The sequence below is a fragment of the Rhodococcus sp. IEGM 1408 genome, assembly GCF_033142235.1.
In the GTDB taxonomy this organism is placed as follows: Bacteria; Actinomycetota; Actinomycetes; order Mycobacteriales; family Mycobacteriaceae; genus Dietzia.
In genome coordinates this window covers 1-57328 of record NZ_JAWLRW010000002.1, presented here as the reverse complement: position 1 = coordinate 57328, position 57328 = coordinate 1, and the positions used below count along the sequence as shown (strand labels likewise).

General features: G+C 71.0%; 54 protein-coding genes and 1 tRNA gene (1 of these 55 cut by a window edge). 35 read left to right on the top strand and 20 right to left on the bottom strand.

The genetic code is table 11. The features are described 5' to 3' along the window. Positions 1–159: the 3' portion of an IS3 family transposase gene (locus R4P08_RS03105; protein WP_317812308.1), read on the top strand. 843 nt of this gene lie to the left of the window's left edge; the window shows 159 of its 1002 coding nt (coding positions 844–1002); its start codon lies off the left edge, out of view; it ends in the stop codon at positions 157–159. A gap of 199 nt (positions 160–358) precedes the next feature. Here R4P08_RS03105 and R4P08_RS03100 read toward each other — a convergent pair whose 3' ends face one another. The 8 genes from R4P08_RS03100 to R4P08_RS03065 all read right to left on the bottom strand — a co-directional run bounded on the left by R4P08_RS03100 (position 359) and on the right by R4P08_RS03065 (position 7272). Next, complete coding sequence (locus R4P08_RS03100; RefSeq protein WP_317812307.1) at positions 359–1483, bottom strand: nucleoside hydrolase; 1125 nt, start codon at positions 1481–1483, stop codon at positions 359–361. After that, a complete protein-coding gene (locus R4P08_RS03095; RefSeq protein ID WP_317812306.1) occupies positions 1480–1989 on the bottom strand; it encodes a DUF664 domain-containing protein in 510 nt (169 codons plus the stop codon). Before R4P08_RS03095 ends, R4P08_RS03100 begins: the two co-directional genes overlap by 4 nt. Next, positions 1983–3431 (bottom strand): SDR family NAD(P)-dependent oxidoreductase, encoded by a 1449-nt coding sequence (locus R4P08_RS03090; protein ID WP_317812305.1) that lies wholly within the window; start codon positions 3429–3431, stop codon positions 1983–1985. Before R4P08_RS03090 ends, R4P08_RS03095 begins: the two co-directional genes overlap by 7 nt. A 33-nt stretch (positions 3432–3464) precedes the next feature. Further along, positions 3465–4181, bottom strand: coding sequence for a hypothetical protein (locus R4P08_RS03085; RefSeq protein WP_317812304.1), 717 nt, complete (start codon positions 4179–4181; stop codon positions 3465–3467). Between the two features lie 16 nt (positions 4182–4197). Beyond that, positions 4198–5793: an ABC transporter permease gene (locus R4P08_RS03080; protein WP_317812303.1), complete on the bottom strand. Its 1596-nt coding sequence runs from the start codon at positions 5791–5793 to the stop codon at positions 4198–4200. Then, the gene (locus R4P08_RS03075) at positions 5790–6731 is read right to left on the bottom strand and encodes an ABC transporter ATP-binding protein (RefSeq protein WP_317812302.1); all 942 of its coding nucleotides are present in this window, start codon (positions 6729–6731) and stop codon (positions 5790–5792) included. The genes R4P08_RS03080 and R4P08_RS03075 overlap by 4 nt, the downstream gene beginning before the upstream one ends. A gap of 5 nt (positions 6732–6736) precedes the next feature. Then, the gene (locus tag R4P08_RS03070) at positions 6737–7108 is read right to left on the bottom strand and encodes a TfoX/Sxy family protein (protein ID WP_317812301.1); all 372 of its coding nucleotides are present in this window, start codon (positions 7106–7108) and stop codon (positions 6737–6739) included. A gap of 78 nt (positions 7109–7186) precedes the next feature. Beyond that, positions 7187–7272, bottom strand: a tRNA-Leu gene (locus tag R4P08_RS03065). A 191-nt stretch (positions 7273–7463) separates the two neighbouring features. On the opposite strand from R4P08_RS03065, the gene R4P08_RS03060 reads away from it, so the two are divergent. After that, entirely contained in the window at positions 7464–8006 is a 543-nt protein-coding gene (locus tag R4P08_RS03060; protein WP_317812300.1) for a YbhB/YbcL family Raf kinase inhibitor-like protein, read from the top strand. 309 nt (positions 8007–8315) lie between these two features. Here R4P08_RS03060 and R4P08_RS03055 read toward each other — a convergent pair whose 3' ends face one another. Both R4P08_RS03055 and R4P08_RS03050 read right to left on the bottom strand, forming a co-directional pair. Beyond that, positions 8316–9383, bottom strand: coding sequence for a quinone-dependent dihydroorotate dehydrogenase (locus R4P08_RS03055; protein WP_317812299.1), 1068 nt, complete (start codon positions 9381–9383; stop codon positions 8316–8318). A 34-nt stretch (positions 9384–9417) separates the two neighbouring features. Next, positions 9418–10449, bottom strand: a complete 1032-nt coding sequence (locus R4P08_RS03050; RefSeq protein WP_317812298.1) for a hypothetical protein — start codon at positions 10447–10449, stop codon at positions 9418–9420. Positions 10450–10620: 171 nt separating this feature from the next. Here R4P08_RS03050 and R4P08_RS03045 point away from each other — a divergent pair, with 171 nt between their 5' ends. The 5 genes from R4P08_RS03045 (at position 10621) to mshC (ending at position 14942) form a co-directional block, all read left to right on the top strand. Beyond that, positions 10621–11466 (top strand): undecaprenyl-diphosphate phosphatase, encoded by an 846-nt coding sequence (locus R4P08_RS03045; RefSeq protein ID WP_317812697.1) that lies wholly within the window; start codon positions 10621–10623, stop codon positions 11464–11466. Positions 11467–11504: 38 nt separating this feature from the next. Then, on the top strand, positions 11505–12209 hold the full coding sequence (locus R4P08_RS03040; RefSeq protein ID WP_317812297.1) for a histidine phosphatase family protein: 705 nt from the start codon (positions 11505–11507) through the stop codon (positions 12207–12209). An 85-nt stretch (positions 12210–12294) separates the two neighbouring features. Further along, the gene (locus R4P08_RS03035) at positions 12295–12882 is read left to right on the top strand and encodes a DUF3090 domain-containing protein (protein ID WP_317812296.1); all 588 of its coding nucleotides are present in this window, start codon (positions 12295–12297) and stop codon (positions 12880–12882) included. Then, positions 12879–13661 (top strand): SCO1664 family protein, encoded by a 783-nt coding sequence (locus R4P08_RS03030; protein ID WP_317812295.1) that lies wholly within the window; start codon positions 12879–12881, stop codon positions 13659–13661. Before R4P08_RS03035 ends, R4P08_RS03030 begins: the two co-directional genes overlap by 4 nt. 27 nt (positions 13662–13688) lie before the next feature. Beyond that, a complete protein-coding gene (gene mshC, locus R4P08_RS03025; RefSeq protein WP_317812294.1) occupies positions 13689–14942 on the top strand; it encodes a cysteine--1-D-myo-inosityl 2-amino-2-deoxy-alpha-D-glucopyranoside ligase in 1254 nt (417 codons plus the stop codon). 57 nt (positions 14943–14999) lie between these two features. Here the strand turns inward: mshC and R4P08_RS03020 are convergent, their stop codons facing one another. Continuing rightward, positions 15000–15926, bottom strand: a complete 927-nt coding sequence (locus tag R4P08_RS03020) for a PAC2 family protein (RefSeq protein ID WP_317812293.1) — start codon at positions 15924–15926, stop codon at positions 15000–15002. 50 nt (positions 15927–15976) lie between these two features. Between R4P08_RS03020 and metH the strand changes: the two genes are divergently transcribed. The 6 genes from metH (at position 15977) to hisG (ending at position 24150) form a co-directional block, all read left to right on the top strand. Beyond that, positions 15977–19537 (top strand): methionine synthase, encoded by a 3561-nt coding sequence (gene metH, locus R4P08_RS03015; protein ID WP_317812292.1) that lies wholly within the window; start codon positions 15977–15979, stop codon positions 19535–19537. A gap of 23 nt (positions 19538–19560) precedes the next feature. Continuing rightward, positions 19561–21576, top strand: a complete 2016-nt coding sequence (locus R4P08_RS03010; protein ID WP_411741145.1) for a heavy metal translocating P-type ATPase — start codon at positions 19561–19563, stop codon at positions 21574–21576. A 128-nt stretch (positions 21577–21704) separates the two neighbouring features. Further along, positions 21705–22229, top strand: coding sequence for a hypothetical protein (locus tag R4P08_RS03005; RefSeq protein ID WP_317812290.1), 525 nt, complete (start codon positions 21705–21707; stop codon positions 22227–22229). Positions 22230–22273: 44 nt separating this feature from the next. Next, positions 22274–22990 carry an HAD family hydrolase gene (locus R4P08_RS03000; protein WP_317812289.1) on the top strand — a complete coding sequence of 239 codons (717 nt, stop codon included), beginning with the start codon at positions 22274–22276 and terminating at the stop codon, positions 22988–22990. After that, positions 22987–23250, top strand: coding sequence for a phosphoribosyl-ATP diphosphatase (locus tag R4P08_RS02995; RefSeq protein ID WP_317812288.1), 264 nt, complete (start codon positions 22987–22989; stop codon positions 23248–23250). Before R4P08_RS03000 ends, R4P08_RS02995 begins: the two co-directional genes overlap by 4 nt. 48 nt (positions 23251–23298) lie before the next feature. Continuing rightward, positions 23299–24150 (top strand): ATP phosphoribosyltransferase, encoded by an 852-nt coding sequence (gene hisG / locus R4P08_RS02990; RefSeq protein ID WP_317812287.1) that lies wholly within the window; start codon positions 23299–23301, stop codon positions 24148–24150. A 65-nt stretch (positions 24151–24215) separates the two neighbouring features. Here the strand turns inward: hisG and R4P08_RS02985 are convergent, their stop codons facing one another. Further along, positions 24216–24983: a thioesterase family protein gene (locus R4P08_RS02985; RefSeq protein ID WP_317812286.1), complete on the bottom strand. Its 768-nt coding sequence runs from the start codon at positions 24981–24983 to the stop codon at positions 24216–24218. Next, the gene (locus R4P08_RS02980) at positions 24980–25834 is read right to left on the bottom strand and encodes a RecB family exonuclease (RefSeq protein ID WP_411741161.1); all 855 of its coding nucleotides are present in this window, start codon (positions 25832–25834) and stop codon (positions 24980–24982) included. The genes R4P08_RS02985 and R4P08_RS02980 overlap by 4 nt, the downstream gene beginning before the upstream one ends. 193 nt (positions 25835–26027) lie before the next feature. On the opposite strand from R4P08_RS02980, the gene R4P08_RS02975 reads away from it, so the two are divergent. The 11 genes from R4P08_RS02975 to R4P08_RS18530 all read left to right on the top strand — a co-directional run bounded on the left by R4P08_RS02975 (position 26028) and on the right by R4P08_RS18530 (position 38803). Then, on the top strand, positions 26028–26867 hold the full coding sequence (locus R4P08_RS02975; RefSeq protein WP_317812284.1) for a tRNA (adenine-N1)-methyltransferase: 840 nt from the start codon (positions 26028–26030) through the stop codon (positions 26865–26867). A gap of 189 nt (positions 26868–27056) precedes the next feature. After that, entirely contained in the window at positions 27057–28757 is a 1701-nt protein-coding gene (gene arc / locus R4P08_RS02970; RefSeq protein ID WP_317812283.1) for a proteasome ATPase, read from the top strand. After that, the gene (dop, locus tag R4P08_RS02965) at positions 28754–30286 is read left to right on the top strand and encodes a depupylase/deamidase Dop (protein ID WP_317812282.1); all 1533 of its coding nucleotides are present in this window, start codon (positions 28754–28756) and stop codon (positions 30284–30286) included. Before arc ends, dop begins: the two co-directional genes overlap by 4 nt. 81 nt (positions 30287–30367) lie before the next feature. Next, on the top strand, positions 30368–30544 hold the full coding sequence (locus R4P08_RS02960) for a ubiquitin-like protein Pup (protein WP_317812281.1): 177 nt from the start codon (positions 30368–30370) through the stop codon (positions 30542–30544). A 6-nt stretch (positions 30545–30550) separates the two neighbouring features. Then, entirely contained in the window at positions 30551–31990 is a 1440-nt protein-coding gene (gene pafA / locus R4P08_RS02955; RefSeq protein WP_317812280.1) for a Pup--protein ligase, read from the top strand. A gap of 11 nt (positions 31991–32001) precedes the next feature. Continuing rightward, positions 32002–32970 (top strand): helix-turn-helix transcriptional regulator, encoded by a 969-nt coding sequence (locus R4P08_RS02950; protein ID WP_317812279.1) that lies wholly within the window; start codon positions 32002–32004, stop codon positions 32968–32970. After that, complete coding sequence (locus R4P08_RS02945; protein ID WP_317812278.1) at positions 32967–33926, top strand: WYL domain-containing protein; 960 nt, start codon at positions 32967–32969, stop codon at positions 33924–33926. The genes R4P08_RS02950 and R4P08_RS02945 overlap by 4 nt, the downstream gene beginning before the upstream one ends. Before the next feature lie 108 nt (positions 33927–34034). Beyond that, the gene (gene tatA, locus R4P08_RS02940) at positions 34035–34493 is read left to right on the top strand and encodes a Sec-independent protein translocase subunit TatA (RefSeq protein ID WP_317812277.1); all 459 of its coding nucleotides are present in this window, start codon (positions 34035–34037) and stop codon (positions 34491–34493) included. Between the two features lie 12 nt (positions 34494–34505). Beyond that, complete coding sequence (tatC, locus tag R4P08_RS02935) at positions 34506–35564, top strand: twin-arginine translocase subunit TatC (protein WP_411741144.1); 1059 nt, start codon at positions 34506–34508, stop codon at positions 35562–35564. Between the two features lie 2 nt (positions 35565–35566). Beyond that, complete coding sequence (locus R4P08_RS02930) at positions 35567–38227, top strand: DEAD/DEAH box helicase (RefSeq protein WP_317812276.1); 2661 nt, start codon at positions 35567–35569, stop codon at positions 38225–38227. Between the two features lie 291 nt (positions 38228–38518). Continuing rightward, positions 38519–38803, top strand: a complete 285-nt coding sequence (locus R4P08_RS18530; protein ID WP_411741143.1) for a ribbon-helix-helix protein, CopG family — start codon at positions 38519–38521, stop codon at positions 38801–38803. 21 nt (positions 38804–38824) lie between these two features. Here R4P08_RS18530 and R4P08_RS02925 read toward each other — a convergent pair whose 3' ends face one another. Continuing rightward, the gene (locus R4P08_RS02925) at positions 38825–39754 is read right to left on the bottom strand and encodes a 5'-3' exonuclease H3TH domain-containing protein (RefSeq protein ID WP_317812275.1); all 930 of its coding nucleotides are present in this window, start codon (positions 39752–39754) and stop codon (positions 38825–38827) included. Positions 39755–39850: 96 nt separating this feature from the next. On the opposite strand from R4P08_RS02925, the gene R4P08_RS02920 reads away from it, so the two are divergent. After that, on the top strand, positions 39851–40957 hold the full coding sequence (locus tag R4P08_RS02920) for a Xaa-Pro peptidase family protein (protein WP_317812274.1): 1107 nt from the start codon (positions 39851–39853) through the stop codon (positions 40955–40957). Between the two features lie 16 nt (positions 40958–40973). Here R4P08_RS02920 and R4P08_RS02915 read toward each other — a convergent pair whose 3' ends face one another. Continuing rightward, entirely contained in the window at positions 40974–41399 is a 426-nt protein-coding gene (locus R4P08_RS02915) for a PPOX class F420-dependent oxidoreductase (protein ID WP_317812273.1), read from the bottom strand. A 63-nt stretch (positions 41400–41462) separates the two neighbouring features. Between R4P08_RS02915 and R4P08_RS02910 the strand changes: the two genes are divergently transcribed. Beyond that, complete coding sequence (locus R4P08_RS02910) at positions 41463–42242, top strand: SDR family NAD(P)-dependent oxidoreductase (RefSeq protein WP_317812272.1); 780 nt, start codon at positions 41463–41465, stop codon at positions 42240–42242. Further along, positions 42239–43582: a cobalt-precorrin-6A reductase gene (locus R4P08_RS02905; protein WP_317812271.1), complete on the top strand. Its 1344-nt coding sequence runs from the start codon at positions 42239–42241 to the stop codon at positions 43580–43582. Before R4P08_RS02910 ends, R4P08_RS02905 begins: the two co-directional genes overlap by 4 nt. On the opposite strand, the gene R4P08_RS02900 is transcribed toward R4P08_RS02905, so the two are convergent. Next, positions 43574–44581: a hypothetical protein gene (locus R4P08_RS02900; RefSeq protein WP_317812270.1), complete on the bottom strand. Its 1008-nt coding sequence runs from the start codon at positions 44579–44581 to the stop codon at positions 43574–43576. The two genes, R4P08_RS02905 and R4P08_RS02900, sit on opposite strands and share 9 nt — an antisense overlap. 73 nt (positions 44582–44654) lie before the next feature. On the opposite strand from R4P08_RS02900, the gene R4P08_RS02895 reads away from it, so the two are divergent. From R4P08_RS02895 to R4P08_RS02885, 3 genes are read left to right on the top strand one after another with little or no spacing between them, the layout of a single operon-like run. Beyond that, complete coding sequence (locus R4P08_RS02895) at positions 44655–45581, top strand: amidohydrolase (protein ID WP_317812269.1); 927 nt, start codon at positions 44655–44657, stop codon at positions 45579–45581. Then, positions 45578–47176 (top strand): apolipoprotein N-acyltransferase, encoded by a 1599-nt coding sequence (gene lnt, locus R4P08_RS02890; protein ID WP_317812268.1) that lies wholly within the window; start codon positions 45578–45580, stop codon positions 47174–47176. The genes R4P08_RS02895 and lnt overlap by 4 nt, the downstream gene beginning before the upstream one ends. Next, complete coding sequence (locus R4P08_RS02885) at positions 47177–47956, top strand: polyprenol monophosphomannose synthase (protein WP_317812267.1); 780 nt, start codon at positions 47177–47179, stop codon at positions 47954–47956. Positions 47957–48074: 118 nt separating this feature from the next. On the opposite strand, the gene R4P08_RS02880 is transcribed toward R4P08_RS02885, so the two are convergent. Beyond that, positions 48075–48419, bottom strand: a complete 345-nt coding sequence (locus tag R4P08_RS02880; RefSeq protein ID WP_317812266.1) for an RNA polymerase-binding protein RbpA — start codon at positions 48417–48419, stop codon at positions 48075–48077. A gap of 138 nt (positions 48420–48557) precedes the next feature. On the opposite strand from R4P08_RS02880, the gene R4P08_RS02875 reads away from it, so the two are divergent. Together R4P08_RS02875 and R4P08_RS02870 are read left to right on the top strand one after the other, a co-directional pair. Next, the gene (locus R4P08_RS02875; RefSeq protein ID WP_411741160.1) at positions 48558–48923 is read left to right on the top strand and encodes a hypothetical protein; all 366 of its coding nucleotides are present in this window, start codon (positions 48558–48560) and stop codon (positions 48921–48923) included. A gap of 201 nt (positions 48924–49124) precedes the next feature. Continuing rightward, positions 49125–51485: an excinuclease ABC subunit UvrA gene (locus R4P08_RS02870; RefSeq protein ID WP_317812264.1), complete on the top strand. Its 2361-nt coding sequence runs from the start codon at positions 49125–49127 to the stop codon at positions 51483–51485. A gap of 39 nt (positions 51486–51524) precedes the next feature. Here R4P08_RS02870 and R4P08_RS02865 read toward each other — a convergent pair whose 3' ends face one another. Then, on the bottom strand, positions 51525–53300 hold the full coding sequence (locus R4P08_RS02865) for an FUSC family protein (protein WP_317812263.1): 1776 nt from the start codon (positions 53298–53300) through the stop codon (positions 51525–51527). 6 nt (positions 53301–53306) lie between these two features. Then, the gene (locus R4P08_RS02860; protein WP_317812262.1) at positions 53307–53516 is read right to left on the bottom strand and encodes a sigma factor-like helix-turn-helix DNA-binding protein; all 210 of its coding nucleotides are present in this window, start codon (positions 53514–53516) and stop codon (positions 53307–53309) included. A 115-nt stretch (positions 53517–53631) separates the two neighbouring features. On the opposite strand from R4P08_RS02860, the gene R4P08_RS02855 reads away from it, so the two are divergent. After that, positions 53632–54258, top strand: coding sequence for a GyrI-like domain-containing protein (locus R4P08_RS02855; RefSeq protein WP_317812261.1), 627 nt, complete (start codon positions 53632–53634; stop codon positions 54256–54258). A 3-nt stretch (positions 54259–54261) separates the two neighbouring features. On the opposite strand, the gene R4P08_RS02850 is transcribed toward R4P08_RS02855, so the two are convergent. Then, on the bottom strand, positions 54262–54726 hold the full coding sequence (locus R4P08_RS02850) for a MarR family transcriptional regulator (RefSeq protein WP_317812260.1): 465 nt from the start codon (positions 54724–54726) through the stop codon (positions 54262–54264). A 60-nt stretch (positions 54727–54786) separates the two neighbouring features. Between R4P08_RS02850 and R4P08_RS02845 the strand changes: the two genes are divergently transcribed. After that, positions 54787–55296 carry a hypothetical protein gene (locus tag R4P08_RS02845; RefSeq protein WP_317812259.1) on the top strand — a complete coding sequence of 170 codons (510 nt, stop codon included), beginning with the start codon at positions 54787–54789 and terminating at the stop codon, positions 55294–55296. A 24-nt stretch (positions 55297–55320) separates the two neighbouring features. After that, entirely contained in the window at positions 55321–56862 is a 1542-nt protein-coding gene (locus R4P08_RS02840) for an amidase (protein WP_317812258.1), read from the top strand. The last annotated feature ends 466 nt before the right edge of the window (positions 56863–57328 follow it).

Genomic DNA, 57328 nt, shown 5'->3' with positions numbered 1-57328 from the left:
TACTACACCCCCGAGCAGGCCTTCACCGGCACCGCCGACCAGGTCAGAACCGCCCGCCAGCAGACCCTGGACCGAGCAGCAGCACTGCACCCCATCAGATACTCGAGACCGCCGAAAGCACCACCACTACCCACCACAACTGGCATCAACCTGTCTTAAACCAGGTTGACAACTTCCGCGAAGCGCACGCCAGACGCCAAGTTCAGGAGCGGCGGCGGTCTGGGCGGTCAGCCGCACGAGCGAGACGCCAAGCGCAGGAGCGGACGTCCGTTAATCGGGCGGCCAAGGGCTGGTGACCGATTCGACGGGCCCTGACGCGGGACCCACCGCGCGCCGCAGCCCCGTCAGGTCAAGCAGATCAGCGGGACGGACCGGCGAGCGAGACGATCGACGCGCAGATCTCGTCGAGCACGGCATCCGCCCCGCCCGGCACCCGCAGGTCGGTCGCGATCCGGGCGTTGTCCGGCCGACCGCGGTGGCCCCGCGTGTCCGCGACCGTCATCCCGCGGGTGTGCACGCCCGCGCACTCGACCCGCAGGTGCGCCGGGGCCGCGATCACCTCGTGCGGGCGCAGGGCGAGCCACGCCACCAGCGGGTCGTGCACCTGCGCCAGGTAGCCCTCGCCCACCGACTCGTGGAACTCGAAGTAGAAGCGCAGCGCGTCCACCAGGCTGCGGGTCAGCGAGGTGTCGGACTGCGCGAGGAGGCGCTCGGAGCGCTCGGGGGTCCACACCGCGCGCTCGGTCAGATTCAGCCCACACCACAGCAAGGGCGCGACCGCGGGGTCGGCGGCCCGGGCCGCCTCCCACGCCAGGCAGACGCCGTCCGCCGCCTCGGGGTCCACGTCGACGTTCCACTCGCTGACCGGCGTGGTGTTGCCGGGGTGCCCACGGAACGTCCCACCCATCACCACCAGCCTGCGCAGCAGCGAGGGGAGCGCGGGGTCGAGGGCCAGGGCATGAGCCAGCGTGGACGAGGGACCGGTCACGATCCCCACCAGCTCACCGGGATGGGCTCGGGCGGTGTCCACCCAGAGCCGGGCTCCGTCGCGGGGGTCGACTGACCTCGTCGTCGTCCCGGTGGTCGTCTCGGTCGTCGTCTCGGTCGTCGTCCCGGTGATCGCCCCGGTGATCGCCCCGGCGGTCGTACCGGTCGTCGTCTGATTCGTCGCCGTCGATGACGTCCACGCCGTCGCCAGGTCCGCGTAGCCCGCGCCCCGGGGGCCGTGGGTCTCGGGCGTGTACACGTGCGGCACCGCGATCGCGCCGCCCGCCCCGGCGGACACCGGGAACTCCGGGGCGCCCGACAGGTCCAGCCACGCCAGCGCGTTGCGGACCGTGTCGTCGAGGCCCACGTTCCCGGCCGTGCACACCAGGCCCGCCAGGTCGATCGACCCGGCCAGGTGCTCGGCCACCAGGTAGGCGATCGCCAGGGCGTCGTCGATCCCCGGGTCGCAGTCGAGCAGCACCGGGGTCGGGGTCACCGCGACCGGCCCCGGGCGAGCAGGACGTCGCGGGTCAGCTCGAGGTGCCCGAGGTGGGTGGCGAACTCGTGCAGGATGTGCGCGAGAACCCAGTCCGCCGTGAAGGTCCCGGCCCGGCGCGCGCTGTCCACGTCGAACGCGGTGCCGGCGGGGTGCGCGAGGTCCCCGCGAGCGGCCGCGGTCTCCGCCCACGCGGGCAGCCGGGCGATCAGGGACTCGAGGCGGTCGACCTCGGGCTCCACCGGTCCGGAGTACGCGAACTCCGCGCCCCGGTCCCGCTCCACGGGCTCCCCGCCCAGGCAGGCCGCGCCCCACGAGCTCAGCACCCCGCACAGGTGGTGCACCAACGCGGCGGCGGTGTTGGTGGGCCACGCCGAATCGTGGGCCGTGGGGTGGGTGTGCACGAGGGAGTCCGGACCGTCGCCGCCGAGGTCGGCCACGGCTGCCCTGATCGCGGGCAGCACCTGGGACGTGAGGATCAGCTGGACGGCGTGCACGGTCACCACGGACTCGGCTGGAAGTCCTTGAGGAAGCACCCGTAGAGGTCGTCCCCGGCCTCGCCGCGGACGATCGGGTCCACCACCCGGGCGGCGCCGTCGACCAGATCCAGGGGCGCGTGGAAACCCTCCTCGTGCAGCCGGACCTTGGTGGTGTGCGGGCGCTCGTCGGTGATCCAGCCGGTGTCGACGGCGGTCATGAGGATCCCGTGCTCGGTGAACATCTCCTCGGCGGAGGTGCGGGTGAGCATGTTGAGGCCCGCCTTGGCCATGTTGGTGTGCGGGTGCCCGGCGCCCTTGTAGCGGCGCGAGAACTGCCCCTCCATGGCGGAGACGTTGACGATGTACTTGCGCCGCGCCTGGGATGCCGCGAGCGCGGGCCGCAGGCGGGAGACCAGGATGAACGGCGCGACCGAGTTGGCGAGCTGCACCTCGAGCATCTCCATGGGCTCCACCTGCTCGACCGTGGCCACCCAGCTGTTGTGGTCGACCACGTCCGGGAGCAGTCCGCCCGCGTCGACCGCGGTGCCGGCGGCCATCCGCTCCAGCGACGACGAGCCGGCCACGAGCGCCTGCTGGGCGATGTGCCCGGCCTCGCGCTCGGCCTCGTCCGCGCCGATCAGGGCCGACTCGCCGCCCATGAGCGCGGCCGGGTGCAGCTCGGAGGTGCGGCCCATGGTGATCATGGGGATGTCCGCGGCGCGGCCGGTGATCGGCGCCGACTCGCCCTCGACGAGCCCGGAGTACGAGCCGGGGGAGCGGCGCACGGTCTGGGCCGCGTTGTTGATGAGGATGTCCAGCGGCCCGCCGGCGGCGACCTCGTCGGCCAGCGCCACCACCTGGGCGGGGTCGCGCAGGTCCACACCGATCACGTGGATGCGGTCGGCCCAGTCGGAATGGTCTGGCATCGAGGCGAAGCGGCGCACGGCGTCCCGGGGGAAGCGGGTCGTGATGGTGACGTCGGCGCCGGCGCGCAGCAGCATCAGGGCGATGTACATGCCGATCTTCGCGCGGCCGCCGGTGAGCAGGGCACGCCGGCCGGTCAGGTCCATGTCCGGATCACGCCTGGCCCGGTTGAGCGCCGCGCAACTCGGACACAACTGGTGGTAGAAGGCGTCGACCTGGGTGAAGCGCTGCTTGCAGACATAACACGCCATCGCGCGCTGGAGGTGGCCCGCCACGGCGCCGGGGGTGTTGGACACCAACCGGACGCCGGCGGTCTCGTCGTCGATCCGCGTCGGCGAGCCGGTCGCGGTGGCCTCGATGACGGCCTTGTCCGCGTCCTGACGGGCGCGGCGGACGTCGTTCCGGCGAGTCTTCTTGAGGAGCTTGAACATGTGGCCCACGGACCGCTGGACCCGGATCGAGTCGGGATGGTCCTCGCCGAGCGCCGCCGCCTGGTCGAGGATGCGCTGGAGGGTCTCGAGGTCGTCCGGACTGATGCCTGTCACCAGGACACGGTACGACGACGAGGTGGTCGGGAGCTAAACCGCTCGCCCCCGCTGGGTGGGAGCGCGACCGGCCCTGAGCCCGGTGAGCGCCTCCGTCATGGCCTGCAGGTCCCGGCGGGACCGCGCGGGGGCCGGGGCGGGGGAGAACCCGTACCTCCGGGCATAGGCCTCGGACACCAGCTGGGCGTGGGCCTCCACCGGGAAGGCCTGCGGGCCGCGGTCGGGGGAGGCGCGGTCGGAGCAAGCGGGGTCAGGGCCTGCCGGGTCAGGCGAGACCCGGTCGAGCACCGCGCGCCAGTCGTAGGCGCGGCGCCCGTACCTCACCTGCTCGACCAGCGCGGTCACCACGTAGCGCGGACCGAGGAACCGGCCCTGCCAGACGTGGACCAGTTCATGCACCAGGGTCGGGGTGGCCCGGGGCCGATCGGTGCCCGCTGCCGCCGGGTTCATTGACGTAGTGCCCACCACGCCGGGGTCGGCGCCCAGGTAGATCAGACCGGGCAGCGCGAACGCCCGCCGATGCGGCACACCCGGGACATGGCCGCGGCGGATCATCACCGAGGTGGGGTCGATCGTGTGACCGAAGACGTCGCGGAGGTCGTCGCGGACTTCTGGAGGCAGATCCAGAGGTGGGGGAGCCAGGCCCAGGGCGTCCAGGCGCCGGTCGGCGGCGCGGGCGAACGCGGCGAGCGACCGTCCCAGGCCGTCGGCGACCAGGGTCATCCGCACGGCGAGCTCCGTGTTCTCCACCGCGGGCGGTCGGTGTTCACGGGACCGCCAGGTCACGTCGCCGGAAACCCACGAACCCCACCACCAGGAACAGAGCCGTGACCGAGGAGATCCACAGCAGTCCACCCCAGCCGGCTCCGCTCGCGGTGACGCTCGGCACGTGCCAGAACGGGCTGATCGCGAGGTACGGGTCGGGGAGCCTGAAGGTCGGCCCGAGCACGGTCAGGGCGAAGGACGCGAACACCCCGGCCCACGCGGCGAGGCTCACCTGAGGTCGCGCGCCCACCACGGCGACGGCGAGCGCGACGACCGTCCACACGGCGGGGATCGTGGCCGCGGCCTGGAGCACGGTGGGACCGAACGACACACCGATCCCGGCCCCGGCGGCGAGCGCGGCGATCAGCAGGCCGGCGAGGAGCACGAAGGCGGCCGGAGCGGCGAAGGCCAGCATCGCGTTCCCCGCGAGGTACCGGGCCCGATGGAGCGCGCCGGCCAGGACGGGGTCGAGGTGGCCGTCCATCTCCTCGGAGCGGAGCTTGAGCATGATCTGGACCCCGGAGACCGCGGCGATGATCCCGACGAGGCGCAGGATCGTCACGATGAACGCGGAGGTCAGGTCGTCCGGGGTGGCGGCCCCCGCGGCGAGGATGGCCCTGACCGCGGTGTCCTGGCGCAGGATGTCCTGGATCGAGGTCGCGAGATACCCGTACACCAGCCCGAGCGCGACGAACGCGCCGCTCCAGGTCAGGACGGCTCCTCGGTTGATCCGCAGGGCGAGCCCCCACGACGACCGGATCCGCCCGCGGTCCGGCCCGGTGCCCGGCGCGAGGGCGGCCTGCCCGAAGTCGCGACGGGACTGGAGGAGGAGAGCGGCGGCCAGGCACAGGGTCGTGAACGCCACCGCCCCCAGCAGCGGCCACCAGAGGTCGGCGGTCGCGGGTCGGGTCTCGGTCATCCATCCCAGCGGGTTGACCCAGACGGTCCACGCGGGGGCGTCCACCGTGTAGGCGACACCCCGGAGGAGGAAGAGGACGCCGAGCGTCCCGATCGCCAGGGAGGAGGCGGTGCGGGCATCCGAACCCAGTTGCGCCGTGATCGCGGCGACCCCGGCGAACATCCAGCCCGACGCGGTGAAGGTCGCGCCCAGGAGCAGCGAGGACTGCCAGTCCCCACCGCACAGGCCGGTGACGACGCCGGCGATGACGCCGGTGGCGAGCGAACCGATCACGGCCAGCCCGACCCCGGTGAGCAGTCGGCTCGCGCGACCGAGCACACCGGAGGCGAGGAGCTCGGCCTGCCCGGAGTCCTCCTGCCCGCGGGTGGCGCGGATCACGGTGAGGATCGCCCCGAGCGCGGTGAAGAACCCGGCGAGCGCGAGTGCGCGCCAGGCGTTGAAGCCGTCGACCGTGCTCAGGTCGAACGCGGGTCCGAAGATCACGCCGAGCGCCGGGTTGGCCCCCACCGCCACGGCGAGCGCGGTCCGCTCCAGCGGGTCGGGGAAGATCCACGGATAGACCAGTACCGACGAGGACGACAGTGCCGTGGCGATGACGATCCAGGGTACGAAGCGGATGCCGTCGTACCGCAGCGAGGCCCGCAAGAGCGGCCGGGTCCCCGTGAGCACCGCGGTCACGGGGACACCGCCGCGTCGTCCGGGCCGGACGCGGCGTCGCCGTCATAGAACTCCAGGAAGAGCGACTCGAGCGACGGGGGTTCAACGGTCAGCGCGGACAGGCCGTAGGGGGCCAGCGACGTCATCGCCTCGCCGATCCTGGCGGCCTCGGCGGTGGCCGAGAGCCGGTCGCCGTCCACCCGGACGCCGTGCAGGGTGTCGAGGGCGTGCAGCGTGTCGAGTTCGCGCGGTTCCGGGATCCGGCCGAGCGTGGCGCGGATCGACGAGCGCGCGTGGCCACGCAGCTCGGTCAGCGTGCCGGTCCGGACGATCCGCCCGCCACGGATGATCGAGATCCGGTCCGCCAGGGACTCTGCCTCGGCCAGGATGTGGCTCGAGAGCAGCACCGACGTGTCGCGGGCCTTGGCCTCGCCGATCACGTCCCGGAAGACCTTCGCCATGAGCGGGTCGAGCCCGCTCGTGGGCTCGTCGAGGATCAACAGCTCCACATCCGACGCCAGGGCCGCGACGAGGGCGACCTTCTGCCGGTTGCCCTTGGAGTACTGGCGACCCCGCTTGGTCGGATCCAGTTCGAAACGCTCGACCAGCTCCGCGCGCCGCCGCTCGTCGAGCCCGCCCCGTAGCGAACCGAGGAGGTCGATCGCCTCACCTCCGCTCATGCCCGGCCACAGGCTGACGTCGCCGGGGACATAGGCCAGCCGGCGATGCAGGTCCACGACGTCTCGCCAGGGGTCGCCACCGAGGACCGTCGTGGTGCCGCCGTCGGCTCGCAACAGCCCGAGCAGGACCCGGATGGTGGTGGACTTGCCCGCGCCGTTCGGTCCCAGGAACCCGTGCACGTGGCCTTTCTCGACCTGCAGGTCGACTCCGTTCAGTGCGGGGAACCTCCCGAAGGATTTTGTCAGTCCCCGCACGTCGATCACGTGGTCCGAGCTCATGGCCGCTACCCCTGTCGCCGGTCCGCGCGGCCGGTGACTGCCCGGTTGTACGCCAGCGCCGGCTCGAGCCAGGAGGCCAAGCCCTCGTCCGTCTGGACGGCGGAGGCGGCCACCGTGATCCAGCCCCGCCCCATGTCGCGCCCCGGGCCCATCTCGGCCCGGGCGGCGCCGGGGCGGCGGAGGAGCTCGTCGTCGTCGTCGGCCACCCGGAGCAGCATCCCGCCGTCCTTGTCCGCGCTCACGAGGATCTTCCCGGCGACCATGAAGCACCGGCCGCCGAACATCGAGAGCTCGCGGGTGACCGGCTCGTCGGCGAGGTGCTCGCGGAGACGGTCGATGAACTGCTGTTGGGCGGGGGGTGGGGGCGTGCGGGCCATCAGCAGACCTCCCCAGAAAAACAAGTGGGCCCCGGATCCAAACGGATCCGGGGCCACTTCTACTGTCTCGACACAGTGTGCGCGAGGGGGGACTTGAACCCCCACGTCCGTTAATAGGACACTAGCACCTCAAGCTAGCGCGTCTGCCATTCCGCCACTCGCGCGTGCACACTTTGCTGACCTGCACCGGCTCGTAAGAACCGGCTTGGTCGTGCGAGGAATGACACTAGCCGATGTCCGAACCGTGGGCCAAATCGGCCCCCTCCCGTGGCCCACCCAACCCGGTCATCGCTGGTAAACAGGGAAGGGACCGGCTGGGGGAGGCCCTCCAGACCGTCCGAACCAGGAGGACCAGATGACCGACTTCCGTGTGCCCAACCCTTACGCCGCTCTTCCGGAGCTGCCGGCGCTCGAGGTGACGAGCGAATCGTTCACCGAGGGAGCCATGCTCGGAGCCCCACAGCTCGGCGGGAAGATGGGTGTCGAGGGAGGGCTGGACAAGTCCCCTCAGGTGAGCTGGCCCGCCGGCCCGGAGGGCACGCAGTCCTATGTCGTGACCGTGTTCGATCCGGATGCACCGACGGCATCGGGATTCTGGCACTGGTCGGTCGCCAACATCCCCGCCCACGTCACCTCGCTACCCGAGGGCGCGTGCACCGGGGAGGACACATCGGGACTTCCCGAGGGCGCCGTGGTGGTGCGCAACGACGCCGGCTTCAAGGGCTTCGTGGGCGCGGCTCCGCCGCAGGGCCACGGGCCGCACCGCTACATCCTCGCCGTCCATGCGGTCGGCGGCCAGATCGACCTCCACGACGACGCCTCGTGCGCGTACGTCGGCTTCAACCTCTTCGAGAAGGGGCTGGCCCGCGGAACCACCACCGCGATCTACGAGCAGTGAACACAAAACCCTGAGCCCTGCGCACTGCGCGCGGAGCTCGGGTAGCGATCGTCCAGCAGCCAGCTTGCAACTGGCGGACTTTCTGGGTGCTCGCGGCCCGCGGGCAGAGGGACAGCGCGACCGCCCGCGGATGCGCTGCCTCTATGGCCTTCGCTGCCCGAATGCACAAAGAAACCATGCTTACGCTGGCGGTATGGACCATTCCGGACGCGCAGGCCTAAGAGGCAGCGCATCCAGCGGGACCCGCGCTGCGGGAATGCCCTCCGGCCGTCGCTGAGCTGCCCGCCGGACTATCCAGGGAGGCGGGGATCACCGCACCGCTGAACCGACCGCCTCCGCCAGGGAACTGAACCCGCCCTGGCGGAGGCGCCGCGCCACGAGCCGGTTGGATCCACGGAGGAGACCGGGGCCGGCGAAGATGAACCCGGTGTAGGTCTGGACCAGATGCGCGCCATGGGTGATGCGGTCCCACACGTCCTCGGGGGTCTCGATCCCGCCGACCGAGATGACGACGATCCGGCCGCCGGCGCGCTCGTGGATCCGGGCGAGCACCTCGCGGGAACGCACGGCCACGGGGGAGCCGGAGATGCCGCCCGCACCCAGCGACTCCACGACGGCTGACGGGGTCTGAAGCCCCTCCCTCGAGATCGTCGTATTGGTGGCGACGATGCCGGCCAGCCCCAGCTCCAGCACCAGGTCGGTGACCGCGTCGACATCCGCGTCATCCAGGTCGGGGGCGATCTTGACGAGCACCGGGATCGTGGCCACATCGCGGACCGCGCCGAGGATCGGGCGCAGCGACTCGACCGCCTGGAGGTCCCGGAGTCCGGGGGTGTTGGGAGAGCTCACGTTGACGACCATGTAATCGGCGAGGCCCGTCAGCATGGTCGCGGAGGCCACGTAGTCCCGCACCGCGTCCTCGGCGGGGACCATTCTGGTCTTGCCGATGTTGATCCCCACCGGGTCGCTGCTCCGCCGACGCCGGAGGTTGTTGGCGGCATTGCCCGCGCCGTGGTTGTTGAATCCCATCCGGTTGAGGATCGCCCGGTCCTCCACCAGCCGGAACAGTCGGGGAGCGGGGTTGCCGGGCTGAGGTGACGCGGTGACCGTGCCGACCTCACTGAACCCGAAGCCGATCGCCCCCCACGAGTCGACGGCCGCGGCGTTCTTGTCGAACCCGGCGGCCAGACCGAGCGGACCGGGGAAACTCCGACCGAGAACGTCCTGGGCGAGGATCGGATCCCGGACACCGAGGACCCGGCGCACCAGGATGCCCAACGGCGGCACCAGGGTCAGAAGTTTGAGAATTCCGAACGCCAAGTGGTGTATCCGCTCCGCGGGAAAGCGGAACAACACGCTCTTGATCAGCGAGTACACGGTCCTCCTCGATGGGACGTGGGTGGTCCTTGGATCAGCTCGCCGGTGCGGAGAGCGTCGGGCGGATCAGATGGAGACCGGCGCCATCGGAGGACCCGACGACCACGGTGCCGGACTGCGTGACCGCGAGGGAATCGGGCTGGCGCACGGTGGCGATGTCGGCGCGCCGGACCCCTGTCCCGTCGCCGAGATCGTACGCCTGGACGGTATTGGTTCCGGTGGACGTAACCCAGACGACGTCCCGGGAGTCGTCCGCGGCCACCGCCCAGGGCTGCGCGGCAACCGGGAACTGCTGATGCAGGCGGACCGGCGAGGTGGAGTACACGAGAAGTGTGCTGCCGACGGTGTCGCTGGCGATCATCGTGCCCTCACCGAACCCGGCCAGCATCCCGGCGCCCTTTCCTGCACGCAGGAGCGGGCCCGCGACGTCCTCGTCGAAGTCGATGCTCGCGACGACGGTGTCCGGCCGACTGAGCGCGGTCACCGAGCCGTCGCGTGCCACGCTGATCCGGTCCACGGCGGTCAGTCCGCTCACGCGGTCCTGCTCGACACCGTCCGAGTCGCGCAAGACCACGCTGCCGTCGTCGTCGCCGGTGAGGATCCGACCGTCGTCTGTCTCGGCGGCCGCGGTGACCGGGCCGAGACCCGAGATCTCCCGCGCCTCTCCGGTCGGTGAGATCACCACGACACCGTCGCCAAAGGGGACCAGGACGGACCCGTCGTGGCCAGCGCTGGCGATCCCCGCATCGGCGGGGAGTTCGACGGAGGCCTCGGCGATCCACCGGTCGCCGTCGACCCGGCCGATCTCCAGGCCGGGCGGGCCGTCGACCTGCGCTGCCACCCGGTCGCCCGTGGCGACCAGGGCGACGACGCTGCCGGGAACCGGGATCACCTCGCCCTCGACGGGGTCGGAGACCTGCGGCGACTCGGCGGGGCGGGCGTTACCCTGCTCGATCTGGTTGTACTCGTCCAGCTGACTGGTGGGCGACGAGCAGCCGGAGAGCCCGACCGCGAGCGCGATCAGCGCGGCGGGAAGGACGGTACGGCGGTGGGCACGAAGGGGCACGGTGTTCCTCTCGACTGTGCGCCATTGTCCACCACCCGGGTCCTCGGCACCCGCGCAGGGCGGGGCGACTACCCTCGCGGCGGTGCGGTGACGCATTGTTCGTGCCGACGGCCCCGAGAGAAAGCAGCGCGCGTGAATGCAACGGTCCTCGCCGCCCCCGCGGCGGAAGGGATGTCCTGGCTCCAGGTCGTCGTGCTGTCCGTACTCCAGGGGCTCACCGAGTTCCTCCCGGTCTCCTCGTCCGGGCACCTGCGGATCTTCTCCACCTGGATGTTCGGACAGGATGCCGGCGCCTCGTTCACGGCCGTGGTGCAGCTCGGCACGGAGGCCGCGGTACTGGTGTTCTTCTTCAAGGACATCGTGCGCATCCTCGCGGCCTGGTTCCGGGGAGTGTTCAACGCTCAGCGCCGCGACGACCCCGACTACCGGCTCGGCTGGTACGTGATCGTCGGTTCGGTTCCCATCGCGATCATCGGGTTCCTGGGCAAGGACCTCATCCGCGACGCCGCCCGGAACCTGTGGATCACGGCCATCGTGCTCATCGCGTTCTCCTTCGTCTTCCTCCTGGCCGAGAAGCTGGGAAAGCAGGACCGTCCCGTGGAACCGCAGTCGCTCAGGGGCCTGTCCATGAAGGACGCCGTCATCATGGGCCTGGCGCAGTGCCTCGCGCTCATCCCCGGGGTGAGCCGCTCGGGCGGCACGATCTCCGCCGGCCTGTTCCTGAACATGTCCCGCGAGGCCGCCGCCCGGTTCTCCTTCCTCCTGGCCATCCCGGCCGTCCTGGCGTCCGGGTTGTTCAGCCTCCCCGACGCCTTCGACCCCGCCCAGGGGCAATCCGCCAGCGGCGTCCAGCTGCTGGTCGGATCGGCGATCGCCTTCGTGCTGGGGTACGCGGCCATCGCCTGGTTGCTGCGCTTCGTGCAAAATCATTCGCTCGCCTGGTTCGCCGGCTACCGGATCCTGCTGGGCCTTCTCGTCATGGGACTGCTCGCCACGGGCACCATCCCCGCCACCTGACCCGTCACCTCCCACCGCGGCCTCGGTAACCTGCCGGTATGACCGTCATCCTGCTCAGGCACGGCCGCTCCACCGCCAACACCGCCCTCACCCTCGCCGGCCGCACGCCCGGGGTCGCACTCGACCAGACGGGCCGGACGCAGGCACAGGATCTCTGCCGTCGACTCGCCGGTCTGCCGGTGGAGGCCGTCGTCCGCTCGCCGCTCCTGCGGTGCCGCGAGACCGTCGAACCGCTGGCCTCGGCCTTCGGCGTCGACCCGGTGATCGAAGACGGACTGGTCGAGGTGGACTACGGCACCTGGACCGGGCGGTCACTGACCGACCTCGCCGCCGAGCACATGTGGTCGGTCGTGCAACAACATCCCTCTTCGGCGGTCTTCCCGGACGGCGAGTCGCTGGCGGAGATGGCCACCCGGGCGGTGACCTCCATCCGGGCACACGACCGACGGCTGGCCGAGGAGTCCGGTCGCGACGTGCTGTGGGTGGCGTGCAGCCACGGCGACGTGATCAAGGCCGTGATCGCCGATGCCTACGGGATGCACCTCGACCACTTTCAGCGCATCGTGGTGGAACCGGCGTCGATGTCGGTGGTCCGGTACACAACCCACCGGCCGTTCGTCCTGCGGGTCAACGACACCGGCGGAGATCTGGCCAGCCTCCGAGGCGAGCCGGCCGGTCACGTGGGCAACGCCACGGCGGGTGACGCCAGCTCGGACGCGGTACCCGGTGGGAACGTACCCTGATGATCCGCAGCATCACCCACAGCGCTGACCCCCGCGCTACCACGCAGCACACTGGAATCCAGCACCCCATGAGGAGACGACCGGCATGAGCAGGGAAGTGCACGAATTCCACGACCCGACCCGGTTCGTGGTGGGCACGGTCGGTCAGCCCGGCGAACGGGTGTTCTTTGTCCAGGCCACGGGCGGCGGCCGCACCGTCTCGGTCCGCTGCGAGAAGCAACAGGCGCAGATCCTCTCCGAGCGGATGGGCGACCTCCTCGACGAGATCGCCTCCAAGTCCGACGTGCCCGTGCCGCCGGCTGCCGGTGTCGTGGACGACCTCGCGCCGCTCGAGATGCCCGTCGACGCCGAGTTCCAGGTGGGCACGATGGGCCTGGGGTGGGACGGCGAGAAGAGTCAGATCGTCGTGGAGCTCCTGGCGATGGACCCGGATGCGACCGACGAGTCGGTGGTGCTCTCGGACGCCGAGGACGCCCCCGATGCGCTCCGCGTGTTCCTCACCCCGCTCCGCGCCCGGCAGTTCGTCCTGCGTAGCGAGAAGGTCGTCTCGGCCGGACGTGCCCCGTGCCCATTGTGTGGGGAGCCGATCGACACCACCGGCCACCTGTGCGTCCGGCTCAACGGGTACCAGCCGCGCTCCGGTGAGGCGCTCGCCGACCTCGTCGACCCGTGACAGCTCGCCCGCCGGGCCCCGAGCTCACCGTCCTGCACCGGATCCCCTCCGGCAGCAACGCGGTCTACCGCTGCGTCGACGGCGAGGGCTCGCACTGGGTGTACAAACCCTCGGCGGGGGAGCGTCCCCTCATGGACTTCCCCGACGGCAGCCTCGCCGCACGGGAGATCGCCGCGTACACGGTGTCCGTCGCGCTGGGCTGGGACCTCATCCCGGAGACCGTCGCGGCGTTCGGACCCGGCGGCCCCGGGATGGCGCAGCGGTGGATCGACGAGCCCGAGCGCGACGAGTCCACCGGCCACGACCCGGTGGACGTCCACCCGGTGGACGCCCTCCCCGCCGGCCGGGTGGCGGTACTGCGGGGCGAGGGGTCCCGCGGGGAGAGTGTGGTGGTGGCCCATGCCCTGGACGACCGGCTCCGCCGTATCGCGTTGTTCGACCTCGTCGTCAACAACGCCGACCGCAAGGGCGGTCACGTCCTCGTGGACACCTCCGGGGTGATCTGGGCGATCGATCACGGACTCTCCTTCCACGCCCACCCGAAGCTCCGTACCGTCCTGTGGGGGTGGGCGGGCCAACCCCTGTCGCCGGAAGATCTCGCCGCCCTGACGGGGCTGGGCGGGGACCTCGCAGGAGACGGCGCGCTCAGGGAAACCCTGAGCGACCTGCTCTCCCCGGTCGAGGTGGCCGCCCTGTGCGCACGGGTGACCGAACTTGTCGACGACGAGGTGTTCCCCTCCCCGGGGCCGGGCTACCCGTTACCCTGGCCGCTCTTCTGAGGACACGCGGTCTCTAGACTCGGGCACATGCACTCGTGGTCTTCGCCTGACGTCCCCTCCATCCCCGGCGACGCCGCATCCCTGAAGTTGTTCGACACGGCGAGCGGCGAGGTCCGTGAGGTCGCTCCCGGGCCCGTGGCGACGATGTACGTCTGCGGCATCACGCCCTACGACACCACCCATCTCGGCCACGCGGCCACCTATCTGACCTTCGATCTGGTGTACCGGCTCCTCCTGGACGCGGGCCACGACGTTCACTACGTCCAGAACACCACGGACGTCGACGACCCGCTGTTCGAGCGGGCGGAGCGAGACGGCGTGGACTGGCGGGAGCTGGGCGACCGCGAGACGGACCTGTTCCGGGCCGACATGGAGTCGTTGCGGATCCTGCCCCCGCGCGACTACGTGGCCGCCACCGAGACCATCGACGAGGTCGTGGAGATGGTCGCCGAGTTGATCGACCGCGGTCACGCCTACGCGATCGACCCGGCGGTCGACGGCTATCCCGATGTCTACTACCGGCACCGGGCCACCGACGAGTTCGGGTACGAGTCGGGTTACGACGCCGGCGAGATGGCCAGCGCCTTCGCCGAGCGCGGCGGGGACCCGGACCGTGCCGGCAAGGAGCACCCCCTGGACGCCCTCCTCTGGCGGGCCGAGCGCCCGGGGGAGCCCTCGTGGCCCTCCCCGTGGGGTGCCGGTCGGCCGGGGTGGCACATCGAGTGCTCGGCGATCGCCCGCAACCGGCTCGGCATGGATTTCGACATCCAGGGCGGCGGCAGCGACCTCGCCTTCCCGCACCACGAGTTCTCCGCCGCGCACGCGGAGGCCGCGACCGGCCGGTCGCCGTTCGCCCGGTTCTACGTCCACGCGGCGATGATCGGCCTCGACGGCGTCAAGATGAGCAAGTCCCTGGGCAACCTCGTGCGGGTCAAGACGCTGCGGGAGCAGGGAGTCGACCCCGCCCTCATCCGGCTCGGCCTGGCCGCCGGGCACTACCGCACCGACCGGTCCTGGACCGCGTGCCTTCTCGACGAGGCCCGCGCCCGGTTCGACACCTGGTGCCGGGCGGTGTCGCTGGGCGCCGGCGCCGACGCCGCGACGATGATCGCCGCCCTGCGCGAGCGGCTCGCGGACGATCTCGACACCCCGGCCGCCCTGGCCGTGGTGGATTCATGGGCCGCGTCGACACTGGCCGGAGACCACTCCGACCCCACGGCGGGCCCCGCCGTCGCCGCAGCGCTGGACGCCCTGCTGGGGGTCTCACCCACCGCCGTCTGACGCGGGCCGGGTCCGGTCCGCGGGTCGGATCCGCGGGTCCGGAACCCAGGGTCGGGTTCAGCCGGCGTCGGGCTCGTCGTGGTAACCCTGCAGGAAGCGCTCGAACTCGGCCGCGATCGACTCGCCGTCGACAAGTGGCATCTCGTCGCCGTCGGCCGCCCGGTCGCGGTCGGGTTCGGGATCGATCCCCACACCGACCCCGTTCTCCTCGTCCATCCGGTCCTCCAGGGACTGGATGTAGTCCCGCAGATCCTCGTCCTCCCCGGCGGCGGCGTCGACCTTCTCCGCCCAGGTCCGGGACTGGACCCGCAGAGCGTCCATCGGAACGGCGATCCCGAGGTTGTCGGCCAGCCAGGAGAGCACCGACTCGGTGCCCCGGGGGTTGGGCGGGGAGGCGACGTAGTGGGGGACACCCGCCCACAGGCTCACCGCCGGCACCCCGGCCTCGGTGAGGAGCTGCTGGAGCACGCCGGTCATCCCCGTGGGGCCCTCGTAGTCGGACGCCTGGACGCCCATGCCGGCCATCCGTTGGCGACTGAACGCCGTCCCGGTCAGGGGGATCGGGCGGGTGTGGGGAACGTCGGCCAGGTAGGCCCCGAGGAGTACCACCTGCGACACCTCCAACGTGTCGACCAGGTCCACGAACTCGGAGGCGAACCGTCGCCACTTCAGCGCCGGCTCAGGGCCACGGACCAGCAGGACATCGTGGGCGTACCCGTCCGGACGGCAGACCGACACCACGATCCGCGGCCACTCGACCGATCGCGACACCCCGGCGGAGTGGCGGACCGTCGGCCGCTGGTCCAGGTAGTCAAAGAACTCGTCACCGCCGATCTCGGCGATCTGGCGCGCCTCCCAGTTGAGGGCCAGGTGCTCGATCGTGCCGGTCGCCACGTCGGCCGCGTCGTTCCAGCCTTCGAAGGCCACGATCATCACGGGGCTCTCCAGATCGAGGTGCCCGTCGGGAGTCCATTCGACAGTCATCAGTACAGCCTACGTTCGTCGAGTTGCCGGGCACCCATACACTGGGGGCCATGTCTGTTCATTTTGATTCGCCCCTGTTGGATGCCGCTCGTCGGCGAGTACTGATCGGTGACGGGGCGATGGGCACGATGCTGCAGGCGGTCGACCTCGACGTCGACGCCGACTTCCTGGGTCTGGAGGGTTGCAACGAGATCCTCAACGCCACCCGCCCCGACGTGGTGGGCGATATCCACCGTGCCTACTTCGAGGCCGGCGCGGACCTCGTGGAGACCAACACCTTCGGGTGCAACCTGTCCAACCTGGGCGACTACGACATCGTCGACCGGATCAGCGAGCTCGCCGAGAAGGGTGCGGCGATCGCCCGGAAGGTCGCCGACGAGATGGGGCCGTCCGAGGACGGCACCCCGCGGATGGTCCTGGGCTCCCTCGGTCCCGGCACCAAGCTCCCCTCACTCGGGCAGGCCGCGTTCGACGAGATGCGGGGCGCCTACGCGCAGGCCGCCGAGGGTCTGGCCCGCGGCGGCGCCGACGCCTACCTGGTGGAGACGAGCCAGGACCTGCTGCAGGTCAAGGCTGCGGTCCTGGGTTGCCAGGACGGGATGGCGGCGGCCGGTCGGCGACTGCCGATCATCGCGCACGTGACCATCGAGACCACGGGGACGATGCTGTTGGGTTCGGACATCGGTGCAGCGCTCACCGCGCTGGAGCCGCTCGGGGTCGACATGATCGGCCTCAACTGCGCGACCGGGCCGTCGGAGATGGTGGAGCACCTGCGGTACCTCTCGCGTCACGCAGGAATCCCCGTGTCGGTGATGCCCAACGCGGGCCTGCCCGAGCTGGGGGAGCACGGGGCGGTGTACCCGCTGGGCGCCGAGCTCTTCGGTCCGCAGGTGGCCGACTTCGTCTCCGAGTTCGGACTGTCGATGGTGGGCGGCTGCTGCGGCACCACCCCCGAGCACATCACCCTCCTGCGCAAGGAGGTCCTCGCGCGGGAGAAGGCGCACCGGGAGCCGACGCCGGTGAACGCGGTCTCCTCGCTCTACTCCAACACGACGCTGCGGGCCGACGCCGGCATCATCATGATCGGCGAGCGGACCAACGCCAACGGGTCCAGGAAGTTCCGGGACGCCATGCTGGCCTCCGACTGGGACACCTGCATGGAGATCGCCAAGGGGCAGATGCGGGACGGCGCGCAGATGCTCGACCTGTGCGTGGATTACGTGGGGCGCGACGGCTCCGGTGACATGGCCGAGCTGGCCAGTCGACTGTCCACGTCCTCGACGCTGCCGATCATGCTCGACTCCACGGAGCCCGAGGTGATCCGGACCGGACTGGAGCACCTCGGCGGCCGGTGCACCGTGAACTCGGTGAACTACGAGGACGGCGACGGGCCGGAGTCGCGCTTCCAGAAGATCATGGAGCTCGTGTCCCGGCACGGCGCGGCCGTGGTCGGTCTGACGATCGACGAGGAGGGTCAGGCGCGCACCGCGGACCGGAAGGTCCAGATCGCCGAACGCATCATCACCGACCTCACCGGGAACTGGGGGGTCGACGAGGACGACATCATCATCGACTGCCTGACCTTCCCCATCTCCACCGGTCAGGAGGAGGTGCGCAAGGACGGCATCGAGACGATCGAGGCGATCCGCCGGCTCACCTCGACCCACCCGCGCGTCCACACCACCCTGGGCCTGTCCAACATCTCCTTCGGCCTCAACCCCGCCGCCCGGCAGGTGCTGAACTCCGTGTTCCTGCACGAGTGCATCCAGGTGGGCCTGGACACGGCCATCGCACACAGCTCCAAGATCCTGCCGATGAGCAAGATCGACGAGCGGCAGCGGGAGGTCGCGCTCGACCTGGTCTATGACCGCCGCCGCGAGGGCTACGACCCGCTGCAGGTGTTCATGGAGCTGTTCGAGGGCGTCTCCGCTGCCAGCGCCAAGGACGCACGTGCGGCCGAGCTCGCGGCGATGCCGCTCATGGAGCGGCTCGCGGCGCGGATCGTCGACGGCGAACGCAAGGGACTCGAGGCGGACCTCGACCTCGCCATGGCGGAGATGCCCCCGCTGGAGATCATCAACTCCCACCTGCTGGGCGGCATGAAGACCGTCGGCGAGCTGTTCGGCTCGGGCCAGATGCAGCTGCCGTTCGTCCTCCAGTCCGCGGAGACGATGAAGACCGCCGTCGCGCACCTGGAACCCCACATGGAGGCCAGCGACGAGGACGGCAAGGGTCGGATCGTGCTGGCCACCGTCAAGGGCGACGTCCACGACATCGGCAAGAACCTTGTGGACATCATCCTGTCGAACAACGGCTACGACGTGGTCAACATCGGCATCAAGCGGCCGATCGCCGACATCATCTCGGCCGCCCGCGAACACAAGGCCGACGTGATCGGCATGTCCGGGTTGCTGGTCAAGTCGACCGTCGTGATGAAGGACAACCTCCGGGAGCTCAACTCGGAGGGCATCGCCTCCGAGTTCCCGGTGCTCCTGGGCGGCGCGGCCCTCACCCGTGCCTACGTGGAGGTCGACCTGGCGGGGATGTACCAGGGCGACGTCTACTACGCCCGCGACGCGTTCGAGGGCCTGAGGCTCATGGACGAGGTGATGACGTCCAAGCGGACCGGGGTCCCGATGTCGGAGTCCTCAGAGGTCGCCGCCAAGGCCGCCGAGCGACGTGAGCGCCGTGCCCGCAGCGAGAAGATCGCCGCCAAGCGCGCCGCCGCGGCCGAGCCCGTCGTGGTGCCGGAGCGGTCGGACGTCGCCGCGGACCAGCCCATCGCGACGCCGCCCTTCTGGGGGTCGAGGATCGCCAAGGGCATCCCGGTGGCCGACTACGCGGGTCACCTGGACGAGCGAGCCCTGTTCTTCGGGCAGTGGGGGCTGCGCGCCGCGCGCGACGGGGAAGGTCCCGACTACGACGAGTTGGTCGCCACCGAGGGTCGGCCCCGCATGCGCTCGTGGATCGACCAGCTCACCACCGAGCGGATCCTGTCCCACTCCGCGGTGGTGTACGGCTACTTCCCGGCCTACTCGGACGGCGACGACATCTGCGTGCTGGCGGAGCCCCGCCCGGACGCGGAGGTGCTGCACCGGATCTCGTTCCCCCGTCAGCAGCGGTCCCGGTTCCTGTGCATCGCCGACTTCATCGCCTCCAAGGAGCGGTGCGAGGCCGAGGGGACCGTGGACGTCCTCCCGTTCCAGCTGGTCACCATGGGTAAGCCGATCGCGGACTTCGCCAACAAGCTGTTCGCCGCGGACAACTACCGCGACTACCTCGAGGTGCACGGCCTCTCCGTGCAGCTCACCGAGGCCCTGGCCGAGTTCTGGCACCGGCGGGTCCGCGACGAGCTGAAGCTGCCCGAGGGCGCGGTGTCGGATGAGGATCCCGACGCGATCGGAGACTACTTCGACCTCAAGTACCGGGGCGCCCGCTACAGCTTCGGCTACGGGGCGTGCCCGGATCTGGAGTCCCGCCGGGTCGTGGTGGATCTGCTCGAACCGGAGCGCATCGGCGTGGTGCTCTCGGAGGAGTTGCAGCTCCACCCCGAGCAGTCGACGGACGCCTTCGTGCTCTACCACCCGGAGGCCAAGTACTTCAACGTCTGACGCGAACCCAGGAGAGCCTGCCCTTGCTGGTGGAGACTCTCCCGCCGGGTGATGATGGGAACATGGACACGGGCCACGACAGCCCCCGCGCCGAGCCTCCGGGCGCGGGGGCCTTGTCATCGCCGTCGCCGGCCGAGAATCACCGGGACGGGGCGCTCCGCACGTTCGTCGCCTCGCGTCAGGGCGTACTCGCGATCGCCGCCGCCCTGGCGATCGTGGTCCATCTGGTCTTGCGCGCGCTCACCGACCCCGGCGCCTCGGTAACCGGGGAGTGGTTGACCCGCGCCCCCTTGATCGCCGTGGTGGTGGTCGGCGGGATCCCCCTCATCGTCGAGGTCCTGCGCGCGGCGGTCAGGAGCGCGGGCGGGGCGGACATGCTGGCTGCGGTGTCGATCGTCACCGCGGTCGCCCTCAGCGAGTGGTTGGTGGCCGCGATCATCGTCCTCATGTTGTCCGGCGGAGAGGCGCTCGAAGCCGCGGCCTCCCGCAGGGCGTCGGCCACTCTCGACGCCCTCGCCCGGCGCAGACCGGCGATCGCACACCGACTGCGCGGAAGCTCACCGGCCGAGGGAGTGGACGAACTCCACGCCGACGAGGTCCTGGTCGACGATCTGCTGCTCGTCCTGCCACACGAACTGTGCCCGGTCGACGGCGAGGTGGTGGACGGCGACGGTGCCATGGACGAGTCGTACCTCACCGGCGAACCGTACGTCGTCCCCAAGTCACCCGGTTCGCAGGTGCTCTCGGGCGCCGTCAACGGCGACGCGGCCCTGACCATCCGGGCGGAGGCGCTGGCGGCGGATTCCCGCTACGCGCAGATCGTCGGGGTGTTGCGCGACGCCGAGGAGCACCGGCCCCCGATGCGGCGCCTCGCCGACCGCCTGGGCGCCTGGTACACCGTGGTCGCGCTGGCCCTGGGAGTCCTCGGCTGGGCGATCTCCGGCGATCCCACCCGGTTCCTCGCGGTGGTCGTGGTCGCGACCCCGTGTCCGCTGCTCATCGGGGTCCCCGTCGCGATCATCGGGGCGATCTCACTCGCCGCCAAGCGCGGGATCATCATCAGGAACCCGGCGATGCTCGAGGACGTCGGGCGGGTGGAGACGGTGATGTTCGACAAGACCGGCACCCTGACCTACGGGCGACCGGTACTCACCGAGATCGTCGCCAGGCCCGGAACCGATTCGAACGACGTACTGGCCGCCGCCGCGGCGGTCGAGGTCTACTCCCGCCACCCGCTCGCCCAGGCTGTCGTCGACGCCGCGGCCCGGCGGGATCTGGCCACTCCGCCGCTCAGCTCCGTCACCGAGAAGCCGGGGGCCGGGCTGGTCGGCGAGGTGGACGGACGCCTCCTCCGGCTGACCAACCGGCGTGGGCTCGCCGAGGTCGATCCCGAGGCCATCGACCTCCTCCCGGAATCCGAGGCCGGGATGGAGTCGATCGTCCTCATCGACGACCGGTACGCCGCGACGCTCCGGTTCCGTGACGAACCGCGGGCCACCGCGGGCGACTTCGTCGCCCACCTCCCGCGTCTGCACGGCGTCACACGCATGATGATCATCTCCGGTGACCGCGAGGCCGAGGTCCGCCGCCTGGCCGACAAGGTGGGCATCAGCGAGGTGTACGGCGGGGTCAGTCCCGAGGGAAAGCTCGCGATTGTCCGCGAGCGCACGGCGGCGGGCCCCACCCTGTTCCTCGGTGACGGGATCAATGACGCCCCCGCGATGACGGCCGCCACGGCCGGGGTGGCCTTCGGCGCCACGTCCGACGTCACCTCCGAGGCCGCCGACGCCGTGGTCCTGGATTCCTCGCTGGAACGTCTCGACGACCTCCTCCACATCGGGAGGAGAATGCGTCGGATCGCGCTGCAGTCGGCGCTGGGCGGGATGGCCGCGTCGACAGTCGGAATGGTCCTGGCCGTGTTCGGTCTGCTCAGCCCGCTCGCCGGGGCGATCGCGCAGGAGGTCATCGACGTCCTCGCGATCCTCAACTCGGCTCGGGTGGTGATGGCACCACCGAAACTCAGCGACTTCGACCGGTGAAGGCCGCCGGGCTCGCCGGTACCGGAGCCCGGGCGTCCGCGCTGACACGCCGCGAGCACAACCCGATAACCTCATACGGCCGTAGCTCGACCGAGCACACCTAGGCCGCCCGCGAGGAGGAGCCGATCTTGACCACCATCCGACGATCAATAGGCCTCGCCTGCGCGACGGGCCTCGTGGCCGGGGGAGCGGTCGTGGCCGGGGCCCCGATGGCCTCCGCCCAGGTGTGGCACGACTCGCCGGCCTGGGACGTGCGCTTGCCGTATCCGCTCGGCGGCGAGCACACGATCCGCTTCGGGGCGTTCACGACCTGCAAGCTGGGCGGGGATGGGGAGTTCCATCAGGCCCTGAGTGCTCACGCCAGGGACCTCGACCAGCCCATCGGCTCGTTCGACTTCTCCGCCGCTCTGTTCCCGTTCAACTCGGCGACCGTGAAGTGGCACAACACCGACACCAACGTGCGGGGCGCCCAGACGGTCCAGTCGACGGGCCCCGAGGTCGGCATCGGCGGCGCGTTCACCGGGCACGGACGCCTGGCGGTCACCATCACGACCAGCAAGTCCGCGCTGCCGACCCTCGCCCCGGGCTCCGTCGCGCCTCTCGCCTCCGTCACCCACACCGAGCGGTTTCTCGTGCCGGCAGGAAGCTGCTGACATCCCGGCACCCCCGGCGCGGCCGGTCGGGTAGACAGTAGGCCGTGACCAGCATTTCAATCGACCGCGCCCCGGCCGCCGTGTGCCTCGACATGGACGGCACCCTCGTCGACACCGAACGGCTGTGGGACATCGCCGTGTACGAGCTCGCCGAGCACCTGGGCCGCCCCCTCGACGACGCCACGCGGGAGCGGACCCTCGGCAATTCCCTCAACGGCTTCTTCGAGATCCTGGGGGAGTACACCGGCCGGGTGATCGAGGGCACCGAGTTGGATCGGCTGGCCCACCGGCTCAACTCGCGGGTCACCGAGCTCATGCGGTCCGATATGCGCTGGCGGCCGGGGGCGGAGGAGTTGCTGGAGGACCTCGCCGCGACAGGGACCCCTGTCGCGCTGGTGACCAACACGACCGCGGACGTGGCGGCGGTGCCCCTGGAGTTCATCGACCGGTCCCGGTTCGCCGTGGTGGTCACCGGCTGCATGGTTCCCGATCCCAAACCCGCGCCCGACCCGTATCTGCTGGCCTGCGCCGGGCTCGGGGTCGACGCGACGTCCGCTGTCGCGGTCGAGGACTCCGTCACCGGCGCCACCTCGGCCGTCGCCGCGGGGTGCCGGGTGCTCTACGTGCCGTCGACGGAGGGTCAGCCGCACGTGATCGGGGCGCGCACACACCCGACGCTGGAGGGCGTGGACGCCTCCGCCCTGTTCGCCCTCACCTCGGGAACGACCGTGGGCGCGGCTGTGGGAGAATCGGCCCCGTGAAGACCTTCGATGATCTGTTCGCCGAGCTGTCCGAGCGCATCGCCGCGCGCCCCGAGGGGTCCGGCACCGTCGCCGCCTTTGACAAGGGCGTGCATCACCTCGGCAAGAAGGTCATCGAAGAAGCTGGCGAGGTGTGGATCGCCGCCGAGTACCAGTCCGACGATGAACTGGCCGAGGAGATCTCGCAGCTCCTCTACTGGACCCAGGTCATGATGCTCAAGCGCGGAATCGGCCTCGAGGACGTCTACCGGTACCTCTGACCGCCACACTTACCACCCCTCCCCGCACCGAATCCTGGAGCCGCCATCATGCTGCGCGTCGCAGTGCCCAACAAGGGCGCCCTGTCCGAAGCCGCCTCGGAAATGCTCTCCGAGGCGGGCTACCGTCGTCGCTCCGAGGGGAGCAAAGACCTCTCGCTGATCGACCGCGAGAACGACGTCGAGTTCTACTTCCTGCGCCCCAAGGACATCGCCGTCTACGTGGGGTCGGGTCGACTCGACCTGGGGATCACCGGCCGTGACCTCGCCGCCGATTCGATGGCGGAGGTCGACGAGGTCCTGGACCTGGGTTTCGGTCACTCGACGTTCCGCTATGCCGGCCCGGCCGGTGCCGGGTGGACCACGGACCGGCTCGCCGGGGCCAGGATCGCCACCTCGTACCCGAACGTCGTCCGCAAGGACCTCCAGGAGCGGGGGATCGAGGCCGAGGTCATCCGGCTCGACGGCGCTGTGGAGATCTCCATCCAGCTCGGTGTGGCCGACTGCATCGCCGACGTGGTGGGCTCCGGCCGGACGCTCAAGGTCCACGAGCTCGAGGCGTTCGGGGCCGTCCTGTGCGACTCGATGGGTGTGTTGATCTCACGCCGGGACGCGGAGCCGTCCCCGGAGATGGGCCAGTTGCGTGCGCGCCTGCAGGGCGTCGTGTTTGCCCAGCAGTACATGATGCTGGACTACGACTGCCCCAAGAGCATTCTCGAACCCGTCTCGGCCATCACTCCGGGCATCGAGTCGCCCACGGTCTCGCCGATGGCGGACCCGGCTTGGGTGGCGGTCCGGTCGATGGTGCCGCGCAAGCGGGTCAACTCGATCATGGACGAGTTGGCCGCGGCCGGCGCCAAGGCGATCATCGCCACCGACATCCGCACCTGCCGCATGGGCTGAGCTGGACGAGCTGAGCAGGATGGGCTGAGCCCGGCCAAGGCCAACCGAGGCCGGCTGATCCCTTCTCAGGCCCGCTCGACGAGCAGCGCCTGCAGCGTGTGACCGATGGCTCCCACTTCGTCGTACAGGGTGCCGGCGGTCGCGCCCACACCGTCCGGGCCGATCGATGCGTTGGCGGTGACCCCGATCCACTCGCCGACGGGCCGCCGGTGCAGGTGGCTCACCACGTCGGTGTTGAGGAAGCGCCACTGCTCGGGTTCGAGCACCGCCCCGACTCCGTTCGCGATGTCCGCCACGGCCATGACCCGCTCGACCGGGGTCATCTCCTCCCCGGCGACCAGCGGCAGGGTCGGGCGGGCCCACACGGTCCCGTCCACCGCCTCGCGGATCTCCAGCGAGTCGATGTAGCCGCTGGTCCAGCGGTCGAAGAAGCTACTGTTCTGCCCCGCACCGGGGAGCTCACGCGGCCGGTCCGCCGACTGCTCGACGTCGGCCGTGTCCCCGATGGCCATCCGCCAGGCGCTCGCGCGAGCGACGACCCGGCCCCCGGCCTCGAGTTCCGACTCCAGCAGTTGGACCCTGCGCCCGGGGCGGACCACCCGCGCACGGGTACGGAGTTCGCCGAGCGGGACCGGACCGAGCAGATCCACGGTGACGCGCGCGATCCTGGTCTGGTCGGTCCGTTCGAGGCGGTCCATCGCCCGGGTGAGGATGGCCGAGGGCGGCGCACCGTGCTGGAGATCCGGCCCCCAGGCGCTCACCGTGTGCGGCGTCGCACGGAAGATCTCCCATCCGTCGCCGGTACCCAGCGGCTCGAAGTAGGCCTCCGTCACGGTGTGCTCCTCAGGTCTGGCCCCGTATCGGGGGTGTCCGACACGAGGGGTATCACGCGGCTGCCCGGCCATCCCGGGTACTCGGGCGGGGTACCCCCGAATGCCGGACACAGCGCCTGGTGATTGCACCAGTCGCACAGCCGGGACGTGCGCGGGGGAAAGATACCGGATTCACCGGCACGCTCGATCTCCGACCACAACACGTCCAGTTGGGTCTCGGTCTCGACGAGGGACGCCAGGTCCGGGGAGAGGGTCAGCCAACTGCCGTTCTTGAGGTAGATCAACTTGAGCTGCGCGGGCAGGACCCCGTGGATCCGCTGGTACATCAACGCGTAGAACCGCATCTGGAACATCGCCTGGTCCTGGAAGCGCGGGTTCGGCGGTTTGCCCGTCTTGTAGTCGACGACCCTCACCTCCCCGGCCGGCGCCACGTCCACTCTGTCCAGGTAGCCGTGGAGTGGCGTCCCGGAGGCGGTGGCGGTCACGAGGTACTGCTCACACGATGCGGGGGAGAACCGCCGGGGGTCCTCGACGCCGTAGAGCGCGGAGACCAGTGCTGAGACCTCGGCCTCGAAGTCGGCGCGGCCGGAGAGCGGCACCACCTCCGCCCCGCCGTCGACCGCGTAGAACTGCTCGACCGCTTCCGGGACGAGCCCCACGGCCCGCTCCGGCGCGCGGTCGGACTGGTCCAGCCCGTACAGCGTCTCGAGGACCGAGTGGACGACCGTCCCCAGCACCTGGGCGCGGGTCTTGGGCTCCGGGACCCTGTCGATGGTGCGCAGCCGGTAGAGCAGCGGGCACTGCCGGTAGTCCGCCGCCCGCGAGGCGGACAGCGCCAGGGGCTTGCGCACGAGTCCGGGCTCCGGCGAGGCCGCGCCGCCTACCGAGCCGACAGAGCCGGCCGGGCCGACAGGGCCGACCGAGCCGTCCGAGCCGACATCGCCGGCCACCTGACCGGTACCGCCGATTTCCAGGGGATACGTCACACCTGGCAGGGTAGACAACCGGTCGGACAACTGGCCGCGTAGCCCCTGGAGGTCCACAGTGCAGCGTTCCGGTCCGTTTGTCGTAGGCGACCGCGTGCAGCTCACCGACACCAAGGGGCGCAAGTACACCGTCGTCCTGGTCGAGGGCGCCGAGTTCTTCACTCACCACGGTGCCGTCCGCCACGACGACCTGATCGGCACCCCGGAGGGGTCGATCGTCAGGTCATCCGGGGAGGCCAACTACCTCGCGCTGCGCCCGCTGCTCACCGACTACATCCTCTCCATGCCGCGCGGCGCCCAGGTCATCTACCCCAAGGACGCCGCCCAGATCGTCCACGAGGGCGACATGTTCCCAGGCGCACGAGTGCTCGAGGCCGGGGCCGGCTCCGGGGCACTGACGTGTTCACTGCTGCGCGCGGTCGGACCGGAGGGTCGGGTCTTCTCGTACGAGATCCGCGAGGACCATGCCGTGCACGCCGAGCGCAACGTCCAGACCTTCTACGGGGAGCACCCGGAGAACTGGGACCTGCGCATCGCCGACCTGGCCGAGACGTCGGTCGAGGCGCTGGGCGGCCAGGTCGACCGCGTGGTGCTGGACATGCTCGCCCCCTGGGACTGCCTGCCCACGGTGCGCGACGTCCTCGTGCCCGGAGGCGTGCTGGTGGTCTACGTGGCCACCACCACCCAGATGTCGGACGTCGTGGAGGCGCTGCGCAGCCAGGAGTGCTGGACCGAACCGCGGGCGTGGGAGTCGATCAACCGCGGGTGGCACGTGGTGGGCCTGGCCGTGCGCCCCGAACACCGCATCCAGGGCCACACCGCGTTCCTGGTCACCGCCCGGCGACTGGCGGAGGGCGTGACCACGCTCAAGCCCAGACGCCGGGCCGGCAAGGGCTGAGCGCGGCGGCTCGACGGACGCGGGCTCACCCGCCCCTCACCCTGCCGACTCACTCTGCCCATTCATTCACCCTGCCGACTCACTCTGCCCATTCACCCTGCCGACTCACCCTGCCGGTTCACCCCGGCGATAGGGTGGAGGCCACGACGACGAGGGTGTCGTCGGCGAGTCGGAGAGCAGGTGATCGCGGTGACCGAGGGAAGTTCCCCGGACGGGCGGGGTGGCGACAGCGTGTCCCTGGACCGGGCCGAGCTCGCCCGCCTGCGTAAGGCCGTGGACGAGGGGGCCCGCTCGGACCGCGAGAAGGCGGTCAAGATCGACGCGCTCGGCGCCCGCAACGTCAGGCTCGCGGAGCTGCTCAAGGACTCCCGCGACCAGCTCCAGGCGCTCAAGGGCGAGGTCGACCGCCTCGGCACCCCGCCCAGCACATACGGCGTGGTCCTGCAGGCCCCGACGGACGGCTCGACGGCCGAGGTGATGGCGGCCGGCCGTCGGATGCGGCTCACCCTCGCCCCCGGCGTTGACGGCTCCGCGCTCACCCCCGGCGTCACGGTCCGGCTGAACGAGGCCATGACAGTCGTCGAGGCCTGCACCGAGCTCCCGACCACCGGCGTCACCGCGGTCTTCCGGGACGTCCTTGCCGACGGGCTGCGGGCCCGCGTGGTGATGGGGAACGACGAGGAACAGATCGTCCACCTGGCCACCGCCCTGCGCGGCGGCCGGACCGCCGACCATCCGGCGCCGCTACGCCCCGGCGACGCGGTGCTCGTGGACCCCAAGGCCGCCGTCGCGTTCGAGGTCGTGCCCAAGGCCGAGGTCGACGAGCTCCTCCTCGAGGAGATCCCGACGGTCGAGTACTCCGACATCGGCGGTCTGGGCCCGCAGATCGAGCAGATCCGCGACGCCATCGAGCTGCCCTTCATCCACCACGACCTGTACCGCGAGTTCCACCTCTCCCCGCCCAAGGGCGTCCTGCTCTACGGCCCTCCCGGCTGTGGCAAGACGCTGATCGCCAAGGCCGTCGCGCACTCCCTGGCGCTGGCCTCGGCCGAATCGCGCGGGGAGGACGTCTCCGACGGCCGGTACCCCAACTCGTATTTCCTGTCCATCAAGGGCCCGGAGCTGCTCAACAAGTTCGTCGGCGAGACCGAGCGGCACATCCGGTCGATCTTCGAGCGGGCGCGGGAGAAGGCCACCGAGGGCAACCCGGTGATCATTTTCTTCGACGAGATGGATTCGATCTTCCGCACGCGGGGGTCGGGGATCTCCTCGGACGTGGAGACGACCATCGTCCCGCAGCTGCTCGCCGAGATCGACGGGGTCGAGGACCTGCGCAACGTCATCGTGATCGGCGCCTCCAACCGGGAGGACATGATCGACCCCGCGATCCTGCGCCCCGGGCGCCTGGACCTGAAGATCCGCATCGACCGGCCGGACGCCGAAGCGGCCGCCGACATCCTCGCCAAGTACATCACCCCGGACCTGCGCTTCGACCCGGGCGAGATCGGCGAGGCGGGCCGCGAGGACTACGTCCGCGAACTCATCTCCCGGATCGTCGACCGCCTCTACACCCGGGACGAGTCCACGACGTACGTGAACCTCGTCTATGCCTCGGGCCGCCGGTCGTCGCTCCACCTGGCCGACCTGACCTCGGGTGCGATGCTGCGCAACATCGTGGACCGCGCCAAGAAGCTGGCCATCAAGGACATCGTCCACGGAACCGGGCAGGGATTGACCACCGACGACTTCCTCGACGCCGTGGACGCCGAGTTCGCGGAGAACACCGACCTGCCCAACACCTCCAACCCACAGGAGTGGGCGCGGCTGTCGGGCGTGCGCGGCGAACGCGTGGTCGAGGTCACCGTCCCGCGGCGCGAGGGCGACCGGTGACCCCGCACGGTCAGGACACGCCCGGTCAGGCCGCGGGCGGTCAGGTCCCGCGCGGCCGGATCATCGGGACCGAGATCGAGTTCGGCATCGTGGCCGTGGGCCAGCCGCTGCTCAGCTCGGTGGTCACCTCGACCCAGGTGGTCAAGGCCTACTCCGATCCGGGCGAAGGCGCCGGCGCGACAGACGACGCCCGCTGGGACTACGGATCCGAATCGCCCCTGCGCGACGCCCGCGGCTTCGACCTCGGCGCCGCCCGCGCGTACGACCCGAGCGAGTTCGGGGTGACCAACCGGGTCCTGACCAACGGCGCCCGCTTCTACGTGGACCACGCCCACCCCGAGTACTCGGCGCCCGAGGTCGACTCACCGCTCGACGCCGTGATCTGGGACAAGGCGGGGGAGCTGGTCATGCACCGGGCGGGACGCGAGTCCTCCGCCACCGGGGACAACGCGGAACTCAAGCTCTACAAGAACAACGTCGATGGCAAGGGTGCCTCCTACGGCGCGCACGAGAACTTCCTGGTGCGCCGCGACGTCGACTTCGACGCCCTCACCCTGAGCCTGGCCCCGCACCTGTTGTCCCGGCAGGTCTACTGCGGCGCCGGACGAGTGGGGATAGGCCAGTTCGGTGAGACCGCCGGGTTCCAGATCTCCCAGCGCGCCGACTACATCGAGGTCCTCACCGGCCTGGAGACCACGCTGCACCGCGGGATCATCAACACCCGCGACGAGCCGCACGCGACCGACGAGACGTGGCGCCGGCTCCACGTGATCATCGGCGACGCGAACATGTCCGAACTGGCGACCTACCTCAAGGTCGGCACGACCTGCCTTGTGTTGGACGCGATCGAGGCCGGGATCGACTTCGCCGACCTCCTGCCCGTCGACCCCGTCGAGGCCGTCCACGTCATCAGCCACGACCCGACCCTCACCGCGACCGTCGCGCTTCCCGACGGTCGCGAGGTCACCGGCATCGGCCTCCAGCGGGAGATCCTCGCCCGCGTCTCGGCGCTGATCGGGGACGGCTCCGGTCATCCCGGCTGGGCCACCGAGGTGCTGGCGCAGTGGCGGGAGATCCTCGACGCGCTCGAGCAGAACCCGATGTCGTGCGCGGACCGGCTCGACTGGCCGGCCAAGCTGCGTCTGCTGGAGGGGTTCCGCGCGCGGGACTCGCTGGGCTGGGACCACGCCCGCCTCGCGCTCATCGACGTGCAATACCACGACATCGACCCCGACCGCGGTCTCTACAACCGCCTTGTCGCCAAGGGTGCGATGCGCAGGCTGACGACGGACGAGCAGGTCGAGGCCGCGGTGACGACCCCGCCCGAATCAACGCGGGCCTGGGCGAGGGGACGCTTCCTCGCCGAACTCGGTGCCCGCGTCCACGCCGCGGGATGGGACCACGTCGTCGTCGTCGATTCCCGCGGCGACCACCGACACGTCGACCTGGCCGACCCCTACACGGGGACCCGCGCCTTCTGCGACGCCGAGCCGGCCTTCCTCACCGCGGACGGCCCGCCGCGGAGCTGACCCGGGACACCGCCCGGGCCGGACCCACCGCCCTGCCGCTCACCACCCTGCCACCCACCTCACCCACAGGAGACCCACACCATGTCCCAGGTCCAGAAGAACGCCGGCGGCGCCGGTGAGTCCGACGACGACGCGGGCCAGGCGGTCAAGGCCTCACAGACCTCGTCGGCGGACTCGCTGCTCGACGAGATCGACGACATCCTCGAGACCAACGCCGAGGAGTTCGTGAAGTCCTACGTCCAGAAGGGCGGGCAGTAGACCGCCATGATCCGTCGCATCGTCGGGATCGAGACGGAGTTCGGGATCACCAGCGTCGGCGGCGAGGGCGCGCGGTCGCTCGGCCCCGACGAGATCGCCCGGTACCTCTTCCGTCCGGTAGTCGAGCGGTGGCGTAGCTCGAACGTGTTCCTGGAGAACGGGTCCCGCCTCTACCTGGACGTCGGCTCCCATCCCGAGTACGCGACCGCCGAGTGCGACGGCCTGCGGCAGCTCGTGGCCCACGACCGGGCGGGGGAGCGGATCGTCGATGAGCTGGCCCAGCACGCCGAGCAGTCGCTCGCCGCGGAGGGGATCGACGCCAAGGTCTACCTGTTCAAGAACAACACCGACACCGTCGGCAACTCCTACGGCTGCCACGAGAACTACCTGCTGGACCGCTCGACGCAGGTGCGGAGCATCGCCACCACCCTGCTGCCGTTCCTGGTGAGCAGGCAGCTGATCTGCGGCGCGGGAAAGATCCTGCCCGGTACCCCGCCCGGCTCTGCGTCGGGCACCCCGACCACCCCGGGCGGCGGCCGCGACGACGAGACCCGGGGACCCGCCTTCTGCTTCTCCCAGCGTGCCGAGCACATGTGGGACGGGGTCTCCTCCGCCACCACCCGGTCGCGGCCGCTCATCAACACCCGGGATGAGCCGCACGCGGACTCGACCCGGTTCCGGCGCATGCACGTGATCGTGGGCGATTCCAACATGATCGAGACCACCACGCTGCTCAAGGTGGCCAGCACCCGCCTGGTGATCGAGATGCTGGAGGCCGGCATCGCGCTGCGTCCGATGGCGGTCGCCCATCCGGTCCGGGCGATCCGCGAGATCAGCCGCGACCTCACCGGCTCCCGGCCGATCGGGCTGACCGACGGCACCACGATGAGCGCCCTGGAGATCCAGCGGGAGTTCCTCGCCGCCGTCCACCGCTATCTCGACGCCGGTGGCTGGGCGCGGGACGACCGGCCCGACGTGGAGAGATGCGTCGCCCTGTGGGAGCGGGTCCTGGACGCCATCGAGACCGGCGACCACGACTCGATCGCCGCCGACATCGACTGGGCCGCCAAGCTCCGGCTGTTCCGGCAGGTGCAGGCCAAGACCGGGGTAAACCTGGACCACCCCCGACTGGCCCAGATCGATCTGACCTATCACGACATCCGGCCGGGCCGCGGTCTGCACTCCGTGCTCGAACGCCGGGGGCTGGTCTCGCGCGTCGTGGACGACGCCGAGGTCGAGCGGGCCCGGCGCACCGCGCCCGAGACCACCCGGGCAGCGCTGCGCGGCCGCTTCATCACCGCCGCGACGGAGGCCGAGCGCGACTTCACCGTGGACTGGGTGCACCTCAAGGTCGCCGACGGCACGCTGCCCACCGTCGCCCTCACCGACCCGTTCGCCCACGTGGACCCGCGTGTCGACGACCTGATCGCCGCGCTCGGGCGATAGCGTTCCTCCACGTGTCCACCTCCAAGTCGCAACGGCTGGTCAACCTCGTCATCTGCCTGAGGTCGACCAACGCCTACCTGTCCGCGGGCGAGATCCGCAGGATGGTCCAGGGTTACGACGACTGTGAGAACGAGGCGGCGTACCTGCGGATGTTCGAGCGGGACAAGCGCGAACTCCGCGAGGTCGGCGTCCCGCTGGACCAGGGCGCGTCGCTGGCCCCCGGATCGCCGATCGGGTACCGGATCCCCGCCCAGGGGTACGAGCTGCCCGAGATCACCCTCACCCCCGAGCAGGCCGGCGTGCTGGCCGTGGCCGCCGAGGTCTGGCGCGAGGGGGAGCGGGCCGCGCGGGCCGACGGGGCACTGGCCAAACTCACCGCGGCGGGGATCGACCCGGTGCACGATGCCGGCGCGACGGTGTCGGTCGAGGACCCCGCCGAGCTCGCCGCCGCCGCCGTCGTCGCGGAGGCGGTCGCGGAGAGTCGGCTCCTGACGTTCTCGCACACCCCGGCCGGCGCCACCGAGGCCACCCCACGGCGCATCGAGCCGTGGTGGACCGGATCCCGCCAGGGCAACTGGTACGTGGTCGGGCACGACCTCGACCGCGGCGAACCCCGTACCTTCCGCCTCATCCGCATCTCGGGCCTCCGGGTGGCGCAGGCCGGCCGGACGGCCCCCGTACCGCCGACCGCGCAGGTGCTCGCCCTCCTCGACGACGCCATCACCCGGCTAAACCCGGTGGTGGAGGCAGGAGTCTGGGCGGCCGACGGTCACGCCGCCGAACTCCGCGCCATGGCCCGCGAGGCCGTCCCGGTGGAGCGGTTCGGTCGCACCGGCGCCGACCTCGAGGTGAGCGCGCCCCTGGGGGAGCTCTCCTCCCTCGTCGCGTCCCAGTCCGCCGACGCCGTCGCCCTCCGGCCCGCCGAGCTGCGCGTCCGCGTCGTGTCGATCCTCACCGCAGCAGAAGAGGCCGTCCGATGAGCTCACGCGCCGTCCCACTCGCGACCCTGCTCAGCGTCGTCCCGTACTTCCACAACCGGGGTCCCGTGCCGGTGAGTGACGCCGCCCGCGACCTCGGCATAACGGACAAGCAGCTGCGGGGTTCGCTCTGGCAGCTGTGGTCCTGCGGGCTGCCCGGCTACGGACCGGGCGACCTGATCGACCTCTCCTTCTCCTCCGAGGACCTCGACGACGCCGAGATGGTCGAGGTGACGTTCACCGCCGGGATCGACCGGCCCGTCCGGCTCACCGCCGCCGAGGCAGTCACCCTCGAGACCGGCCTCGCCGTGTTCCTCGACCATCCCGAGGTGGTGGATCAGACCGCCCTGCGGGATCTCCTGCAGAAACTCCGGACCGCGGCCGGCGCCGACGCGAGAGCGGACGAGCACTCCGGACCGCACGAGACCGGTCCGGATGCCGACGTGGTCCGCACCGCGGTCCGCGACCGGCTGGCACTGCGGTTCGTCTACCACTCGGCCAGCTCGGACACCTCCACCATCCGGGTGGTCGATCCATCCCGGATCTCCCTCGCCGACGGTCACTCCTACCTCCACGGTGTGGACCGCGGATCGGGTCAGTGGCGCACCTTCCGCACCGATCGGATGAGCGGGGTCGAGGAGGTGGGGCCGCGGCGCGCATTGGGACCCGAACCCCAGGACGACGGCGAGGGGGACATGCGCCTCGAGAGTGCAGTGGTCCCCGCCGCCGCCGCATGGTTCCTCGACGAGTTCGACTTCCACGAGGTGGTCCGGCGCCCGGACGGCAACCTGGATGTACAGATCGCCTATCACGACCGGGCGTGGCTGCTGAGGTTCCTGCTGGGCCACGCCGACGTCGTCACCCCGTCAGACCCCGGCCTGGCCGCCGAGATCGCGGTCAGCGCGGCCGCCGGCCTGGCGGTCTACGCCCAGGGTGACAGCCCGGCCTACGGTCAGTGAATATCCGGTGAACGCGCAGGTCACTGCAGGTAAGCGGGGGAGCCGCGTCGGCGCCCTTCGGTCGGGGTGAGTTAGCATGGGCACGTTGTCAAACAAACGGAGGTCGACATGGGTGCGTTGAGCATCTGGCACTGGCTCATCGTCCTCGCGGTGGTGTTGCTTCTCTTCGGTTCCAAGAAGCTTCCCGACGCCGCCCGCGGACTCGGACGATCGATGCGCATCTTCAAGTCGGAGATCAAGGAGATGCAGAACGACGACAAGCCGGCTGGTACGGAGGAGCCCCAGGCGCTCACCCAGGCCGGCCAGCCGACCGCCGCGCAGTTCGTCCAGCCGCAGGCGCACCCGCAGCAGCAGGCGCAGGCCTACCCGCAGACCCAGCCACAGGGCTACCCGCAGACTCAGCCCGCGGCCTACCCGCAGGCGCCGCAGCAGCCGTACCAGCAGCCGCAGGGTCAGCAGCCCTACCAGCCGCAGCAGCCGCTGACGCCCCAGCAGCCGGTCCAGCCGCCGCAGAACACCGACCCCACCGCTCCGTACCACGGTGGCACGGGTCCCCAGGGGCAGTAGGCCACCTCTCCGATGACTCAGACCGGGACCGAGAAGACCGGCGCCACCCGAAAGGGCGGCGCCGGTCGGTTGCTGTCCAAGCGCAAGCGCAGGCCCCGCAACGCCGACGGCACCATGCCGCTCCTCGAGCACATCTACGAGCTGCGGACCAGGCTCCTGATCGCCGTGGCGGCGATCGTCGTGACCCTGGCGTTCGGTTTCTGGTGGTACGGCCGCGGCTTCCTCGGGATCCCGTCGCTCGGCGGCATCCTCACCGGTCCGTACTGCGACATCCCGCCCGGCGCCCGGCTGCAGCTCGGCGACAACGGAGACGAGTGTCGGCTGCTCGCGACCGGGCCCTTCGAGCAGTTCATGCTGCGGCTCAAGGTGGCCGCCACCGCCGGGATCGTCCTCGCGAGCCCGGTCTGGCTCTATCAGCTCTGGGCGTTCATCACCCCCGGCCTGCACAAGAACGAGAAGCGCTACGGGATCGTCTTCACCGCCCTCGCCGCCATGTTGTTCATCGGCGGGGCGGTCCTGGCCTACATCGTGGTCGTCCACGCCCTCGAGTTCCTGCTCTCGATCGGCGACAACGTCCAGACCACCGCGTTGTCGGGTACGCAGTACTTCACGTTCCTCATCCAGCTCATCCTGATCTTCGGCGTGAGCTTCGAGATCCCGCTGCTCATCGCCATGCTCAACGTGGCCGGGGTCCTCAGTTACGAGGTCCTGGCCAAGTCGCGGCGCGGGATCATCATGGGCGTCTTCGTCTTTGCCGCGGTGGCCTCTCCCGGCCAGGACCCGTTCTCCATGCTCGCGCTCGCCCTCGCCGTGACCGTGCTCGTGGAGGTCTCCATCCAGTTCGCCCGCCTGCACGACCGGCGGAAGAAGAAGGACCGTGCCGACTGGCTGGAGGTCGACGACGAGTCAGCCTCGCCGATCGGGCCCGCCGACGGTCTCGACGGTTCCGGCGGGGTCGACTCCTCCGGCCCTGTTCCCGCGCCCGCCCCGCTCGGCGGTTCCCGGCCCCTCCAGGCATCGCCGGGTGCGCCCGGCGGATCCGGCGGGTCCGCGTACGACGACATCATCTGAGCATGACCACACTCTCTGACCCGGAGGAGCCGGGCACCCTGCTCGAGTCGTTCCTCGTCGCGGAGGGTTTCGACCCGGACCCGTTCCAGCTGGAGTCCTTTGCCGCGCTCGACGCGGGCCGGAACCTCCTGGTCTCCGCCCCGACCGGGTCGGGCAAGACCCTCGTCGGTGAGTACGCCGCCTACCGCGCGCTGTCCGGCGGCGGCCGGTGTTTCTACACCACGCCCATCAAGGCGCTGAGCAATCAGAAGTTCCGGCAGTTCCGCCAGCGGTTCGAGCCGGAGAACGTGGGGCTGCTCACCGGAGACCATTCGATCGACGCCGCCGCCCCGATCGTGGTCATGACCACCGAGGTCCTGCGGAACATGATCTACTCCGGGTCCTCCGCGCTGCACGACCTCGACTGCGTGGTGATGGACGAGATCCACTACCTGGGCGATCGCTCGCGAGGCGTGGTGTGGGAGGAGATCATCCTCTCGCTCGACCCGGCCGTGAGCCTGGTCGGACTGTCCGCCACGCTGAGCAACACCGACGAGCTGGGGGACTGGATCACCGAGATCCGGGGGGACACCGCCGTCGTCCTCTCCGAACACCGGCCGGTCCCGCTGGCCCACATGCTCTACACCGACGGCGACCTGGTCCCCATCCGCGCCGCCGCCGAGCAACGCCACCGCCGCCGGAGCGGCTACCACGACGAGCGGGTCGCGGCCCGGCCGCGGGCGCAGTGGGCACGGCGCCAGGACGTGATCGAGAAACTCGACGACGAGCGACTGCTGCCCGCGATCTACTTCGTCTTCTCCCGCGCCGGCTGCGACGGCGCGGTGTCGCAGATGCGTCGGGCCCGGCTGCGGCTGACCACGGGGGAGGAGTCACGCCGCATCGGCTCCCACGTCGACGCCGCGTGTGCCCAGGTACCGCAACATGACCTGGACGCGCTCGACTTCGCCGCCTTCCGGGCCGGCCTGGTCAGCGGGATCGCCGCGCACCACGCGGGCATGCTCCCGCTCTTCCGCACGATCGTGGAGGAGCTCTTCTCCGACGGGCTGATCAAGGTCGTCTTTGCCACCGAGACCCTGGCCCTGGGCATCCACATGCCCGCCCGCGCGGTCGTGCTGGAGAAGACCACCAAGTACAACGGCGACACCCACGCCATGCTCACCTCGGCGGAGTACTCGCAGATCACCGGCCGCGCAGGCCGCCGCGGGATCGACACCAAAGGCACCGCAGTGGTGTTGGACCAGCCGGACCTCGACCTGGACGCACTCTCCGCCCTGGTCGACACCCCGCGCTTCCCGCTGCGCAGCGCGTTCACCCCCGACTACTCCATGGCCGTCAACCTCGTCGAACATCTCGGGGTGGCCGAGGCGACCTCGCTGATCGGCCGGTCGTTCGCGCAGTTCCAGACCGATCGCACGCTGGTGTCCCGCTCCCGGGCGGTCGAGCGTCGGGCAAACGAACGCGACCGCATGCGCGCGGACCTGGAAGAGGCTGGCGGCGATTCCGAGCTCGACGAGTACATGCTGCTGCGCGCGGACCTGAGCCGGCTGGAGCGGACGGCCGAGAAGTCGACCCGAGATGATCGCCTGGGCGCCGTCCGGGCGGCGATGCTCAAGCAGACCGCCGGGTCCGTCATCACCGTCGGCCGCAAACGCTTCGGCATGGTGGCGACCGTGCTGCAGGTGCGCACCGACATCCCCGCCGACCCGGCACTGCTCTGCCTGACCGACACCGGGTGGACCGGCTGGCTGCGGCAGAGCGACTTTGCGGCGCCCCCGGTGCCGGTGGGCCGGGTCGACCTGCCCAAGGGCCGCCGCAAGCTCGACGGTCGGGCCAAACGCGCGCTGGTCCAGCGGATGGAGGGCCTCCGCGGCAAGGCCAAGGGCCGGATGAAGAACGTCGACGGCAAGCCGGTCCGCAAGGACCCCCGGATCGCCGCCGCGCGGCGGGCGCTGCGCCAGCACCCGCTCCACGACGACCCGCGGACCGACAGGCTGTCCCGTCTCCACGAGCGCTGGGCACGCGCGGCGTCGGACGTGGCCGCGCTCACCGCCGAGGTCGACGCCGACTCCGACTCACTGGCCCGCCGCTTCCGGCGGATCGTCGACCTCCTTCGATCCCTCGGATACCTGGAGCAGCAGGACGGGGCCCTCCGCGCCACCGACGCCGGTCGCCTGCTCGCGGGGGTGCACACCGAGCAGGACCTGTTCGTGGCCGAGTGCCTGCGCCGCGGGACGTGGCGGGGCCTCGATCCCGCCGGCCTGGCCGCCGTGATCGCCAGTGTCGTCGCGCATCCCCGCGGCGAGTCGGCCGTCCGCGAGCCCTCCGACCCGACCCTGCGCGCGGCCCTCGCCGAGACCGAGCGCGTGGCCACCGAGGTCGCCGCGGTCGAGAAGTCCCATCAGCTCCCCCCGACCCCCGACCTCGACGCCGGGCTCGCGCCGGTCCTGCACCACTGGGTGTCCGGCGGTGCGCTCTCGTCGATCCTGGCCGCCTCGTGGCAGGAGGGCGTCGAGCTCACGGCCGGCGACTTTGTCCGCTCCGCCCGCCTCGTGGTGGACGTCCTGGCCCAGGTCGGGCAGGTGGCCGACCCGGAACTCGCTCGCGCCGCCCGATCGGCGGTGGGGTCGCTGCGCCGCGGGGTCGTCCTCGATCACATGGCGTGACCCTGCCCGCGCACCGACCTCCGCTCGGCCTGCGGGTAGCCGACTGGATCGTCGACCTTCCGGCGGGATACCGTGATACGGTTTCGGGGTGAAGGTGGTGATCCACGCCTCTGCACGTCGGCACTGCATCGTAGATGTGGAGATCCGAGCGGTCCTAGAGCACCCGATCGTCCGGTATCGGCTTGCACCTCTTACTTCGGCAGTGGCGCGCGAAGTGCTTGAGGCCACAGGTGGGCACCTTGACCTGTCCGACGGCGTCAGTCGCCGTCAGAGAACGCAGCGGGAGGGAACATGAGTAACACCAGGGATCGTGAAGCGCACTATGCGCGTCTTGCGGACGCAGTGGTGGCTGGCGACTACGAAGTGATCGAACGGTCTGTGGAGGTTCGTCCGGATTACCGCCCCGGTCGGCCACGTCGAGGGGACGCGGCCGAGGGAACCCGGCCGCTGGCTGTTCGGTTGACCGACGCCGATCGGCACCGATTGGCGGAGTACGCCGAGCGGACGGGGCAGCCGATGAGCGCGGTCATCCGAGCAGCAATTGACGAGTACCTCGGAAGGCATCCAGTCGCCTGAGCGCACGGAGCGATCGCAGCCTCAGGCGGTGGCGAGCACCGCCGTCGCCTCGACCAGCCTGTCGATTGCCCGCGACTGTCCCGTGGACTCGCCCAGCTGCTCCAACCGCTCGCGGTCCACGGGCCCGCGCCGGCCGTCGACGTCGCCCTCGAACTCCAACTCGAACTCGCGCGTGCGCAGCGTGACCACGCCGCGGGCGCCGGCCAGATAGTCCGCGGCCCCGAGGACCGCTGCACGTTGCCGGGCGGAGAGTCCCGAGCCCTCGTCCCCGGCGGCCGCGACGATCCCGTCGAGGTCCCCGTACTCCCGCAGCAGGGCCCCGGCGGTCTTCGCGCCGATCCCCGCCACACCCGGCAGCCCGTCGGAGGCGTCGCCCACGAGCACCGCGTAGTCCGCGTACACGCGGGCGTCCTCGCCGGCGGGGAGGTCAAACCGCTCGGCCACCACCGCGGGTGTGTACGCCACGCGTTTGCGCATCCCGGCCCCCACGTACACGACCGTGGTGCTGGCCGATGCCAACTGGAACAGGTCGCGGTCGCCGGTCACCACCAGCACCTCGCGATCCCGGGCGGCCACCTCCGCCAGCACGTCGTCGGCCTCGGCATCCGCCGCCCAGGCCTGGGTGAGGCCCGCCGCGGAGAGGACCTCGCGAATCACGTTGACCTGCGGGCCGAGGGAGGCGGGCGCGTCCTCCTCGTCGTCGTCGCCGACACGGTGCGCCTTGTACGACGGCACCAACTCCACCCGCCAGTCGGGGCGCCACTCGCGGTCCAGGCCCGCCACCAGACCGCTCGGGGAGTACTCCTCGACCAGGACGGCGACCATGTCGCAGAAGCCGCGCACGGCGTTGGCCGGGGCGCCATCGGGTCCGGTGATCTTCTCCGGCACCGAGTGGAAGGCGCGGAACCACAGTCCGGCGCTGTCGAGAACCATGAGCGGGCCCTGGGACATCGCGCCTCCTTGAGGTGGTGAGCGGGCCGGGGGCCGGCCACCCCGTCAGATTAGTCGGGCCGGACGACCCGAGGCGCACGACCTAGGGTGGTGGTCATGAGTACCAGCGCCCCCCAGGTTTACGCCCGCCGTCTGGCCGCCGTCCGTGAGCGCGCCCGCGAACTCGGGATCGACCACGTGGTGGTCTACTCGGGGGAGGACATGTCCTACCTCACCGGCGAGCGGATGGAATCGCACGAGCGGCTCACGGCGATGGTCGTGCCCGCCGCCGGGGGAGATCCCCTGCTGGTGCTGCCCGCCCTCGAGCTCACGGACGTCACCCGGCGCGCGGCCGAGCGGGTGGGCGCCACCATCCACCCCTGGTCGGACGGCACGGACGCGGTCCCGCTCGTGGTGGGCACGGTGTCCGGACGGATCGCGGTGTCCACCGCGCTGCCCGCGCTGCACCTGGTCCCGCTCCAGGCGGGCGTCGACGGCGAGGTGATCCTGGCCTCGGAGGTGATCGACCACGTGCGGGCCGTCAAGACGCCGCATGAGGTCGACGAACTCGCCGAGGCCGCCCGCCGCATCGATGCCGTCCATGCGCGGATGGGGGAGTTCCTCCGCGTCGGCCGCACCGAGGCACAGGTGGGCGAGCTCATCACCGCCGCCATCGAGCAGGAGGGCCTGACCCACGCGGAGTTCGTGATCGTCGGCTCGGGACCCAACGGCGCCGACCCCCACCACGGCGTCTCCGACCGGGTGGTCGAGCAGGGGGACACCGTCGTGGTGGACATCGGCGGCCCCGTGGTCAGCGGGTACCACTCGGACTGCACCCGGACGTACTCGATGGGCGAGCCCGAGCCCGAGGTCGCCGAGGCGTACGCGGTGCTGGAGGAGGCCCAGCGGCTGGCCCGGGAGGCCGTCCGACCCGGCATCGCCATTGGCGAGGTCGACGCCGCGGCGCGCGAGCACCTCGCCGCCGCCGGGCTCGGCGAGTTCTTCATCCACCGCACCGGGCACGGGATCGGGCTGGGGCTGCACGAGCCGCCGTTCGTCGCGCCCGGCGCCGACACCGTGCTAGCGGAGGGGATGACCTTCTCCGTCGAGCCCGGGATCTACCAGGCGGGCAGGTGGGGCGCGCGCCTCGAGGACATCGTCGCGGTGACCGCCGACGGCCGGCGGGATCTCAACACCGGCGAGCGGGGACTGCGGGTCCTCTGATCGCCCGCGCGCCCGCTCAGTGCGGGCGCGGAGTCTCGGCGCCGGTGAACATCTGGGCCGAGCCCATGACGCGGTCCACCTCGATCGCCACCACCACCCGCTCGGGGTTGGGCTGGGGTACGCGATAGCGCAGCCCGTAGCGGCGCTCCCCCTCGCGGACCGCGGCCTCGTCGGTGAGCAGCCGCACCGGCCCCTCGAAGGTGAGCCAGCGGCCCCGGTCGACGTGCGAGACCGCGGCCCGCCCGCCGCGCTCGGCGTTGCGCGCCTTCTGCGAACCCCGGCGGGTGATCACGCGGGCCAGGCCGCCGTCGGTGTCGATCGTGAACCCCACGGCGACGACGTGCGGCGAACCGTCGCGGCGGACGGTGCTCAGGGTGCCGAGGTGGTACTCGGCGAGGAACTCGTGTGCCTCGGGGGAGAGGTCTGCCATAGTGCGCGCCATACGGGTGAGCCTGCCACAGCGAGCCGACTCAGGCGGCGGTGGCGTGCGTGGGAGAATGGCCGCATGACCACCCCCGCGACCCCGTCGCCCCGCCACACGCCTGCCGGGGAGGTCGTCGTGATCTTCGGCGGTCGCAGCGAGATCGGACTGGCCATCGCGCTCCGGCTCGCACCCGGGCGAACCGTCGTCCTGGCGACGCGGCCGGGGCGCGACACCTCCGCGCTGGCGCCCCCGCTCCTGACCGCCGGCGCGGCCGGCGTCGAGGTCCTGGACTTCGACGCCGACGATCTCGACTCCCACGCCCGCGTGGTGGCGGACGTCGAGTCGCGGATCGGGGAGATCGCCATCGCCGTCCTCGCGTTCGGGATCCTCGGCGACCAGGAGGTGGCCGAACGCGACGCGGCCGCGGCGGCCCGGATCCTGCACACCGACTTCGTGGCCCAGGCCGCGCTGCTGACCGTGCTCGCCGAGCGGATGAAGCCCCGTCGCCGCGGGGTGCTGGTGGCCTTCTCGTCGGTCGCCGGCCAGCGGGTGCGGCGGGCCAACTACGTCTACGGCTCCGCCAAGGCCGGCCTCGACGGCTTCGCCTCCGGGATGGCCGACGCCCTCCACGGCACGGGAGTCACTCTGGTGATCCCGCGGCCGGGTTTCGTGATCGGCCGCATGACCGAGGGCATGGATCCCGCCCCGTTCTCCTCGACTCCCGACCAGGTGGCCGACGCCGTGGTCGAGCGGGTCCTGGCCGGTCGCGCCGGGGTGGTGTGGATCCCGTGGCAGCTGCGCGTGATGTTCGCGGTTGCCCGGCTCGTGCCGCAGCCGTTGTGGCGGCGGATGCCGCGGTGACCGTCCACCTCGTCGGCGTCGGCCCCGGACCCGCCGATCTCCTCACCGTCCGCGCCACCCGGCTCATCGCCCGGTGCGGGACGTGCCTGTACGACGGCGAGATCCCGCGCGAGGTGCTGGCCCTGTGCCCGGCCCTGTCCCGGTCTGTCGACACCACCGGGGTGCCGGCCGAGGACGTCCACGCAGAGATCCGGTCCGCTCACCAGCGCGGCGACCTCGTCGTCGTCCTGTTCCCGGGGGACCCGGCGTCGCACCCGGCGCGGGACGAGCTGACCCGCGCACTCACCGCCGACGAGATCCCCTGGGACCTCGTCCCCGGGGTCTCCGGCGTCCCCGGCGTCGCCCACGGTGTCCCCGGATTCCCTGGCGCCGCCCCGGAGCTCCCCACCACGGGCCCCGAAGCGACGAGCGCTGGTCGCCCGACAGCGGTCGCACCTCCCGCGCCTCCCCAGCCCCCCGCACCTCTCGCCACCGCCAGCAGGCCGGCACGGGCCTCGATGCCGACCGCCGAGCCCGGGCGGATCCTCGTGCTGGGCGGCACGGGTGAGGCTCGCCGACTCGCCGACCTCATGGTCACCGCCGGGCTGGACGTGGTGACCGCTCTCGCCGGGAAGGTGGCCCGTCCGCGCCTGCCCCGGGGACAGGTGCGGACGGGCGGTTTCGGCGGAGCCGAGGGGTTGGCCCACTGGCTGCGCCAGCACGACGTGAGCGTGGTGATCGACGCCACCGACCCGTTCGCCACGGAGATTTCGGCGTCCGCCATCCGGGCCGTCGCCGAGACCGGCGCGCCCCTGCTGAGGGTGCACCGCCCGCCGTGGTCACCCGAGGAGGGCGACGACTGGATCCGGGTTCCCGACATGACGTCCGCAGCGCGCGTGGTGGAGGGCCGTTTCCGCCGTCCCATGCTCACGGTCGGCAAACAGGGCCCCGCGGCCTTTGCCGGCGACACCGGCGGGTCCTACCTGATCCGGTGCGCCGAGCCGCCGACCGGGCCGCTGCCGCACCGCTACCTGCTCATGCTGGGCCGGGGTCCGTTCACCGACGAGTCCGAGCGGGCCATCATGTCCCGGCACCGGATCGACGCCCTGGTGAGCAGGAACAGCGGGGGAGAGGCCTCCGCGGCCAAGCTCCGGGCTGCGCGCGACCTGCGGATCCCGGTGGTGATGGTGGACCGCCCGGCCGGGTCGGGCGACGCCCCGCGCTCTGCCGACACCCTGTACTCGGTCGACACCCTGCGTTCTGACGAGATCCTGCACTCCGAATCCCTGCATTCTGTCGACACCGTGTACTCCGTGGACGACGCGGCGCGCTGGCTGGTCGAGCGGTTCGGCTCACGCTGACCCGTCAGCCCACGGGGACGCGGCGTCGTAGATCATGCCCATCGGGGCGAGCACGCGAACGACCTGCTCTGCCATCGCCTCGGTGAGTGCGTGGAGGCCGATCACGCGGTCCGCCGAGATCGTGCCGGGCCGATCCACCGCGCCCAGGAACTCGGCGAGCCGCGCGGACACGATCCCGTCGGGCACCACCGAGAGCAGACTCACCAGACCGTCGTCGGTGTCCACCCAGCCGACCCGCGGCACCTCTACGGCGGTAGTGAGCTTGGTAGGGGTGGATGCTGCGGTGGTGAGCCCTGCGGTGACGGGCCCTGCGGTCGCCGCGGTGACGGGCCCCGCGGTCGACCCGACAGGGGAGGCGAGCGGGTGTGCCCCCAGGGCGACGACGACGAGGTCGTGCACTTCCCTCGACCCCTGCCTCCCCGACCCCACGTTCCCCGCTCGGACGAGGTCCACAGTCACGTCGGCGAGGACCGTTACGGCGTCGGCCATCCTGAGCTCGACAGAGGTGTCGCGCCCTGAGACGTGAACCCGCACCTCGTCGCCGTTCCGGGCCACCACCGCGAGATCCGGGGAGTGCGCCAGGACATCTCCGGATCCGGCGTCGAACCCGACCACCAGGCCTCCCGCGAGCGTGGCGCTGTCGATCATGGCGCTGTCGAGGCGGACGACCAGTTCTGCGTGGAGTCGTTCCGGCAGGTCCGCGAGGTCGTGATGCCCGCCCACCCGGCCGGCCAGGGGGGAAGCGAGGATCCGGGGGAGCCGATCGTCAGCGATCCGCGATGCCAGTCCTGCCGCGACCAGCTCGCTCCGCCCCACGCTCATCCCATCGGCCCGCCGGATCAGGACACCGCCCCCGGGGGTCAGCTGCACCTCACCGCGGTGGTCCGCGGCCACGCCGGCCAGGGTGGTCCAGTCGGCGGGGTCTACTCGCCCGCCCGGGAAACGAGCGACGGCGTCGGCGTCGGCGTCAGCGGCTGAGTCGGCGGAGGAGTCGGTCATGGGGGTCCAGCTTAGGCGCGGCGGAGGTGGGCGGTCCCGACAGCCGGTGGTCGGCTGGGGGATAATCGCGGCCATGACCGCATTCCTGGCCACCGGAGGCCGCGTCCTCACTCCCGCCTCACGTGACGCCACCGCCCTGGCGCACGAGAACGGGGTGATCGTGTGGGCGGGCTCCGACGCGCCGGGCCCGGCCCTGTTCCCGGACGCCCAGTACGTCGACCTCGAGGGGGACTGGGTGGCGCCGGCCTTTGTCGAGTGCCTGGCCTCGGGCCTGGACGCCGGGGCCGCCGCCGCCCGCGGCGTGATCCCCGCCCCGATACCCGAGCCACACGCACTCGACCTCGTGGCCGATCGCGTCCGCGCGGGGGAGCGGGTGGTGCTCGGCGCCGACGCCGACCCCGTGGAGGTCGCCGCCGAACTCACCCGCCTCGCCGCAGAGCTGGGCGGCCCGGCCGTCGCGCGGTGTACGCCGGTGCTCGTAGGCGCTCTCAACGGTGGCAGCACGCCGATAGACGATCAGACGCTCGCCGCCCTGGCGTCCGTCGGCACGGTGATCGTGCTGCGGCCGCTGGTCGACGACCTGACCGGAACCGATCTGGTGCGGATCGCCGCGTCCGGCGTCGCGTTGGCCGCGTCGGTCCGGGCCGGGTCGGCGCAAGCGGCCGACGAGGTCCGGCCGTGGGATGCACTACGGAATCTGACCTCGGTGTCCGGTGGCCGGGGACTGTCCCCGCGCGCCGCGTTCACGGCCGTCACCCGCGGCGCTCGCCGCGCCGCCGGGGCACGCGATGGCACGAGCGGAACGCTCACCCCCGGGACTCCGGCGACCTTCGCCCGCTGGCAGACGGGTGCACTGGCGGTGGTCGCGGCCTATGACGCCGTGCAGCGCTGGTCCACCGACCCCCGATCGGGCGTGCCGCCGATGCCCGACCTCTCCGGCCCTGATCCCGTCCTGCGCGAGCTCGTCGTGGACGGCCTGCCGTCGGTCCCGTCGGAGTGATCCGCCAGCTGATCCGGCTGGTCGGGGCGGCCGCGGCCGGGGCGCTGCTGGCCGCCTCGTTCCCCCCGGTCGACCTGTGGTGGGCGGCGCTACCGGCGATCGCCCTCCTCGTCGTCGTCCTCTCTCCGCTCCGCGGCCACGCCCCCCGGGTGCGCACGGGCGCCCTCCTCGGGTTGGTCGCCGGTCTCGCGTTCTTCCTCCTGTTGGTCCCGTGGGTGGGGCTGTACGTGGGCGCTTACGCGGCGTGGGGATTGTCCCTGGTCGAGGCGCTCTATCTCGCAGCCTTCGGCGCCGGAGCCGTCCCGATCCTGCGGGCGGGGCTCGCGCCCGGGCGGCGTCCGGGGTTGCGGGCGGTGGGCGCGGTGTTCGGTGTGGCCGGCTGGTGGTCGGTGTGGGAGTGGGTCCGCTCCTCGTGGCCCTGGGGCGGCTTCCCCTGGGGCCGGCTGGCATTCGGCCAGGCCGACGGACCTCTCCTGCCACTGGCCTCACTCGGCGGCACCCCGTTGCTCGGCCTCGCGGTGGCGTCCCTGGGTGCGGCGATCGGGGTCGCGCTCCTGCTCCTGGTGCGCAGAGACCGACCCGTCCTGACGGTCACCGGCCTCCTGACCGTCCCGCTGGTCACCGCGGGGCTCGTCGCCGGTGCGTCCATCGCGGCCTCCACAGGGGGGACGGGGGAGACGATCGAGGTCGCCGTCATCCAGGGCAACGTCCCCCGCCTCGGGTTGGACTTCAACGCCCAACGCCGCGCGGTCCTCGAGAACCACCTGCGAGTGACCGCGGAGTTCGCCGACGAGGTCGACGCCGGCACCGCAGTGCGACCGGACCTGGTGTTGTGGCCGGAGAACGCCTCGGACATCTCCCCGCTGGCCGATCGCCGCGCCGGCGCCCAGATCAGCGCGCTCTCCGAGCGCCTGGAGGCCCCGATTCTCGTGGGCACCGTTCTGCCCACCGGACAGGATCGCCAGGCCACCAACTCCTACCTGGTGTGGGACGGCAGCTCCTCGAACCCCGCAGCAGACCCCGTGGTCGACCGCCACGACAAGAAGTACATCCAGCCGTTCGGCGAGTGGCTGCCGCTGCGCACGCCGCTCGAGGCGCTGTTCCCGGTCGCCCGGACCGCCGGGCACTTTGTCCCCGGCGACGGCGACGGACTGGTCACCGCAGCCGGGTTCGACCTGGGCGTGGCCATCTGCTTCGAGATCGCGTTCGACGCCGCCGCCCGCGAACCGGTGACCCGGGGCGCGCAGATCCTCACCGTGCCCACCAACAACGCCACCTTCGGTCGATCGCCGATGACGTACCAGCAGCTCGCGATGTCGCGGGTACGGGCCGTGGAACACCACGTGCCCGTCCTGATCGCAGCCACCAGCGGGGTCAGCGCGGTGATCGGACCCGACGGCCAGGTCCGGCAGGAAACCGGGATCTTCGAGCCCGCGGTGCTGGCCGCGCAGGTCGAGGTGGGAGGGGCCGGTACGATGGCAACCCGACTGGGCGGCATCCCGCAAGTGGTGTGCTGCCTCATCGGGCTCGCCGGGCTGGCCTGGGCGCTCATCCGCACCCGGCCACGGCCCGCGACCGACATCGAGGAGATCTAAGTGACCGATCCGTTGACGCCGGCCGGCGGCGTTCCGTCTGACCGGACGCTGGTGATCATCCCGACCTTCGACGAGCGGGAGAACCTCCCGGGCGTCGTGGAGCGACTGCTCGCCGCAGCACCCGACGTCGCCGTGCTGATCGCGGACGACAACAGCCCCGACGGCACGGGGGAGGTCGCCGACCGGCTGGCCGCCGAGGACACGCGGGGGCGGATCTCCGTCCTGCACCGCACCAGCAAGGAGGGGCTCGGCGCGGCCTACATCGCCGGCTTCCGCTGGGGACTCGAGCGCGGTTACACCGTGCTGGTGGAGATGGACGCCGACGGCAGCCACCCGCCCGAGCGGCTGCCAGCGATGCTCGCCGCGGTCGACGCCGGCGCGGACCTGGCGATCGGGTCCCGCTACGTCCCGGGCGGCAGCGTGGTCAACTGGCCGTGGCAGCGCCACGTCATCTCCCGCGGCGGCAACGTCTACTCGCGGATCATGCTGGGCGTGGGCATCAAGGACATCACCGCCGGCTACCGCGCATACCGCGCCGCAGCACTGGCCGAGCTCGACCTCGATTCCATCGAGTCGATGGGTTACTGCTTCCAGATCGACATGACGTGGCGGCTGCTGAATAACGGGCGCGCGGTCGACGAGGTGCCCATCACCTTCACCGAGCGCACCATCGGGCAGTCCAAGATGAGCGAATCGATCTTCCGCGAGGCGGCCGTCAACGTGGCCCGCTGGGGCTGGGAGAAACGGCGCCGCCAGCTCAAGTCTCTGGTCGGGCGCTGACCCTCAGCGCGGACGCCCACACCGGCGAACGCGAAACGCCCCGACCCCCGGTTGAGGGGTCGGGGCGTTCTCTGCTCCGAGGAACGCGGCCTTTACAGGCCCAGCGTTTTGAAGAGACTCAGCGTGAGCCGGCGCGCCGGCGCTTCTTGAGCACGTCCATCCGCTCCTTGAGCAACTCCTCGAGGTCCTCCATGGAGCGACGCTCGAGCAGCATGTCCCAGTGCGTACGCGGGGGCTTGCCCTTCTTGACCTCGACGGCCGGGCCGTCGATGAGCTGGCCTTCCTGGCCGTTCTTGCACATCCAGGCGCCGGGGAGTTCGGCGTCGTCGGCAAACGGGACCTCGAACACCTCGCCGTTCTCCGTCTGGTACTTGGCCAACCGGCGGGGCGCGAGGTCGGTGTCCCGGTCGGTCTCGTAGCTCACCGCACCGAGGCGGCTGCCTCTGAGGACTCGATCTGCCATGCGAACTCCTTCTGCCGTGGTCGTCCGTGTATCTGCACACGACGCTGCCGTGGTGTCTGACCATGTAACGCCAGGTGACCCCCTAAATGTTCCCACGCAGGCGGTGCGACAGGCCAGCCGGGCACCCTCTCGCCTACCCTGACCTCCGTGGAACCCGAAGTCCAGGCCCAGCAGACCCCGCCCCGGCGGGGTGAGGCCTCCTGCGCGTGGTGCGGTCGCCCGGTGACCGAGGGCGACACCGGACGGCGCCGTCGCTACTGCCGCCGCTCCTGTCGCCAGCGCGCCTATGAGCAGCGGCAATCGCTGCTGATGCGCGAACTACCGGAGGGCACCGTGGTGCTCTCCGGCACCGAGTCCACCGACCTCATGGACCGCATGTTCCAGCTCCGGTGCGCGTGCGAAGACCTCCACACCGCGATCCTCGAGGGTGAGGACCCGGCGGAGCTGAAACGGATGTCCGACGAGCTCGTCGCGGCGGCCAGGCGCGCCGAACGACTGCGGTGACCAGGGTCGCCGAAGGACTCGAGCGAGAGCGAACGGGCCGGCCCGGGTGGGACGACGACGAGTTCCAGCGATTCGCCCCAGCTCCACGCCACCGCGATGGACCGTCAGGGCCGTGGCTGAACGGCGGCTGAGCTGCGGCTTCACTCCAGCGAGTCGGTCGCCTACGGTTGGTTCCAGACGCTCGGACGAGGGAGACCCACAGTGAGTGACCACATCGCCGATTCCCACGACGTCATCCGGGTCCACGGCGCGCGCGAGAACAACCTCCAGTCGATCAGCGTCGACCTGCCCAAGCGTCGACTCACCGTCTTCACGGGGGTGTCGGGGTCCGGGAAGAGCTCCCTGGTCTTCGCCACCATCGCCGCCGAGTCCCAGCGGATGATCAACGAGACCTATAGCGCGTTCCTGCAGGGCTTCATGCCCACGCTCAACCGACCGGACGTGGACATCCTGGAGGGACTGACCACCGCGATCGTCGTGGACCAGGAACGGATGGGCTCCGACCCCCGCTCGACCGTCGGCACCGCCACCGACACCGGGGCGCTCCTGCGCATCCTGTTCAGCCGACTCGCCCGGCCCGCGATCGGCGGCCCCAAGGCCTACTCATTCAACGTCGCCTCCGCGAGCGGTGTCGGCGCGCTCACCAAGGCGGACGGCACCCGGCAGAAGGCCGAGTTCACCATCACCGGCGGCATGTGTGTCCGCTGCGAGGGCCGGGGGAGCGTCTCCGACTTCGACATCGACGCACTGGTCGACCGGTCCAAGTCCCTGGCCGAGGGCGCGATCACGGTCCCCGGGTACTCCATGGACGGCTGGTACGGGCGCATCTACGCCGGATCCGGGTTCTTTGACATGGACAAGCCCGTGGGGGAGTTCACCGAGCAGGAGATGCACGACCTGCTGCGAAGGGAGCCGGTCAAGATCAAGGCCGAGGGGATCAACGTGACCTTCGAGGGCCTGATCCCCAAGATCCAGAAGTCGATGCTCGCCAAGGACGTCGAGGCCATGCAGCCGCACATCCGGGCCTTTGTCGAACGGGCCGTCGTGTTCACCACCTGCCCCGACTGCCACGGCACCCGGCTCAACGAGGGCGCGCGGTCCTCCCGGATCGGTGAGCTGAACATCGCCGACGTCTCGGCCATGCAGATCACCGATCTCGCCACCTGGCTGCGCGGGCTCACTGAGCCGTCGATCGCGCCGCTGCTGGCCTCGCTCCAGCACGCGCTCGATTCGTTTGTCGAGATCGGGCTCGGCTACCTCTCCCTGAACCGTCCCGCGGGGACCCTGTCCGGCGGCGAGTCCCAACGGGTCAAGATGATCCGCCACCTGGGATCCGCGCTGACGGACGTGACCTACGTCTTCGACGAACCCTCCATCGGCCTGCACCCGCACGACATCCAGCGGATGAACGCCCTGCTCCTGCGCCTGCGCGACAAGGGCAACACCGTCCTGGTGGTCGAGCACAAGCCGGAGATCATCGCGATCGCCGACCACGCCGTGGACCTCGGCCCCGGCGCCGGCTCGGAGGGCGGGAGCATCTGCTACCAGGGCACGGTGTCCGGGCTGCGCCACAGTGACACCGTCACCGGTCGGCATCTCGACGACCGCGCCGCGCTCAAGGAGTCGGTGCGCACTCCCTCCGGCAGCATGGAGATCCGCGGCGCCACCGCCCACAACGTCCGCGGGGTGGACGTGGACATCCCGCTGGGCGTGCTCTGCGTGGTGACCGGTGTCGCCGGCTCGGGCAAGAGCTCGCTGATCCACGGATCGGTCTCACCCCGTCCGGGAGTGGCGGCGATCGACCAGACCGCGATCCGAGGGTCCCGGCGCAGCAATCCGGCCACGTACACAGGCCTTCTCGAACCCATCCGGAAAGCCTTCGCCAAGGCCAACGGGGTCAAGCCGGCCCTGTTCAGCCCCAACTCCGAGGGGGCATGTCCCACCTGCAAGGGTGCGGGCGTGATCTACTCCGACCTCGCGGTGATGGCGGGAGTGGCCACCACCTGCGACGACTGCGAAGGGCGGCGGTTCCAGGCCCTGGTGCTGGAGTACGAGCTCGGCGGGAAGAACATCGGCGACGTACTCGCGATGTCCGTGACGTCGGCCGAGGAGTTCTTCCGTGAGGGCCCGGCGCGGATCCCCGCCGCGCACAAGATCCTCGTCCGGCTGCGGGACGTCGGGCTGGGCTACATCCGCCTGGGCCAGCCGCTGACCACCCTGTCCGGCGGCGAGCGGCAGCGACTCAAGCTGGCCGCCCAGATGGCCGAGAAGGCGGAGGTCTACGTCCTGGACGAGCCGACCACCGGCCTGCACCTGGCCGACGTGGCCACCCTGCTGGCGATGCTCGACCGGCTGGTCGACTCGGGGAAGTCGGTGATCGTGATCGAGCACCACCAGGCGGTCATGGCGCACGCCGACTGGATCATCGACCTCGGCCCCGGGGCCGGCCACGACGGCGGCCGCATCGTGTTCGAGGGCACCCCCTCCGACCTCGTCGCCTCGACGTCCACCCTCACCGGAGAGCATCTGGCGCAGTACGTGGCCGGCGGCAGCACCGACTGACCTCCGCGGGGGATCGACAGAACCGCCGCCCGGAACAGCTCAGTCGAGCATGGCCCCCATCCGCTCGCACTGGTGCCGGATCCGGGCGTCCGCGGGATGGTCAGCCTCGACCGGCCGCCACCCGGAGGGCAACGCCGCATCCGCGAGCTCGGCCCACCGGGATGCGGAAGAGGACACGAAGCGCCGGTCATGGGTCCCGAGCATCAGGTACCCGGCGTAGGTGACCGCCTCGGCGGTGCGTGACTCGGGGGAGTGGCCGTACCCGTCCGCGATCAGCAGTGAGTTGCTGGTGTTCAGGTCGCGCAACGTGGAGGCCAACGTGGGTTCCAGTGCCCTCTGCGTGTGACCGCGGGCGAATTCCGCGAGCTCGCGGAGCGCCCGCCTCGTGTCGCCCCGGACGGCCCGGTGGTGCGCCCGGCGCCCGAGGCCCCACAGCACGGCCAGCGCCACGACCACGCCGATCACGGTGTCGACAAGTCGCTCGCCGACCAGCGGGAGCGGCTGCTCGGGGACGTTCCCGCCGGAGGCGATGAGCAGCGCGAGCGGCGTGATCAGTGCGACGGCGAGGCCGTAGTTGCGGGTGACCAGCAGCTCGATCGCGAACTGCAGCGCCACGATCACCCCGATCAACCACCATCCGGACGGCTGCATCGTGGCGACGATCAGGAACAGGCCGAGTCCGACGACTGTCCCGGTCAGCCGGTGCAGAGCCCGATAGGTCCGTGCCGCGCGGGGGCCACCCTGGTGCAGGACCAGCGCCGAGAACGCGATCACCCAGTACAGGTGGGGTTGATCGGATCCGGCCAACACCGTCAGGAGGACGATCGACACCGCTGTCGCCACCCCGACCGACGCCGCGACCGACCACGGCTCACCGGGCCATCGCAGTCCGTTGCTCAGCCGCCAGCGCAGTGAACCGATGTGTCTGCGCTCGTCGTCGGTGATCGCGTGCTCGGCCCGCTCGGCCGCGGCGGCGGAGGGCAGGTCGACATCCGAGGACTCCGGGGAGCCGGCCAGCCAGCGCCCGGCGTCGGGGTTGCGGGGGTCCCACGCCGGGTCTTCGCCGGGCACGATGTGGAGGGTCGCGCGCGCGGCACGGTCGTTGTACTCGCGCCGGGCCGCGGCCAGATCGGCGGTGATCGACTCCGAGGGCGTCCACATCCCCTCCACCACGGCCTCCTCCGCCGCGGCCAGTGCGAGCGCTGCTGCCCGGTGTCGTGGTCGGCTGTCGGGACCCGGTGAGGCGTCCGCGTACGCGGCGACCGCACGCTGCGCGTCGTGGACGGCCAGCCGCTCCGGCTTCCGGGGGTCCGGGAGGAGTTCTGCCATCGTCACCAGCCAGGCCACGGCCGCGCCGACCGCCGTCATGGCCGGGACGAGTGCTGGTTGGACCCCGTGCTCGCCGACCACCAGGTAGGCGATGCCCGCGCACAGGACCAGGAAGTACGAGCCGGGCGGACCCACCCGGAGCGCCAGGCACAGGCCGGCGGTGACCATCGCCAAGAGGATGGCCGTCACCGCGAAGGCGAGGTAGGAGCCCGCGGTGAAGGCGCCCAGGGCGGTCGCCGTGATCAGCCCGAGCCCGATACCCGCGACGGTTGCGGCACGCCGACGGATCGGGGCCGCGGGGGCGTAGAGGACGGCGAAGGTCCCGGTGACGGTGAGCAGGCCGAGGTCGAGCCGCCCCAGCAGGGTCGGGATCGCCAGACACAGCAGTACCGTCAGCCCCGCCTTGATCGCGTTCGGCAACCGCGGTGGGCTCGGGGCGAGGGTGACGAGTGGGCGCAGGAGCTGTCCGAGTGGGGTCCGGGTCATCCGGGGTCAGGCCTTCTTTCCGAATCGTTTGTGCAACGCCTGTTTACTCACTCCCAGGACCACCCCGATCTCCGCCCAGCTCAACCCGTTCATCCGGGCGTGCCTGATCGCAGCGGACTCCGCACGAGCGAGAGCCGCTTTCGCCTCGGCGATGGCAGCCAATCGGGCGACCGGGCCGGCCTCGTCGTCGTCGTCAAAATTGAACGTCGTCTCCACTTCCCTCACCTCCTATGTCAACCTACGTTGACCCGCACCGGTCGTCAACCTTGATTGACGGAGTGGATCCCACGACCGGCAATAGCGGGTCCGGCGAACGCGTAGGGTGTGCCGCATGGCCGTGCGCACGCCCAGTTACGACATCAAGCGCGAACGTCGGGATCTCTATACCGGAAAAGTCGGCAGATTCGACGTGGTGGAGGTCCCGCCGATGCGGTTCCTCATGGCCGACGGCCACGGGGATCCCAACACCTCCCAGGACTATCGCCGGGCGGTCGAGGCGCTGTACGCCACCTCGTATGCCGTACGCGCGGCCGCCAGAGCCGAGCTCGGCCGGGTGCACACCGTCGGCCCCCTGGAGGGACTCTGGTACGCCGACGACCCACGGGTGTTCACCGCACGCGACAAGGCGGCCTGGAGCTGGGCCATGATGATCTGGCAGCCCGACTGGATCACGCCGGAGATCCTGTCCGCCGCGCTGGAGAGGGTGACGACGACGAGGGTGCCGGACGCCAACGAGCGAGTGCGGTTCACCGAGCATGCCGAGGGGACCGCGGTGCAGACGCTGCACGTGGGCGCCTACGACGACGAGGGGCCGATCCTCGCGCAGATGCACGAGGAGGTCATCCCCGCGCGGGGCGCAGCCCCGTCAGGCCATCACCACGAGATCTACCTCTCGGATCCCCGCAAGGTCGAGCCCGCCAGGCTCAAGACGCTCTTGCGGCAACCCGTCACGATCTGAGTCCTACGGATCGAGCCGGTCAGCGCCCTCGACCCGATCAGCACGCTCGAGCGAGGTCACGAGGCGCTGGGCGAGGGTCCTCAGCTGGGCGAGGTCCTCCTCCGGCATGTCCAGCCTGTCGAGCAGGGAGCACTGGATCGTCTCCGCCTCGGCGCGCAGCCTCGCGCCGGCCGCGGTGAGGCGGACCAGGACACGCCGACCGTCGTCGGCGGACCGCGACCGTTCGACCAGCCCGGCATGCTCCAGTCGCGACAGCAGAGGGGAGAGGGTGCCGGAATCCAGGAGGAGCCGGTCACCCAACTGACGGACCGTGAGCCCGTCCTCCTCCCACAGGGCGAGCAACGCGAGGTACTGCGGGTAGGTGAGGCCGACCGACGCCAAGGCGTGCCGGTAGGCCGACGTCGAGGCGCGCGAGGCCGCGTAGAGGGCAAAGCAGACCTGCTGTTCGAGCCGGAGATCGGAGTCCATCCCCCGATTATCGCCCAAAATTAGGTTGCGCTCAACTCAGTTGTGCGCAACACTTCCCTCATGACGGAACTGAACCAGCCCCAGCAGAGCTCGAATGCCCAGACGCACTCGCGTCGCGGGCGCGGTGCGGCGCACCGCCGGCGCAGTGCGGGGGAGTTGGTCCGTCACCTCGGCCGATGGGCCCTGGGTGCCGCACTCCTCGGCGCGGGCACCGGACACCTCACCACCATGCGCCAGGAGTTCCAGGCCCAGGTCCCCACGTGGGTCCCACTCGACCCGGATTTCGTGGTGGTCGCCTCCGGGGTGGTCGAGCTCGGTCTCGGGGCGGCACTGATCCTGGCGCCGGCCCGGTTCCGCCCGGCGGTCGGCGGGGTGACGGCGGCGTTCTTCATCGCGGTCTTCCCGGGCAACATCTCGCAGTACGTCACCGGCACGGCCGCGTTCGGGCTCGACACCGATCGCGATCGGCTGGTCCGGCTGTTCTTCCAGCCGGTCCTCGTGGCCTGGGCCCTGTGGTCCACCGGTGCGTGGCGCGCGTGGCTCGCGGGGCGGAACCGGACCAGCCGCTGATTTCCGTGCGTAGACTCCCGACCCATGCGCTTTGACGAGTACCGGAGTCACGACGCCCTGGGGCTCGCCGCCCTCGTGAAAGACGGCGAGATCACCGCCGACCAACTCCTCGAGGCGGCGATCCAGCGCGCCGACAGCGTCAACCCGGAGCTCAACGCCATCGTCCGCCGGATGGACGGGACGGCTCGCGCCAGGGCGGGTGAGGAGCTGACAGGTCCGTTCGCCGGGGTGCCGTTCCTCCTCAAGGACCTCGGTCAGGACTACCAGGGCACGCCCACCAGCAGCGGTTCGCGGCCACTGGCCGGGGTGCCGGCAGTCGAGCACGCGACCGTGGTGCAGCGGTGGCTGGACGCGGGCCTGGTCGTCTTTGGCAAGACCAACACCCCGGAATTCGGGGCCAAGGGGATCACCGAGCCGGACCTGTTCGGCGCCGCCAGGAATCCGTGGGACACCAGCCGCAGCCCCGGCGGGTCCTCAGGTGGGTCGGCGGCTGCGGTCGCGGCCGGCATCGTTCCCGTCGCGGGGGCGAGCGACGGCGGCGGCTCGATACGCATCCCGGCCGCCTGCTGCGGCCTCGTCGGCCTCAAGCCCGGCCGCGGACTGGTACCGATGGGTCCGGGCCGCGGGGAGGCGATGCACGGCGCCGCCACGAACGGCGTCGTCTCACGGTCGGTCCGCGATTCCGCCGCGATGCTGGACGTGCTGGTGGGCGGGGAGCCGAGCGGCCCGTACGTCCCGGCCATCCCGGCCCGGTCGTTCCTGTCGCAGGTCGGGGCCGATCCGGGCAGGCTGCGGATCGGGGTGTGCACCGCGTCGTCGATCAATTCCGCGCCGCACCCGCAGGCTGTGGCTGCCGTCGAGACCGTTGCCAGAGCGCTCGAGGACCTCGGTCATCACGTCGAGATCCTGGAGTCCCAGCCCGTCGACGACCTGGCGCTGGCCCGGGACTTCCTCACCAGTTGGTTCGCGTACCTCGCGTGGGTGGTAGAGGACACCAGGCGCCTGACGGGATGCGCCGACCGGGATTTTGAGGTCGACACGCGGATCGTGGCCGCACTCGGCAGAGCGCAGAGCAGTGTGGACTACCTCGACGCCGTGATGCGGCGAGATCAGTACGTCCGCGAACTCACCACGTTCTTCTCCGGCTACGACCTGCTCATGACGCCTACGCTCGCCGACCTCCCGCCGCACATCGGCGCCCTGGACACCCCGCCGCTGGCCCGTCGCGGCGCGGCCGCGTTGCTCGCGACCCGCACAGCGCCTCTGTTGCGACACTCGGGGTTCGTGGAGTCGATCATCGACGCCAACCTCAGCTGGGTGCCGTACACCCAGTTGGCCAACCTGACCGGTCGCCCGGCACTGTCGCTCCCGCTGCACTGGACGCCGGAGGGCGTTCCGATGGGAGTGCACTTCACCGCTCAGCTCGGGGGAGAAACGATGCTGCTCCGCCTGGCCGGTCAACTCGAACAGGCGCTGCCGTGGTCCGACAGGCATCCGGCGCGATCGGCGGATGATGTCGCGGGCCATCCCCGGATGCGGGGACCCATCTTAAAAACGTCACAGTGACGAATCGGGGACGCCTCGGCGCCCATCGAGGTCCCTGACAACAGGATCGTGAGGCCCCGGAGAAGACCCGCAAGGTGCCCTCACGACATCCGCTGGCCCGGGGCCTCACGATCAGCATGGCGACGCTGTGCCGCCGGGGCAATCAGGCCATGTCCGCCGGAAGGACACTGAGGAGCCACTGGTAGAGATCCACCAGAGGGTTGTGGATGAACATGAAGACGTTCTCGACCGATCCGCGCATGATGTCGCACCTTTCTCTACTGAGCGGCACGGTGCCGCCTCGCTGACTATTCGGAGCAGTGCACTGACTGGATGGTGACACACCGAGTCGAGCTCCGCATCCGGCCGAGCCGCTACCGAGGTGCCGATAATCTACATTATGTAAAGTAAAGGGTGTCGAGTTGTAGATCCTGCGAACTCGACACCTCCCCGAACTGCCCCTCGCCCGTAGTACCCGACAGGCCGC

Bases quoted from the DNA above. Each gene is read 5' to 3' on its own strand.
- R4P08_RS02855 (WP_317812261.1), top strand. From the start codon at position 53,632: ATGGCCGTGCGCACGCCCAGTTACGACATCAAGCGCGAACGTCGGGAT.
- R4P08_RS02920 (WP_317812274.1), top strand. From the start codon at position 39,851: ATGAGTACCAGCGCCCCCCAGGTTTACGCCCGCCGTCTGGCCGCCGTC.
- R4P08_RS02880 (WP_317812266.1), bottom strand. From the start codon at position 48,419: ATGGCAGATCGAGTCCTCAGAGGCAGCCGCCTCGGTGCGGTGAGCTAC.
- R4P08_RS02910 (WP_317812272.1), top strand. From the start codon at position 41,463: ATGACCACCCCCGCGACCCCGTCGCCCCGCCACACGCCTGCCGGGGAG.
- pafA (WP_317812280.1), top strand. From the start codon at position 30,551: ATGATCCGTCGCATCGTCGGGATCGAGACGGAGTTCGGGATCACCAGC.
- R4P08_RS02900 (WP_317812270.1), bottom strand. From the start codon at position 44,581: ATGACCGACTCCTCCGCCGACTCAGCCGCTGACGCCGACGCCGACGCC.
- R4P08_RS02930 (WP_317812276.1), top strand. From the start codon at position 35,567: ATGACCACACTCTCTGACCCGGAGGAGCCGGGCACCCTGCTCGAGTCG.
- R4P08_RS02845 (WP_317812259.1), top strand. From the start codon at position 54,787: ATGACGGAACTGAACCAGCCCCAGCAGAGCTCGAATGCCCAGACGCAC.
- R4P08_RS03045 (WP_317812697.1), top strand. From the start codon at position 10,621: ATGTCCTGGCTCCAGGTCGTCGTGCTGTCCGTACTCCAGGGGCTCACC.
- R4P08_RS02840 (WP_317812258.1), top strand. From the start codon at position 55,321: ATGCGCTTTGACGAGTACCGGAGTCACGACGCCCTGGGGCTCGCCGCC.
- tatC (WP_411741144.1), top strand. From the start codon at position 34,506: ATGACTCAGACCGGGACCGAGAAGACCGGCGCCACCCGAAAGGGCGGC.
- mshC (WP_317812294.1), top strand. From the start codon at position 13,689: ATGCACTCGTGGTCTTCGCCTGACGTCCCCTCCATCCCCGGCGACGCC.
- metH (WP_317812292.1), top strand. From the start codon at position 15,977: ATGTCTGTTCATTTTGATTCGCCCCTGTTGGATGCCGCTCGTCGGCGA.
- R4P08_RS03075 (WP_317812302.1), bottom strand. From the start codon at position 6,731: ATGAGCTCGGACCACGTGATCGACGTGCGGGGACTGACAAAATCCTTC.
- R4P08_RS03040 (WP_317812297.1), top strand. From the start codon at position 11,505: ATGACCGTCATCCTGCTCAGGCACGGCCGCTCCACCGCCAACACCGCC.
- R4P08_RS18530 (WP_411741143.1), top strand. From the start codon at position 38,519: ATGAGTAACACCAGGGATCGTGAAGCGCACTATGCGCGTCTTGCGGAC.
- R4P08_RS03060 (WP_317812300.1), top strand. From the start codon at position 7,464: ATGACCGACTTCCGTGTGCCCAACCCTTACGCCGCTCTTCCGGAGCTG.
- R4P08_RS02945 (WP_317812278.1), top strand. From the start codon at position 32,967: ATGAGCTCACGCGCCGTCCCACTCGCGACCCTGCTCAGCGTCGTCCCG.
- tatA (WP_317812277.1), top strand. From the start codon at position 34,035: ATGGGTGCGTTGAGCATCTGGCACTGGCTCATCGTCCTCGCGGTGGTG.
- R4P08_RS03020 (WP_317812293.1), bottom strand. From the start codon at position 15,926: ATGACTGTCGAATGGACTCCCGACGGGCACCTCGATCTGGAGAGCCCC.
- hisG (WP_317812287.1), top strand. From the start codon at position 23,299: ATGCTGCGCGTCGCAGTGCCCAACAAGGGCGCCCTGTCCGAAGCCGCC.
- R4P08_RS02850 (WP_317812260.1), bottom strand. From the start codon at position 54,726: ATGGACTCCGATCTCCGGCTCGAACAGCAGGTCTGCTTTGCCCTCTAC.
- R4P08_RS02915 (WP_317812273.1), bottom strand. From the start codon at position 41,399: ATGGCGCGCACTATGGCAGACCTCTCCCCCGAGGCACACGAGTTCCTC.
- R4P08_RS03035 (WP_317812296.1), top strand. From the start codon at position 12,295: ATGAGCAGGGAAGTGCACGAATTCCACGACCCGACCCGGTTCGTGGTG.
- R4P08_RS03070 (WP_317812301.1), bottom strand. From the start codon at position 7,108: ATGGCCCGCACGCCCCCACCCCCCGCCCAACAGCAGTTCATCGACCGT.
- R4P08_RS02895 (WP_317812269.1), top strand. From the start codon at position 44,655: ATGACCGCATTCCTGGCCACCGGAGGCCGCGTCCTCACTCCCGCCTCA.
- R4P08_RS02960 (WP_317812281.1), top strand. From the start codon at position 30,368: ATGTCCCAGGTCCAGAAGAACGCCGGCGGCGCCGGTGAGTCCGACGAC.
- R4P08_RS02925 (WP_317812275.1), bottom strand. From the start codon at position 39,754: ATGTCCCAGGGCCCGCTCATGGTTCTCGACAGCGCCGGACTGTGGTTC.
- R4P08_RS02865 (WP_317812263.1), bottom strand. From the start codon at position 53,300: ATGACCCGGACCCCACTCGGACAGCTCCTGCGCCCACTCGTCACCCTC.